A 50550-nucleotide genomic window follows, 5' to 3' on the forward strand; every position below is an offset into this window, starting at 1 on the left:
GCCGGAGCCGGCGGAGGAGGAGTCGGACTTGGCGGCGGAGCCGGACGTGGACGAGGAGCCGGACTCGGACGACGAGGACTGTCCCGAGGCCGAGGTCTCGTCCTCGGTGGAGTCGCTCGCGTTGCCGGAGCCGGCGTCCCGACCGCCGGTGGAGCTGCTCGCCGAGGCGGACGTGCTGCTGTCGGCGGAAGCGCTCGATCCGTCGCTGCCGCCGCACGCGGTCAGCGAGAGGCCGGCGGCGGCGACGACGAGGGCGAGAGCCGAGATCTTCCTGACGCGCATGGGGACTCCTGAGAAGCAGTGGGGGGAACGCCCGTTCCGGCTGAGCGGGCGTTGTTGCTTCATAGGACATCTATCGCCGGGCGGGCCGTTGCGGCCGGAGTTGGATCAAGACGCCGCTGTGACAGGCGGGTCGACGCCCCGTTACGTGAAAGCGGAGGTAGGGGGACAGACCATTTTGTCAGCCGCGCCGGGCCGCCGGGGGCTCGCCGCAGCCGCAGGAGCGGCGGACGACCAGCGCCGAGGGGAACTGCTTCAGCCGCTCCCGCCGTGAGCCCGACACCCGGAGCGAGTCGTCCAGGACCAGGTCCACGGCCGCCCGTGCCATCGCCGGGCGGTCCGAGAAGACCGTGGTGAGCGGCGGATCGGTGAGCCCGGCCTCCTTCACATCGTCGAAGCCCGCCACCGCCAGCTCGCCCGGCACGTCGATCCGCAGTTCGCGCGCGGCCCGCAGCACCCCGATGGCCTGGTCGTCCGTCGCACAGAAGATCGCCGGGGGACGGTCCGGGCCCGCGAGGAGCTCCAGCGCCACCCGGTAGGCGTCGTACCGGTTGTACGGGGCCTGGAAGAGCCGGCCCTCGGTCGAGCGGCCGGACTCGTGCATCGCCCGGCGCCAGCCCTCGACGTGGTCGGCCACCGGGTCACCGACGGCCGGGGTCGACTCCACGCCGCCGAGGCACGCCACGTACTCGTTGCCGTGCTCCAGCAGGTGACGGGTGGCGAGCTGGGCGCCCCCGACGTCGTCCGTGACGACCGCGACGTCGTCGATCGCCTCGGGCCGCTCGTGCAGCAGCACGACCCGGGCGTCCCAGGCCTCTATCTCGGCTGCCGCCCGCTCGCTGGGGCCCTGGCTGACCAGGATCAGCCCGGAGACCCGCATGCCGAGGAAGGCCCGCAGGTAGTGGACCTCGCGCTCGTCGCGGTAGTCGGAGTTGCCGACGAGCACCATTTTCCCGCGCTCGGCGGCAGCCTGTTCGACCGCGTGCGCCATCTCCGCGAAGAACGGCTGCCGCGCGTCCGGCACGATCATCCCTATGAGGTCGGTCCGCCGCGAGGCCATGGCCTGGGCGACCCGGTCGGGCCGGTAGCCCAGCTCCTTGATCGCGGCGAGTACCCGCTCGCGCGTGGCCGGGGCGACCGGCCTGGGTCCGTTGTTGATGACGTAGCTGACGACCGCGGTCGACGTCCCCGCCAGTCTCGCCACATCGTCCCGCGTCACCTTGGCCACGCGCGGCAGTCTACGCGGATCGACCTACCTCTTGGCAGGCCGGACCGGGGCTTCTTCCGGAACCTCGACGGCCTCCGACTGCTCCGAACGGGTGAGGGTTTCGGCGGCCGCCTTCGCGGCAGCGGCCTTGGCCTCCTCCGCGGCGGCCCGCTCCACCTTCTCGGGTGCGACGAAGCGGTAGCCGACGTTACGGACGGTGCCGATCAGCGACTCGTGCTCGGGGCCGAGCTTGGCGCGCAGCCGCCGGACGTGTACATCGACCGTCCGCGTGCCGCCGAAGTAGTCGTAGCCCCAGACCTCCTGGAGCAGCTGGGCCCGGGTGAAGACCCGGCCCGGGTGCTGCGCCAGGTACTTGATCAGTTCGAATTCCTTGAAGGTCAGGTCCAGGACCCGGCCCTTGAGCTTGGCGCTGTACGTCGCCTCGTCGATGGACAGGTCACCGTTGCGGATCTCCATCGGGGAGTCGTCGGAGGTGATCTGCTGCCGGCCGGTGGCCAGCCGCAGCCGCGCCTCGACCTCGGCGGGTCCCGCCGTGTCCAGCAGTACGTCGTCGATCCCCCAGTCCGCGGTGACGGCCGCGAGGCCGCCCTCCGTGACGACGAGGATCAGCGGACAGCCGGGTCCGGTGGACCGCAGCAGCTGACAGAGCGAGCGCACCTGGGGCAGGTCGCGCCGTCCGTCGATCAGGATGACGTCGGCACCTGGGGTGTCGACGAGAGCGGGGCCTTCGGCGGGCGCCACCCGCACGCTGTGGAGCAGGAGACCGAGGGCGGGGAGCACCTCCGTCGACGGTTGGAGGGCATTCGTCAGGAGCAGCAGTGAACTCATCGCCGCCCACCTGCCTGGGTCGTCGGTCGATGATCGTGCACGGTTGGCTCGCCCATTACGTCGGTCCTCCTCGTTCCCTGCGAGAGGGGCACTCCCGGGCCCGGCCCGGGGGAGTATGCGGCACTGCTTCGTACGCTTATTCGTGTTGTGCCGTACAACGTTTCGTCATACGGGTTTTACGGGTACGGCCCCGCGCCCAGGGCCGCTGAGCTTGTTGAAACGTCTCCGTAACAACGCGCGGAAAGCACAAAAGGACCCGGGGGCTGCATTGCCCGGATCCTCTTCCCAGCAGAATAGCCCACATGAGTTCTGTGTCCGAGGGGCGATTTCGGAGTTCCTCTGTTCCCTTGATCACGCGCCGGCCGTCGCGGGCGACATTGCGGGCGGATGACGGCGTGCCGATCGAGGCGGTGTACGACCCGTGTACGGCGGATGACGGCGCACTCGCGGGTGCGGACGACACCGGCACGGCGATCGTCGTCGCGCACGGTTTCACCGGTTCGGCCGACCGCCCGGCGGTGCGGCGCGCCGTGGAGGTGTTCTCCCAGCGTGCGGCCGTGATCACGTTCTCGTTCCGGGGGCACGGCGGCTCCGGCGGACGGTCCACGGTGGGCGACCGCGAGGTGCTGGACCTGGCGGCCGCGGTGGCCTGGGCGCGGTCGCTCGGGCACCGGCGTGTCGTTACGGTCGGGTTCTCGATGGGCGGTTCCGTGGTGCTCCGGCACGGGGCGCTGTATACGGATCCGGCGGCGGAGCGCGAGGGCGTCCGGCCCGTTCCGGTGCGCGGGGGGCGCACGGAAGCGCGTTTGGGGGCGTACGCCGATGCGGTGGTGTCCGTGAGCTCCCCGGCGCGCTGGTACTACCGGGGTACGGCTCCGATGCGTCGCCTGCACTGGGTGGTCACCCGGCCCGCCGGGCGGCTCGTCGGGCGGTACGGCCTCCGGACCCGGATCGACCGCAACGACTGGGACCCGGTCCCGCTCTCCCCGGTCGCGGCGGTCCCGGCGATCGCCCCGGCCCCGTTGCTGATCGTGCACGGCGACAAGGACCCGTACTTCCCGCTCGACCACCCCCGGATGCTGGCCGACGCGGCGGACGGGGCCGCCGAGCTGTGGCTGGAGCGCGGGATGGGGCACGCGGAGAACGCGTCGGACGCGGCCCTGCTCGGCCGCATCGCCGACTGGGCGGCGGACCGGTGACCCGGGTGCACGATGATGGACAGCCGAGCGTGAGCCGACGCGAGACGAGAGGAGCCGCCGCCATGCCTGCGGGAACGATCCGTTACTGGGCAGCCGCCAAGGCCGCTGCCGGAACGGCCGAGGAGCCGTACACCGCCGCGACGCTCAAGGAGGCGCTCGACGCGGCACGCGCCCGGCACCCCGGTGAGCTGACCCGAGTGCTGCAGAGGTGCTCGTTCCTCATCGACGGTGACCCCGTCGGGACCCGGAGCCATGAGACCGTACGCCTTGCCGAGGGCGGCACGGTCGAGGTGCTCCCGCCGTTCGCAGGAGGGTGAACCGCAGAACATGAGCAGCAGCGATCAGCAGCATCCGTACCCGGACCAGCCGCAGCAGCCGTACGGCCAGGAGCCGCGGCAGTACGCCCAGGAGCCGCAGCAGTACGGAGACCAGCCGTACGCGGACCAGGGCTACCCGGACCCCGCCGCGTACGCGCAGTACGGGCAGCAGGCCCCCTACGCGGGCGAAGGCGCCCCGTACGCGCCGCAGGCACCTCAGGCGCCGCAGGGCACGTACGAGCCGCCACAGGCGGCCCCGCAGCCGTACGCGTCCGCCCACCCGACGCACCAGGCCGTGCAGCTTCCGTACGAGCCCCAGCAGACCCCTCAGCCGTACGAGCCTCAGCAGACCCCTCAGCTTCACGAGCCCCAGCAGCCCCACCAGGCTCAGCAGCCCCACCAGGCTCAGCAGCCCCACCAGGCTCAGCAGCCCCACCAGGCTCAGCAGACCGGGGGCGGCTGGCAGGCCGGGGAGCAGGGTGTCGCGCAGACCTGGGAGGGCCAGACCTGGGACACCCAGTACCAGCCCACCCTCCGCCCGGCGCAGCAGCCCGCACAGCCGGTGCAGCCCGCAGAGCCGGTGCAGTCCGCCTCCGGCGCCTGTCCGCTGCCGCCGGAGGTCCGGACGGCTCCGGCCGTTCCGGCCGCTCCCGCGCCGGAGGGTGCCGCGCAGGACGACGACGGCTACAGCGCGCCCACCACCCTGGGCAACAGCCGGATCACCGACGCCCAGCGCGCCCGTGCCGAGGGCCGTTCGCCGATCATCGCGCCGGGGATGCAGCCGGCCGCGATCACCGCGGGGCTCGGGCTGCTGCTCGCGCTCGCCGCGGCCATCGGCTCGTACGCCCTGGTCGTCCCGCTGGTGCTGCTCCAGGCGGTGACCGCCGCAGGGTGGTTCCGGCTCAACGGCATGTGGCCGGCCAGGCAGGGCATCGCGCTCGCGTTCGCCGGCGGGCTCGTCGCCGATGTGGTGCTGCTGGCCGCCGGCCGGGAGAACGGGCCGGCCGCGATCCTCGGCACGCTCGGTGTCTGGGTGCTGCTCACCGTCGTCCTCCAGCTGCGCAGCCGGGCGGGCGCCGACGAGCGGATGCAGGGGCTGATGGCGACCGTCGCCTCGGCCGCGCTCGCGGTCCTGGCCGCCGGTCACCTCGCGGCGGTCCCGGACGCGGTGACGGTCGGCGGGGTCGCCGTCGCCGTCGCGGTGCTCGTACGGGCGCTTCCGCTGCCGGGGCCGGTCTCCGTGGTGGCGGCGCTGGTCGTCGCCGCGGCCGCCGGTGGTGCGGCGGGGGCAGTCACCGACCTGGGGGCGAAGGGCGCGCTGCTCGGCCTCGCCGCCGGTGGCTGTGCGCTGATCGGGCTGCGGGTGGCCAGCTATGACTACCCGTCACGCTTCGTGCACATGACCGCCGGAGTGGCGCTGCCGCTCACCGCGGCCGCGCCCGCCGTGTACCTGATCGGCCGCGCGATCTCGTAGCCGGGCGCCCGCGACCCGTCACTCGTGACCGTCGCACCTCACGCGTCACAGAGATACCGAAGCCCTCCACGGGGAACCGATGGGGGGCTTTCTCTCGTCGATCACCCGGAGCGTGATGTGCGGCCGCAGTAGGCTCACGGGCGCCTAGGGGTCCGAACGGACGCGGGCGGGGGAGGACAAGGCATGCGTGCACTGCGAATACTGCTGGTCATCGTGGTGGTTCTGGCCGGTGTGTTCATCGCCGTCGACCGCGCGGCGGTGTACTTCGCCGAGTCCCAGGTCGCCGAGCGGGTGCAGGTGCCCGGGGCTGAGATCGGCTCGACGGACGTCTCGATCAAGGGCTTCCCGTTCCTGACGCAGCTCGCCGGATCGGAGCTCGACGAGGTGGACGTGAAGATCACCGGCCTGGAGACCAGCGCGAACGGCCGCACGCTCCGGATCAGCGAGATGAACGCCGACCTGCACCAGGTCCGGCTGACCGACGGCTTCTCCGGCGCCGTCGCCGCACGGGCGGGCGGAACGGCCGTGGTGTCGTACGCGGACCTCACCAAGGCGGCCAGCGCGGACGTCGCCGTCGAGTACGGCGGCAACGGCAAGGTGAAGGTGACCGGCACGGTCGAGGTCCCCGGCCTGGGCCGCGAGATCTCGCGCTCCGTCCTGTCCACCGTCACCCTGGTCGACGGCCACACCGTGCGGGTGCACGCCGACAAGGTGCCGGGCGAGGGCATCCCCGGCCTCGAGGGCCTGGTGCGCAAGAAGACCGACTTCGAGCGCGAGGTCGGCGGACTGCCCAAGGGGCTGAAGCTGGAGAAGATCCAGCCGACCGCCGCAGGCCTGGAGATCTCGGTGACCGGCACCGACGTCTCGCTCGCCTGATGACACCCGCCGGATGACGTCCGCCGGACAACCCCCGCCACGACCGGGCGCGCCCTGCGCCGTCCGGAAGCCGTGCGCCACATACTGAGACGACCCTGTCCGTTCCGCAGATGTCCGACGTGCGCAGCGCTCCGGCGAGCGGTCGCGCGGACCGTGCGACCCCCCTCTCGTCTCACCTAATGGACGATCGCGTCTCAATGGGCGACACGACGGTGACATGTCCGCCCGTACGTCCCTACGATCGGTCCCATGCAGTGCTCTATTAGCGGTCTCCCGCAGCGGGGACGGGCGGATCTCACGAAGCGGCGGGCAGTGGACCTGTGCCGCGTCGCCGCCATGCTCTGTCGCACTGTCTGAGCGGGACCTCGATTCCCGCATTCCCGGCCCTCCGGCCACGCGTCGGGGCCATCTGATGCCTCTGTGCACGTGCCGAACCCGCGCCTCGTACATCCGCATCCCGCACCAATTCGCATCATCTCGCCGCAGACTGCCCCGGAGGAGAACACAATGAGCCGCAGTGACGTCCTGGTAGACGCCGACTGGGTCGAGGCCCACATCGACGACCCGAAGGTTGCCATCGTCGAGGTCGACGAGGACACCGCCGCGTACGAGAAGAACCACATCAAGAACGCGATCCGGATCGACTGGACCAAGGACCTCCAGGACCCGGTCCGCCGTGACTTCATCGACCAGGCGGGCTTCGAGGAGCTGCTGTCCGGCAAGGGCATCGGCAACGACACCACGGTCGTCCTGTACGGCGGCAACAACAACTGGTTCGCGTCCTACGCGTTCTGGTACTTCAAGCTCTACGGCCACAGCGACGTCCGCCTGCTCGACGGCGGCCGCAAGAAGTGGGAGCTCGACTCCCGCGACCTGGTCGACGGCGACCAGATCCCGTCCCGCCCGGCCACCCAGTACAAGGCCCAGCCGCAGGACGAGTCGATCCGCGCCTACCGCGACGACGTCGTGAAGGCGATCGGCACCCAGAACCTGGTCGACGTGCGCTCGCCCGACGAGTTCAGCGGCAAGCTGCTCGCCCCGGCCCACCTCCCGCAGGAGCAGTCGCAGCGCCCCGGCCACGTGCCGAGCGCCCGCAACATCCCGTGGTCGAAGAACGCCAACGACGACGGCACCTTCAAGTCGGACGACGAGCTGAAGGCCCTCTACGAGGCCGAGCAGGTCGACCTGGCGAAGGACACCATCGCGTACTGCCGCATCGGTGAGCGCTCCGCGCTCACCTGGTTCGTGCTGCACCAGCTCCTCGGCCAGGAGAACGTCAAGAACTACGACGGCTCGTGGACCGAGTACGGCTCCCTCGTGGGCGTGCCGATCGAGCTCGGCGCCAACAAGTAACTCCGCACCATCCGGACCAGCACGCCCCCCGACCAGAAGGACAGAACGCCATGTGTGGAGCAAAGGCCGGCGGCCCCGACGCTTCGACGATCAAGCCCGGTGAGACCACGATCCAGGGCAGCGTGACCCGCGACGGCGAGCCCGTCACCGGCTACGTCCGCCTGCTGGACTCGACCGGTGAGTTCACCGCGGAGGTCCCGACCTCCGCGACCGGGCAGTTCCGCTTCTACGCGGCCGAGGGCACCTGGACGCTGCGCGCGCTCGTCCCGGGCGGCAGCGCCGACCGCACGGTCGTGGCACAGACGGGCGGTCTGTCCGAGGTGGCCATCGCCGTCTAGCGCGAGGCACGAAGACCGGCCGGAGGGCCGTACCCCAGGGGGTTGGACGCCCTACTGAACCGGGGTGCGGCCCTTCGTGCCGTCCGGGCGCAGGAGCTCGCCGCCCAGGACCGGCTGGTCGGGCGAATCGGGCCTACGCTGGAGGTATGTACGCCCGACGCCGTCGCGCATATTTTCTGATGATGGGCGGATGCCTCGTCCTCTTCGTCTCGTCCTGGGCCTTCGTGCGGCTCTGGTCGATTCCCGCAGCCATCAGCATGTGCGTGATCGCCATGGTCATCCCGCCCGTCGCGGCGATCGTGGCCAACCGGAAGGGCCCGGAGGACCGTTGGTGGGACGATCCGCCCCCGGACCCCCGGCAGCAGACGCGCGAGGAGCACCCCGCGCAGCGGCCGGGCAAGGAGCGCCCCCGGCAGCAGCCCGGCAAGGAGCGCCCCACCGGCGATCCGGAGTCGGACGAGTGGTGGGACGAGCTCGACGGCAAGAAGCGCCGCCGGTGAGCGGCCGGTTCCGTCAGTAGACGAGGGCCTGGGCGCCGTCGGCCATGATCTCGCTGACGAAGACCTGGGCCCCGGCGATCCGTACCCCGTCCAGGACGTCCTGCTCGGTGATGTCGCGGCGGGCCGCGCACTGAGTGCAGAGCGTGATCAGGCCGCCCGCCTGGATCGACTCGATCAGGTCCGGCAGCGGCGCCGAGTGCGGCAGTTCGAACTCGGCGGCCCGCCCCGGCAGGGCGAACCACGCGGACTCCCCGGTCAGCCAGAGCGAGACCTCCACGCCGCTGGCGACGGCGACCGCGGCCACCGTGAACGCCTGCGAGCAGCGCTCGGCGGAGTCGGCACCTGCGGTCACCTTGATCACGAGCTTCTTCGGCATATGCGGAACTGTAATCCTCGGGCGTACAACCTCGGCGGTGGGCGGCGGGTCAGTTGGATGCGCGGATGACGGAATCCGCGCTTCAGGTCTCGTGGGGGGACCCATTTTGAATCAGAAAGACACCATTCCACGCCTTGGGGAAGGGCCCGTCGAGGAGACGTCCGCCCCGGATTCCGGTGCGGTGCGACGACGCCCGCGCGGACGTACGGCCTTGATCGTCGCCATCGCCGCGGTGCTCGGGATCGCCGGTGGGACCGCGGTCGGCTACGGCGTGCAGGCGGAGCGGGCGCCGACCCCGTTGAGCGCACTCGCGCAGCCGGACCTGGCGTACCCGGCGAAGGCGGCGGACCGGCTGCCCGACCCGCTGCCGGCCGCCCAGGACCGCCGGGTCCGGACGGACGGGGACCTGCGCAAGCTCGTCATCCCGAGGCCGGCCGGCTGGAGCGAGAACAAGGACGCCTCGTTCGTACAGGACGGCTGGACGGAGGTGGAGGACTACGCGCTCGACTTCGAGGGCGAGGACTTCATGTTCGGCCGGCTCCTGGAGTCCGACGTCCGCCGGATCGCGAGTGCCACCTGGAAGAAGGGCGAGTACCGCACGGTGTACCTCTCGCTCGTGCAGTTCGCGTCCGGCACCGGCACGCCGGCCGCCGAGCACGCCGAGGCCCAGCGCATGTACATGCCCGACGAGAAGCGTGGCGCCGGCAACAGCGGCGACGCGATCAAGGGAAGCCTCAACGGCCGTTACTACGTGTACGAGGTGGACCGGAAGCCCGGCTACCTGCCGCTCTACCGGGCCAGGGCGGTCTTCGACCGGGGCGACGTCATGGTCGACATCCATCTGTCCGACACCCGGTCGATCAGCAAGAAGGACATCCGGACGCTGGCCGAGCGACAGCTGGAGCGCCTGTGAACGACGACGACACCACCACACCCGCACCGCTGCCCGCACCGCTTCCCGGGCCCGCCATCGCTCCCGAGCCCGAGCCCAAGCCCGAGCCCTCCGTTCCCGCTGCCGCGCCTGCCCGGAAGGGCGGGAAGCGCCGCGCGATCCTGGCCGGGGGCCTCGTCGTTCTGGTGCTCGGGGCCGTGTCCGGCGCGGCCGTGTACACGAAGACCACCGTGGACCACGCCGACCGCACGGTCACGACCGAGCTGTGGGCCGGCTCCTCGCACGGCAAGAGCAAGGGCAAGGCCAAGGACCCGGCGGGCGATGTCTCCCGGGGCCGGGCGACCACCGAACTCAGCAAGCTGCTGCTGCCGGTCCCCGACGGATACCGGCTCGGCCCGGACGACGGGGTGCACGGCAACGACAGCGAGGTCGGCGGCCGAGAGGCAGCCGCCGAGATGAAGGCCGGCAACCGCGGCCTCGCCGGGAAGCAGCGGCGGGAGCTGGAGAAGCGGATCGACAAGCTTCATGTCCAGGGCGTCGCCGTCCGGACCTACACATCGGACCGGAACGACCTGCTCGTCAGGACCGAGCTGGTGCGGATGAAGGACAAGAAGGCGGTCCGGGACCTCTACGGCTTCCAGACGGGGCTCTTCGACGCCATCGGCGTCTTCCGCGACGGGCCCGCGGTCGGCGGCCACAAGAAGAACGCCACGTGCTTCCTGCAGCCCAAGGACAGCAAGCACAGAATCGAGAGCATGTACTGCATGGCGTACGACGGCGAGATGGTCCTCAGCTTCGTGGCCTCGGGTACCAAGCCCGTCCACAAGTCGTCCGTCGCCGACCTGGTGAAGGACCAGCTGGACCACATCAAGTCCCCGGGGGAGTACGTATGACCGAGCAGACCGCCGCCGAAGCAGAACCCGTGGCCGAGGCCGAGACCGGGGCCCCGGCGGCTCCGCCTGTGCCACCGCTGCCACCGCTGCCGCCCGTGCCGCCGCTGTCCCCGACGTCCCGGCCGCCGCGCCGGGTGCTGCGGGCCGTGGCCCGGTGGACCGTCGCGGTGCTGGTGCTCGGCGGGCTCGGCGCGGGTTCGGCCTACGCCATCACCTCCCAGGAGCGCACCGACGTGCCGGGGCTGGCCACCGAGAGCGACGGGCGCTGGGACTTCCCCCGGCTGAGCCTGCCCGCGCTCCCGCCCGGCGCGCCCCGCCCGTTCACCGAGGGCAACACCGCCGAGGTCCACCACGCGGACCTGCGCGGGCTGCTGCTCCCCGCCCCGGCCGGAGCAACGGCGGACAAGAAGCTGACGGGCGGCTGGATCAGCACGGAACGGTTCGTCTCCGGGTACGAGCAGAGCACCCGCGCCGATATCGGTGCGGAGCTGAAGGAGTCCGCTCTCCGGCACATCGCGGCGCGCGGCTGGACCATGCCGGACGGCACGTCGAACCGGGTCTACCTGCTCCAGTTCAACTCGGCGGGCTACGCCGAGGCGTTCCACGACGACCGCTACGGCGGCACCGTGTCGGCCGAGGACCCGCCGGCCGGCGCGGAACAGATGGAACTGGACGAGGGCTGGTCGGGCGGCGGCAAGGTGGAGCACACCTCGTCCTACGTGACCGTGGAGCCGAAGCCCTTCGGTGCCGCGCAGGTCCGGCAGGCGTATCTGGTCGCCGGCGACACCGTCGCGCTGATCGTCCAGACCCGCCGGGGCGCCGGAGGGACGCCGGGCGTTCCCTTCCACCAGACGGTGATCCTGCAGAACCAGCTGCTGGGCTGAGCCGCCCCGCGGCAAACCCCGAACCGACGGGCCGGGCCTCCACCCATTAGGCTGGGACCCGGCCCGTACTGCTGCCATACCGCTCGTTCAAGGAGCTCCCGTGCTTGAGGCATTCTTCACCACCCTGCTGGTCCTGGTCTGTGTCGGCACCCTCGCCTTCGCCGGTCTGACCGTGAAGAAGCTGTACCAGGGTCAGCGCTGACCCCTCAGCTCCACGCGCGCCCTCCCCGTTCCCCCGCCTCACAGATCGTCTGAGCCGCTCATGATCGAGATTCCGTCCGACCTCCACCCGGACCTCGTCCCGCTGGCATTCCTCCTGGGCAACTGGGCGGGCGCGGGTGTGTCCGACTTCCCCGGCGCCGAGAAGTGCAACTTCGGCCAGGAAGTGACCTTCAGCCACGACGGCCGGGACTTCCTGGAGTACGTCTCGCACAGCTGGGTGCTCGACGCCGAGGGCGAGAAGGTCCGGCCGCTGGAGTCCGAGTCCGGCTACTGGCGCATCGACAAGGACCGCAAGGTCGAGGTCGTGATGGTCCGCGACCAGGGCGTCATCGAGATCTGGTACGGCGAGCTGGGCCACCAGAAGCCGCAGATCGACCTGGTCACCGACGCGGTGGCCCGCACCGCGGCCTCCGGCCCGTACAACGGTGGCAAGCGGCTGTACGGCTATGTGAAGAGCGACCTGATGTGGGTCGGCGAGAAGTCCACGCCCGAGGTGGAGCTGCGGCCGTACATGTCGGCGCACCTCAAGAAGGTCGTCACGCCCGAGGAGGTCGCCGCGATGGCGAAGAGCCTGGGTGACCTGCCGGACGACGGGATCGCGTTCTTCAAGTAGCCGGCCGCCGGCCGTCCCGCATTCCGCTGGGGACGGCACCCGTACGGACCTAGACTGGGGCCTGTGGTGAGCACCGACTGGAAGACCGATCTTCGGCAACGTGGTTACCGGCTGACGCCGCAGCGGCAGCTTGTCCTGGAAGCCGTCGACGCGCTGGAGCACGCGACGCCCGACGACATCCTCTCCGAGGTGCGCCGGACCGCGTCCGGCGTGAACATCTCGACCGTCTACCGGACCCTGGAGCTCCTGGAGGAGCTCGGCCTGGTCAGCCACGCCCATCTGGGCCACGGCGCACCGACGTACCACCTGGCCGACCGCCACCACCACATCCACCTGGTCTGCCGGGACTGCGGAGACGTCATCGAGGCCGATGTCGACGTCGTCGCGGAGTTCACCGAGAAGCTGCGCTCCACCTTCGGGTTCGAGACGGACATGAAGCACTTCGCGATCTTCGGCCGCTGCGCGGACTGCGCGGCGAAGACGGCCGAGCAGTCCGCCGGTCCGGCCTGAGCAGTCCGCCGAATCCGGCCTGGGGCGCCTGGGGCCTCTCGTTTGGATCATGCCGGGCTGATCCAAACGAAAGACCCTGGTCGTACGCTGGTCGCATGAAGAGCCCCCTGCTGTCCCTGCCCGGTGCCGTCCCCGCCGAGGGCCGCGACGAAGGCGTCGCCGCGCACTACGGTGACCTGTTCCGCGAGCAGCGTGCCCTCGCCGACGGCTCCGGCCTCGTCGACCTCTCGCACCGAGGCGTCGTCACCGTCACCGGAAGCGACCGGCTGGCGTGGCTGCACCTGCTGATCACCCAGCACGTCACCGATCTCGCGCCGGGCCAGGCCACCGACTCCCTGATCCTCACGGCGAACGGGCACATCGAGCACGCCATGTACCTCGTCGACGACGGCGAGACCCTGTGGATGCACGTCGAGCCGGGCACCCAGGGCGAGCTCATCGCCTATCTGGACTCGATGAAGTTCTTCTACCGCGTCGAGGTCGCCGACCGCACCGAGGACTTCGCGGTCCTGTACCTGCCGGCCGGTTCCATCGCCCCGGCGCCGGAGGGTGCCGCCGTACGGGAGACGCCCTACGGCCGCGACCTGTTCCTGCCGCGTGGAGGCCTGGAGGCGTACGCGGCGCAGCACGGCCCGGCCGCCGGGGTGCTGGCCTACGAGGCGCTGCGCGTCGAAGGCCACCGCCCGCGCCTCGGTTTCGAGACCGACCACCGCACCATCCCGCACGAGCTGGGCCTGATCGGCAGCGCCGTCCACCTCCAGAAGGGCTGCTACCGGGGCCAGGAGACCGTGGCCCGGGTGCACAACCTGGGCAAGCCGCCCCGCCGCCTGGTCTTCCTGCACCTGGACGGCAGCGAGGTGACGCTCCCCGGGCACGGCACCCCGATCCGCCTCGCGGCGGACGGGGCCGAGGGCCGTCAGCTCGGCTTCATCACCAGCTCCGCCCGCCACCACGAGCTGGGGCCGATCGCCCTGGCCCTGGTGAAGCGGAACGTGCCGGTGGACGCGGAGCTGCTGGCCGGGGAGAACACGGCCGCCGCCCAGGAGACGGTCGTCGAGCCGTAGGGGTTCGCCCCCACCGCCCGGTCGGACGTCGACGGCGCCCCGCTCAGACGTCGACGAGGCCCCGCTCAGACGTCGACGACGAGGGTGAACGGGCCGTGGTTGGTGAGCGAGACCCGCATGTCCGCCCCGAACCGGCCCGTCTCCACCCGTGCCCCCAGCGCCCGCAGCCGCGCCACCACCTCATCGACCAGAGGCTCGGCGGTGTCGCCGGGCGCTGCGGCGTTCCAGGTGGGCCGGCGGCCCTTGCGGGCGTCCCCGTAGAGAGTGAACTGCGAAATCACCAGAAGCGGCGCATTCACGTCGGAGCAGGACTTCTCGCCCTCCAGGATGCGGACCGACCAGAGCTTCCGGGCGAGCTGCGCCGCCTTCTCCGGGGTGTCCCCATGGGTGACTCCGACCAGCACACACAGGCCCTCGCCGATGATTTCGCCGACCACCGCGGGTCCGCTGCCCTCGCCATCGGCGTCGGCCACCGTGACGCTCGCGCCGTCCACCCTCTGTATCACTGCACGCATACAGACCAACCTATCTTGGGCTGAACGGGTACAGAGCACCTCCACCGGCACCCTCCAGGTGGCACGATGCTCGGAGGCGGTGTGCCGACGCACCGGTCGAGGGGATGGACACAAGCATGAGCACCCATGGAACCGGGCACTCCCCGGGCACCGTGCCGGTCACGCGTGCCGGCGTCAACAGCAGTGCGGGTACGAGCACGAGCACGAGCACCATGCGCCCACCTGTACAGCGGACCGGGCAGGGCTCCGACGAGGGTCCGGCCGCACCCCCGCCCGAGCTGGGCGCCCTGCGGCTGCCGGAGCTGCGCACCCTGCGCCGCGACTCGCAGCGCGACGAGGCCGACCTCAGCTATGTGCGGCGGCTGGTCCAGGGGCGCGTCGACATCCTGCGGGCCGAGCTGGCCCGGCGGCGGGACCCCGAGTCGCCCGTGGTGGACCGGCTCTCGGAGATCCTCGCGGACGCCCCGTCGCTGCACCGCTCCTCCGCCCGGCACGTCACGCTGAGCACCCCGCGCAGCGACGAGTACCGGCAGCTGGCGGCCGAGACGCTCGCGGAGGTCGAGCTGTCCGACCTCGACGCCCGGACGGACGAAGAGCTGCACACCGCCATGGGGCGCCTGGTCCGCTACGAGCAGCAGGTCTCCCGGCGCCGCCACCGGCTCCAGCGCACCGCGGACGACTGCAGCGCGGAGATCGCCCGCAGGTACCGTGACGGGGAAGCACAAGTAGACGACCTGCTCGCCTGAGGCAACCCCTCCGGGGGCGGGTCCCGCCCGTCCCCGGAAGGCCACCATGACCTCCAGCGCAGCCCCGTCCACCCGGCCCGACGCCATATCCGACCCGGTGCCCGCCCCACCGGTACTGGCCGAGATCGTGCGGTCCGGTTTCATCGAGGGCCACCATCGCGGATCACTGGTCGTCCTGGCCGCCGACGGCAGCGTGGAGCTGGCCCTGGGCGATCCGGCGGCGCCGGTCTTCCCCCGGTCGTCGAACAAGCCGATGCAGGCCGCGGCCGTGCTGCGGGCCGGGCTCGACCTGTCCGGCGAGCGGCTGGCGCTGGCCGCCGCGAGCCACTCGGGCGAGGACTTCCACCTCGATCTCGTACGCAAGATGCTCGCCGAGCACGGCCTGTCACCCGACGACCTGCAGACCCCGCCCGACCTTCCGCTGGACCCGGTCGAGGCGGAGGCGTATCTCGCCGCGGGCCACGTCCGGGAGCGGATCACCATGAACTGCTCGGGCAAGCACGCGGCGATGCTCGCGGTGTGCCTGCGCAACGGCTGGGACCCGGCCGGCTACCTCGACCCGGCGCACCCGCTCCAGCTCCTCGTCCACCAGGTCGTCGAGGAGGCGGCGGGCGAACCGGTCGCCTCGGTCGGCACGGACGGCTGCGGGGCTCCGCTGATGGCGATCTCGCTGGTGGGCCTCGCACGGGCGTTCCGTACGTTCGTCACGGCGGCACCGGGTACGGCCGAGCGCCGGGTGGCCGACGCGATGCGGGCGCACCCCGAGTACGTGGCGGGCACCCGCCGGCCCGACACCTGGCTGATGCGCGAGCTGCCCGGCACGCTGTCCAAGATGGGCGCGGAGGCGGTCCAGGCGGTGGCCCTCGCGGACGGCAGGGCGCTGGCCTTCAAGATCGACGACGGCTCGACCCGGGCGCTGGGCCCGGTCCTGGCCCGGGCACTCGGCCTGCTCGGGGTGGACGCCCCGGTGGTGTCGCGGATCGGCCGGGCGCCGCTGCTGGGCGGCGCGGCCGAGGTGGGGGAGATCCGGGCGGCGTTCTGACCCGTACCGCCCTCCGCCCCGTCCCGTGCACCCGGAAATGCGGGCGACAACCCGAACAGCCGTGTCTAGCGTGGAGCGTATGAACAGCCTTGAGGCCCGTCCTGTCACCGACTCCGAGTTCGCCGACTGGCTGCGCGCCCTGAACACCGGCTTCCTGCGCGCGCCGACCCCGTCGGACGAGGAGGTGGCGGGGAGGCTGCCCCATATGGATCTGCCGCGCGTCCAGGGGGTGTTCGACGCCGGGAGGTGCGTGGCGACGTTCCGTTCGTTCGCCCAGGAGCTGACGGTCGTCGGCGGCGCGACGGTGCCGGCCGACGCGATCACCAACGTGACCGTGACGCCCACCCACCGCCGCCGGGGGCTGCTCACCCGGATGATGGCGAACGACCTGGCGGCGGCCAGGGAGCGCGGCGACGTGGCCGCCACCCTGATCGCCGCCGAGTACCCGATCTACGGGCGGTACGGCTTCGGCCCCGCCGCCTGGACCACCGAGTGGGAGATCGACGTCCCCCGGGCGGGCCTGGACCCCCGGCTGTCCGGCACGTCCGCGGGGGACGGCGGCCGGATCGACCTGGTCGACGGAGCCGAGGTGCGCAAACTCGGTCCGGCCCTCCACGACCGGCTGCGGGCCCTGCAGCACGGGGCGGTGAGCCGGGGCGAGCGCTGGTGGGACCTGACGACCGGAAACGCGCTCTTCCCCAACGACCCCTGGACCGAGCCGTTCCACGCCGTCCACCGCGACGCCGAGGGCACCGTGGACGGCCTCCTCGTCTACCGCGTCGATGACAACTGGGGCGACGCCAAGCAGCCGGTGAACCGGGCGACGGTGCGCAGCATGATCGCGACGAACCCTGCGGCGGAGCGGGCGCTGTGGCACTTCCTCTGCTCGGTCGACTGGGTCACCACGATCCGCAGCGGCCACCGGGCCCCCGACGACCTGCTCCCGCTGCTCCTCCCGGACCCGCGCGCGGCCCGCGTGGTGACGCACGCGGACTTCCTGTGGGTGCGCGTCCTGGACGTCGTACGCGCGCTGGAGGCCCGCACCTACGCGGTGCCCGGCTCCTCGTCCTGGACGTCCACGACGCCACCGGCCTCACCGCCGGCCGCTTCCACCTGGACGCCTCCCCGTCCGGCGCCACCTGCGTCCCGACCACGCGCAGCGCCGACCTCGCGCTGGACGTCAGGGAGTTGGGGACGCTCTACCTGGGCGACGAGTCGGCCCGGCGGCTGGCGGCACTGGACCGGGTCGAGGAACTGACCCCGGGGGCGGCCGCGTTGGCCGACGTGGTGTTCCGGGCGGGGCGGCGGGCCTGGTGCCCGGATGTGTTCTGACCCTCTGGGGCTGGATGGTGCGCCGCGGTCACCGGGTCCGCACCCCGAACAGCACGCCCGACAGCGCCGTCGCGGTCAGCAGGATCCCGCCGGCCCAGGTCAGCGCGATCCAGGGGGAGTTGCCCACCGTCTGGTCGAGCAGGAGGCCGCGCATGGCCTCGATGGCCGGGGTGACCGGCTGGTGCTCGGCGAAGCCGTGGAGCCAGGCCGGCATCGATTCGACCGGGACGAAGGCGCTGCTCGGGTAGGGCAGGAACAGCATCAGGAAGGTGAACCCGCCGGCCGCCTCCGGGGTTCTGGCGAGCAGGCCGATCGCGGCCGACAGCCAGGACAGCGCGACGATGTACGCGATCAGGACGGCGAGGGCGAGGAGTGCGCCGGTGACGGCGGGGGTGGGGCGGAAGCCGATCAGCAGGGCGATGCCCAGGACCAGGGCGGTGGAGACCAGGTTGCGGGCCGTGCTCGCGGCGACGTGGCCGGCGAGGATCGGGGTGCCGCCGATGTCGAGGGTGCGGAAGCGGTCGATGATGCCGCCCTTCATGTCCTCGCTGACGGCGACCGCGGTGGTGGCGGAGCCGAAGCCGGCGCACAGGAGCAGCACGCCGGGGACGACGTAGGTGACGTAGGCGGTGTGCGGGATCCCGGTGTCGATCGCGCCGCCGAAGAAGTAGACGAAGATCAGCATCAGCATGACCGGCAGCATCAGCGAGGTGACCAGGGCGTCGGTGTTGCGTCTGCTGATGCGCAGTGAACGGCCGGTCATGGTGAGGGCACGGGCGACGGGCGTGAGGACCTCGGCCGGGGGTCGGGCGGTGCGGGTGATGGCGGGCGCTTCAGACATGGGCGGCCGGTACCTCCTTCGGCTTCGTCGCGGTCAGGGCCAGGAACACGTCGTCGAGCGTGGTGCTGTGCAGGGTGAACCGCTCGACCGCGTCGCGGCCCGGGTCCACCTCGTCGAGCAGCGCCCGCACCTGGGCCGCCGAGCCGTCCGTGGGGAGCCCGAGGGTGAGAGTGGCGGGTGAGTGGTGCACGGCGCGGTGGGTGAGCCGCAGGTAGCTCGCGCGGTCGGTCATGACCAGGTCCAGGCGGTGTCCGCCGACGCGTGACTTCAGCGAGTCCGCCGTGCCCTCGGCGACCTTCCGGCCCCGGTCGAGTACGGCGATGCGGTCGGCCAGCCGGTCGGCCTCCTCCAGGTACTGGGTGGTGAGCAGGACCGTGGCGCCCTCGGCGGCGAGGTCGCGGACCACCTGCCAGAGCTCCTGACGGCTGCGCGGGTCGAGGCCGGTCGTCGGCTCGTCCAGGAAGAAGACCTCCGGCTGCGGGCTGCCGACCAGACCGGCCGCCAGGTCGAGCCTGCGCCGCATGCCGCCGGAGTACGTGCGGACGGTGCGGCGGGCGGCCGAGGTGAGGCCGAAGCGTTCGAGGAGTTCGGCGGCCCGGTGGCGTGCGTCCGCCCGGGAGCGGCCGGTGAGCCGGGCCATCATGCGCAGGTTCTCCTCGCCGGTCTGCGTCTCGTCGACGGCGGCGTTCTGCCCGGTGAGGCTGATCGCGCGGCGTACCCGGCCGCGGTCGGCCACGACGTCGTACCCGGCGACGCGGGCCGTGCCGCTGTCAGCCGTGGTGAGCGTGGCCAGGACGCGCACGGCGGTGGTCTTGCCGGCGCCGTTCGGGCCGAGCAGGGCGAAGACGGTGGCGCGGTCGACGCGCAGGTCGATGCCGTCCAGGACGGGCGGTGTGCACGTTCCGTACGACTTCGTCAGGCCGTGGGCCTCGATCATGGCCGCCGGGGCTGGTGGTGTGCGTGTGGTTGGTGGCATGGGTGCGCCTCTCCGTGCACTCTCTGCGTATGACGTACGCGTTACTGTGTAAGGGTTACGCATAACTAGGATGGCCGTCAAGGGAAGGCGGTTTCAGGTGACGGAAGAGAACGGTTCGCCGGGCGGTACGGGCCTGCCGGCCAGCATCGAGGCCGCCTGGGGGCTGCGGTCCCGCCCGGTGAAGGGGCCCAAACCCGGGCTGAGCCTGGAGCGCATCGTGGACGCGGCGGTGGCGGTGGCGGCGTCCGAGGGGCTCGGCGGGGTGTCGATGGGCCGGGTCGCCAAGGACCTGGGCGCCTCGACGATGTCGCTCTACCGGTACGTGGCCGCCAAGGACGAGCTCTACGTGCTGATGCAGGAGGCGGCCATGGGCCCGCCGCCCCCGCTGCCCGCACTCGACGAGGGGGCCGGCTGGCGGGAGGCGCTCTCGCAGTGGGCCTGGGCGCAGCGTCGGGTCTACCACCGCAACCTCTGGATGCTCCGCATCCCCATCGCGGGACCGCCCGCGAGCCCGCACTCCGTGGCCTGGTGGGAACAGGGCCTCCAAGCGCTCGGGAGCAGCGGCCTGGGGCCGGGCGACGCGGTCTCCGTCATCCTTCTGGTCAGCGGTTTCGTGCGGAACGAGGCGCTGCTGATGGGCGACCTGGACGCCGCCGTCGAGGCGCGCGGCGTACCCGCGCAGGAGGTCATGGAGGGCTACGCCCGCACGCTGACCCGGCTCGTCGACCCCGAACGCCACCCCGCGCTCTCCCGGCTGATGGCCACCGACGTGATGTGGGTCCCGGACGAGCCCGACTACGAGTTCCGCTTCGGCCTCGGACGGGTGCTGGACGGGATCGAGGCGCTGATCCGCGAACGGGAGCGGGACGCGGCGACGGAGGGCGCGGGGAGGGGCGGCGGCGAAGGCGGCGAAGGCCGGAACCGGTAGTGGCGGACATCAGGTCCGGCTGAGGTCGAGGGCGTACTCTGCATGGTCATGAGCGGAGAGACGCCCAGGTCGGGCGCGGCGGACGAGGACGCGCCCTGTGGGCCGAGCGCGCCGATGAGCCTGCGCGAGCGGAAGAAGCAGCTGACGTACCAGGCTGTCTCCGACGCCGCGATCGCCATGTTCCTGGAGCGCGGCTTCGACAGGGTCTCGGTGGCCGAGGTCGCGGCCGCCGCGGACATCTCCAAGCCGACGCTGTTCCGGTACTTCCCCTCCAAGGAGGACCTGGCGCTGCACAGGTTCGCCGATCACGAGGACGAGTCGGCCAGGGTGGTCGCCGCCCGCGCGGACGGTGAATCCCCGCTGGACGCGCTGCGGCGCCACTTCCTGGAAGGCCTGGAGCGCCGGGACCCGGTCACCGGTCTGTGCGACGTGCCCGCGGTGCTGGCGTTCCACCGGATGCTGTACGGCACGCCGTCCCTGGTGGCCAGGCTCTACGCGTACCAGGGCCGCTCCGAGGCGGCCCTCGCCCGTGCGCTGGGGGACGGGGTGCCCGGCCGGCTGGCGGCGGGCCAGATCATCGCGGTGCTGCGCATCCTGGCCCTGGACAACTGGCGCCGGATCAGCGAGGGGCAGAGCGCGGACGAGGTGTACGGGGACGCGGTCGAGGCGGCCGAGCTGGGGTTCGCGCAGCTGCGCTCGGGGCTCGGGCCGGGGCCGGACAGCCCTTAGCCGCTGTCCTCTAGCGGCTGTCCTCGGCGGCGTGCTGTACCGCCTCGGCTATCTCCCGTACCCGGTCGAACGTGATGCCGTTTCGCTGTTCCAGGGCCAGCGGATGGTCGGTGGGCTCCAGCTCGATGAGCGGGCGCCGGCCGATCGCGCGGGTGTGCGCGTTGGTCCTGAGGCTGGTCGTACGGGGGGAGTAGAGCCCCAGCTCGGTGGTCAGCCAGCCGAAGTATGGCTTCTCGGACTCCCGGCCCGGGGTCTCCCACACATCGAGGGCGCGGCCGAAGTTCTCCCGGCTCAGTGACACCCAGACGCCCCAGGAGAACGGTTCCTGGCTGCCCGCCACGGGTATCTCGATCAGGCCCTTGATGAAGTAGTGCTCGTGCCTGACGATGCACTGGTCCGTCGAGAGCATGCTGTCGGGATCGCTCTCCAGGCTCGCGTCCCAGACATCGGGTGCCATGGTCGAGTACCCCATCGGGAGTTCCGTGTGGTGTCCGCCGCAGCGGGAGCAGGTGTAGCCGGGGTCGGGTGCCATGGGCGGGATCCTAGAGCCTTTCGTTCATGCCGCCTCCTGCCCCGGCTGCGGAGCCCGGCCGTCAGCCGCGGGGCGGGCGGCGGGCCGCGTCCGGCCGAGGACCGTGAGCGCGACGACGAAGGCGGCGGTGAGCAGCCCGCCGCCGACCGCGAACGCGAGGTGGTAGCCGCCGGTCAGTGCCTCGGCCCGGCCGCTGCCACCGGCGAGCAGGGTGTCGGTGCGGGAGGCGGCCAGGGTGGAGAGGACGGCGACACCCGCCGCCATGCCGATCTGCTGGGTGGTGTTGAACAGCCCGGACACGAGCCCGGCGTCCTCCTCGCCCGCCCCCGACATGCCCAGCGAGGTCAGCGCCGGGAGTGCGAGGCCGAAGCCCGCGGCGAGGAACATCAGCGGAAGCAGATCGGTGGCGTAGTGCCCGTGGGCGGGCAGCCGGGTGAGCAGGCCGAGCAGCGCGATCAGCAGGGCGAGTCCCAGGAGCAGTACGTTGCGGTCGCCGAACCGCGCGCTCAGCCGCGCCGAGACGCCGAGTGACACGGCTCCGATGGCGGCGGCGGCGGGCAGCATCGCGAGACCGGTGGCGGCGGCCCCGTGGCCGAGTACCCGCTGGAGGTAGAGCGCGACCAGGATCTGGAACGAGAACAGCGCGGCGACCATGAGCATCTGCACCAGGTTGGCGCCCGAGACGCTCCGCGAGCGGAGTACGCGCAGCGGCAGCAACGGTGTCCGGGCGGTGGTCTGCCGGACGACGAACGCGGCGAGCAGGACCAGCGCGAGCGCCCCGAGGCCGAGCGTGTGCGCCGACAGCCAGCCGTACGCCCCGGCCTCCACGACGGAGTAGATGCCCAGCATCACCCCCGAGGTGACCAGGACGGCGCCGATGACATCGGCCCCGGCGCCGAGCCCGGGGCCTCGGTCGGCGGGCAGGACGCGCACCGCGACGAGGAGCGTCGCGATCCCGATCGGCAGGTTGATGAGGAAGATCCAGTGCCAGCCGACGGCGTCGGTGAGGACCCCGCCGAGCACCTGGCCGATCGACGCGCCCGCCGCTCCGGTGAAGCTGAACACCGCGATGGCTCTGGTGCGTTCGCGGCTCTCGGTGAACATCGTGACGAGGATGCCCAGGCCGACCGCGGAGGCCATGGCGCTGCCGGCGCCCTGGAGGAAGCGGGCGGTGATCAGCAGGGCGGGGGAGCCGGCCGCGCCCGCCAGCACCGAGGAGGCGGTGAAGACGGCGGTGCCGGCCAGGAACATCCGCCGGCGGCCGATGAGATCGCCGAGCCGGCCGGCGAGCAGCAACAGGCCGCCGAAGGCGATCAGGTAGGCGTTCACGACCCAGCTGAGGCCGGCGGGCGACAGCCCGAGGTCGTTCTGGACGGCGGGCATGGCCACGGTCACGATCGAGCCGTCCAGCACGGTCATCAGCAGGCCCGTGGCGATCACGCCGAGGGCGAGTCCGCGCGTTCGGGCGGTGGCGGGTGGGGCGGCCGGTAGGGAGGCGGTCGCGGAGGACGGTGCGGGGGCAGACATGAGGCTCTCCTGTCGGTCGGTCGACAAGAGAGACGTTAGCAGATGGTTTTGTTGCGGACTATTTCTTTCGGTTCTGTTTTCGGTTCTGTTCTCGGCTGCGAGGAGACGGGTCCGGCCCGGCTACTTCTTGCTCTGGCGGGCTCGGCGGGCCGCCCCGGGGGTCTCGGCCGGAGTGGAGAGCCGGTCGCCCGTCAGCTGCTCCAGGGCGCGCAGCAGCGCCTCCCGGTCACCGCGCGCCAGGCCGGTCAGGGCGTCCCGATGCACCCGGTCCACGATCTCCTGGCTCTGTCCGGCGAGCGTCGCGCCCTTCTCGGTGACGGCGATGATCCGTGCCCGGCGATCCCTGCCGGAGGGCCGGCGCTCGGCCAGCCCCGCGTTCTCCAGGGCGTCCACCGTCACCACCATCGTGGTCTTGTCCATGTCGCCGATCTCGGCGAGCTGGATCTGGGTGCGCTCCTCCTCCAGGGCGTGGACCAGGACGCAGTGCATCCGCGCCGTGAGCCCGATCTCGGCGAGGGCCGCCGACATCTGGGTCCGCAGGACGTGGCTGGTGTGGTCCAGGAGGTAGGAGAGGTCCGGAGCGGTGCTGGTGGGTGCCATGGCGGTCATGTCCGCCAGCGTAACAATTCGGTCTGTGGTGGATTGTCCGCAACCGGACTTTCTGGGGAGGTGCTCCCTGAGCGGCCGGCGGCTCCTGGCGGGTGCTCCCCGGGGCGGCCCGGAATTATTGGCTGGCTGATCGGTTTCCGCCCCGGCAGAGTTGCCGTATGACCCACGCCGAAGCCGCCTTCCTGCCCGGTCTGGAGCTCTCCCGGATCCTCTACGAGGAGGCGGTGCGGCCGGTCCTGGACACCGCCTTCCCCGGACTGTCCTACGCCGCCGCGCGGATCGGGCCGGGCTCCGAGGTGCTCGGCTTCGACACGGCCCGGTCGGCCGACCACGACTGGGGCCCCCGGCTGGACCTCTTCCTCACGGCGCCGGACCTCGCGGCCCACGGCGACGCGATCCGGCGGCTCCTGGCGGACCGGCTCCCGAAGGAGATCCGCGGCTGGCCCACCCACTTCCGCCCGGCCGGTGACCCGCTCGACCCGGTCGGGCACATGGAGGCGACCGACGGGCCGGTCAACCACCGTGTGGCCACGCACGACATCGCCGGCCGGCTGACCAGGGAGACCGGCTTCGACGCGTCGGCCGCCGAACCGGGCGTACGGGACTGGCTCGCGATGCCCCAGCAGTGGCTCGCCGGGATCACCGGCGGTGCGGTGTTCCACGACGGCCCCGGCCTCCTCACCACCGCGCGGCGGCTGGCCTGGTACCCCGAACAGGTGTGGCGGTATCTGCTGGCCTGCCAGTGGCAGCGGATCTCCCAGGAGGAGGCCTTCGTCGGGCGCTGCGCCGAGGTCGGCGACGAGCTCGGCTCGGCCGTCGTCGCGGGCCGGCTGGTGCGCGACCTGATGCGCCTCGCTCTGCTCCTGGAGCGGCGGTACGCGCCGTACGGCAAATGGCTCGGCAGCGCGTTCGCCCAACTGGATTCGGCGGAAGGCCTGTTGCCGTCCCTGCGCGGCGCGCTGGCGGCGACCGGCCACCCGGAACGTGAAGAGCACCTCTGCGCCGCGTACCGGGCGGTCGCGATCCGCCAGAACGAGAGCGGCCTCGTCGATCCGGTGGACCCGTCCCCGCGCCCGTACCACGGCAGGCCGTTCCTGGTCCTGCACGCCGAACGCTTCGCCCGCCCGCTCGCCGCCTCGGTCACCGACCCGGAACTGTGCGGCCGGCCGCTGACCGGGTCCGTGGACCAATGGGCGGACAGCACCGACCTGTTGATGAGTGAAGGCGGCGACGCGCTCCGGGCGGCGGAGGCGGCCGTGGCCGGTTGGTGACGACCGCCTCGTCAGCCCCGAACCGGTCGCGTGAACCGGTCGCGCTGGATGCGGTGGGCGAGGGCGCGGCGCGCGGAGGCCGGACCGGCGGGGGCGGCGGCCTTGCCGGACGGCAGGTCGAGGCCGCGGCTGATCTCGTCGTACGCGCGCCGGTGCGCCTGGAGTGGTTCCCCCGCGTCCCCGCCGGCGGCGGACGGCTCCCCGGCGTTCCGCCGCAGATCCTCCTCCACGAGCCGCCGCAGCTCGTCGGTGTTCTCCGGGGTGAACCGTTTCCTGCCCCGGGTGAGGGCGATGACGTATGGGGTGCAGCGGGCGGTGTCTTCGTACGTCTCGGAGATGTCCTCGGCCAGCGCCCACAGGCGTCCTTCGAGCCAGGCCGTGTCGCCCTGTTCGAGGGTGAGGTCCAGCGGCGGTCCGGGGTCGGTGGAGCGGTACTTGGCCACCTGCTTGGACACGGCGGGCTGGCTCATGCCGGTGAGCCGGGCGATACGTTCCTGGGTCCAGCCGAAGCCGACGAAGACCTTGATCATCTCGGTACGGAGCCGGCGCATCTCCTCGCCCGCGCGGATGACGTCGTTCATCCCCGCGAGCATCCGCGCGGCCTGGGCCTCGGTCAGCGCCTCGGTCGGCGTCGCCGAGCTCCCGGGGCTCCCGGCCGTCGGTCGCGTGTCTTTCTCTCCACCTGCCACAACCAAGTTATATACCCCGATCCATCACCCATAACCAGGTTGTATAACCAGGTTATGGGTGACATGATCGCTCCTATGCCCACCTTTCCCGCATCCGACGGCACCCTTCTCGCCTACCGCGTGCACGGGCACGGCGACCCGCTCCTCTGTGTTCCGGGAGGCCCTGCGGACTCCCGTTACCTGGGCGAACTCGGCGGCCTGGCCGCACACCGCCGCCTGATCGTCCCGGACCTGCGCGGCACCGGACGGTCGGCGGTCCCCGCGGACGTCTCCTCCTACCGGTGCGACCGACTCGTCGACGACGTCGAGGCGCTGCGCGAACACCTCGGCCTCCCCCGGGCCGACCTCCTCGCCCACTCGGCCGGTACGAACATCGCGACGCTCTACGCGGCCCGGTTCCCGCGGCGCGTCGGCCGGCTCGCCCTGATCACCCCCAGCACCCGGGCCGTCGGCATCGAGATCACCGGGCGGGAGCGCCGGGAGCTCGCGGCGCTCCGGAAGGGCGAGCCGTGGTACCCGGAAGCGATCACCGCGCTGGAGGCGATCACCCGGGGCGCGGACGGTGACCGGGAGGCGGTGGCCCCGTTCTTCTACGGCCGCTGGGACGCGGCGGCGCGGGAACACTCCGCGGCGAGCCGGCCGCAGAACCCGGAGGCCGTCGCCGGCTTCGGGGCCGAGGGCGCCTTCGACCCCGAAGCCACCCGTGCGGCGATCGCCGGCTTCGGGCCCCCGGTCCTGCTGCTCGCCGGGGAGTTCGACCTGAACAGCCCCCCTTCGGCGGTGGCCGGGTTCGCCGCGCTGTTCCCCGACGCGGAGCTCGTCGTGCAGCCGGGGGCCGGGCACTATCCGTGGCTGGACGACGCCGACCGGTTCACCTCGGCGGTCGGGGCGTTCCTGGGGTGAGCGGGGTGGACGGGGTGAGCGGGGTGGGCGGGGCTCCCCGGCCGAGGAGTTCGGCGACCCGGATGAAGCCGTCGGCGCCGTGTCCGTCGGCGATGGCCCGCCGCGCGAGTCCCCCGGCCGCGCGCATCACGCCCGCGTCGATGCCGTGGGCCTCGGAGGTGTGGGCGATGTGAGCCATCGAGGATGCCGCCGAGGTGAGCGGGTTGTCGTCGCCGGAGAAGTCCCCGTCGTCCAGCGCCCGCGCGTACTGCTCGAAGATCGGTGGCAGGATCGCGGCGATCCCCTGGGTGAACGGGGCGAGTTCGCCTGCCGTGACCCCTTCCGCCCGCGCCACCGCCAGGGCGTGCGCGAAGCCGCTCATGGCGGTCCAGAAGACGTCCAGCAGCGCGATGTCGTACGCGGCCGCCCGGCCGATCTCCTCGCTCAGATGCGTGTGGCTGCCGCCCAGCACGTCCAGCACCGGCCGGTGCTCCCGGTAGAGCTCCGCCGGACCGCTGTGGAGGAACACCGCGGCCGGCGTCCCGATGGTGGTGGTCGGCGTCATGATCGCGCCGTCCAGGTAGCGGATGCCGTGCCGGGAGGCCCACTGCGCGGTGGACCGGGCCCGGTCGGGGGTGTCGGCGCTCAGGTTCACGACCGTGCGGCCCTTGGCCGCGGCGGTGACCGCATCGCCGCGCAGGACGGCGTCGGCCGCGTCGTAGTTCACGACGCACACCACGGTCAGCGGGCTCGCGGCGACCGCGTCGCCGGCCGATGGGGCGCCGGTCGCACCGCGTTCGAGCAGCTCGCGGTCCCGCCCCGGCGTCCGGTTCCAGACCGTGGTCCGCAGACCCGCGTCCAGGAAGGCACGGGCCAGACAACGGCCCATCGGCCCCAGGCCGAGCACGGTGACGGCAGACTGTCCGGAGGATGTGGACGAGGACGAGGACGTGGACGACGACGTGGACATGGTTCAACTCCATTGCTCATTGGATACGTTGACGAAGGCGGTGGACGGACCGAGATGACGCGCAGCCGTGCGAAGGACCTGAATGTCTGCGGAGTGACGGCCGCGATCGCGGTGATCGACGGCAAGTGGAAGACCGCCCTGCTCTGGCTGCTGGAGTCGGGGCCGTGCCGCCCGGGGGAGCTGCGGCGGCAGCTGCCGGGGCTCAGCGAGAAGGTGCTGACGCAGGCGCTGCGCGAGATGGCGGACGACGCGCTGGTGCACCGGGAGGTGTACGACGAGCTGCCGCTCCGGACCGAGTACTCGCTGACCCCGTTCGGGCGGGAACTGTCCGAGACGCTGGCGCCGCTGTCCGACTGGGGACACCGCCGCCTGGACCGGCTGACCGGTTCCGCCCCGGCGTCCTGACCGGGCGCGCGCCCCCTCCTCCCGAATCCCCCTTCCTGCCAGGTGTGTTGCGCCGCCGCCTTCCGTATCCAGGTTCGCCCCGGCGGGTTCGGCTGCCAAGTACCCACAAAAAGGTGGGTACGAGCGATGCTTGTGGCATGGAGCTGTCTACTGCGTTCACGGAATTGCTCGGTGTACGGCACCCGATCGCGCTGGCGCCGATGGGCGGGTCGGCCGGTGGTGCGCTGGCGGCGGCCGTCTCGCGCGGCGGCGGGCTCGGCATGCTGGGCGCCGGGATGGGCGACCGGGACTGGCTGGCGCGCGAACTGCCGCTCATGGCGGACGTCGAGGAGCCGTGGGGCGTCGGCTTCCTCAGCTGGGCGGTGGACGCCGGCGGGGTCGGGCGGGCGCTGGAGTACGGGCCCCGGGCGGTGATGCTGTCGTTCGGGGATCCGGGTCCGTTCACCGAACGGGTCCGTGAGGCGGGTGCCGTGCTGATCATCCAGGTCACGGACCTGGAGGAGGCCCGGCAGGCGGTGGACCTGGGCGCCGACGTCATCGTGGCGCAGGGCACCGAGAGCGGTGGGCACGGGGCCCGGCACGGGCGGTCCACGCTGCCGTTCGTGCCGGTCGTGGTGGACCTGGCGGGGCCCGTACCGGTGCTCGCGGCCGGGGGGATCGCCGACGGCCGAGGGGTGGCCGCGGCCCTGGCCCTGGGCGCTGCGGGGGCGCTCGTCGGGACCCGGTTCCAGGCCACGGCGGAGGCCCTCACCGATGCCTCGGCCACCGAGGCGATCGTGCGGGGGCGCGGCCAGGACACCGAGCGCAGCCGCGTCCTGGACATCGCCCGGGGGTCCCGGTGGCCGGCGAAGTACACGGCTCGTACCCTCGGGCACCCCTACCTCGACCGGTGGCGGGGCCGGGAGGCGGAACTCGCGGCGGACCCCGGGGCCCGGCAGCAGTATCAGGCCGACGTGGCGGACGGCGAGGTGCCGCCCGCGCCGGTCTGGGCGGGTGAGGACGTCGACCTGATCACCGACGTGCCGCCCGCGGCCGAAGTCGTCGCCGCGCTGGCGGCCGGGGCCGTCCGGGCGCTGCGGCGGGCGGGAAGCGGAATCGGTTCCGGGCGCGAGGGCTCGCGGGGGTTGTGATGCCCGACGTGATCGTGGTCGGCGGGGGCCCGACCGGTTCGATGCCGGCCGCGGAACTGCGGCTGCACGGCGTGCGCGTGGGTACCGGGTCGGCCGGGTGCTGCTGGCCGGCGACGCCGCGCACATCCACCCGCCCAACGGTGGTCAGGGGCTCAACCTCGGGGTGCAGGACGCCTTCAACCTCGGCTGGAAGCTGGCCGCCTCGGTCAACGGCTGGGCGCCGGAGGGGCTGCTGGACAGTTACCACGCCGAACGGCACCCGGTGGGCGCCCAGGTGCTCGCCAACACGCTTGCGCAGAGCACGCTGCTGGGCACCGACCCGGGGGCGGCCGCACTGCGGGAGCTGTTCGGGAAGCTGATGGACTTCGACCAGGTCAACGCGTACGTCACCGGGATGATCACCGCGGTCGGGGTCCGTTACGACTTCGGCGAGGGCCACGAACTGCTCGGCCGCCGGATGCGGGACGTGGAACTGCGGCGCGGACGCCTCTACTCACTGCTGCACGAGGGCTGCGGGCTGCTGCTCGACCGGACCGGTGCTCTCTCGGTGGCGGGCTGGGCGGACCGCGTCGACCATGTCGTCGACGACGGCGGGGAGGTGGACGTCCCCGCGGTGCTGCTGCGGCCGGACGGCCATGTGGCGTGGGCCGGCGAGGACCAGCGGGAGCTGCTCGGGGTGCTGCCCAGGTGGTTCGGCGCGGCGGCCGGCTGAGGGTGCGGGCCGGGCGTTCCGGCCGCGTCACTCACCGACCTTGCGCACGTGTGATGTCGCCGCCGTGACCGGCCGGCCGCTCCGGTCCAGAACGCGGAGGCGGGGCACGTCCCGCCCGTCGCCGTCGAGCAGGACGGAGTGGTCCTCGCCGGGCGCGAAGGCGTGGCGCTCGCCCCACTGCCTGAGCGCGACGACGGCGGTGAACAGCTCCTGGCCGGCGTCGGTGAGCCGGTAGGTGTGGCGCTTGGCCCCTGGCGGAGTGCTCGTGGCCAGGACGCCGTGCGCGGTGAGCTTGCGGAGCCGGTCGCTGAGGATGTTGCGGGCGACGCCGAGGCGGTCGCGGAAGTCGGTGAACGACGCCGCGCCGTCCATCGCGTCCCGGACGATGAGCAGGCTCCAGCGGTCGCCCACGAGATCGACCGCGCGCGCGACCGGACACGCCGGATCGGTCCAGTCCTGGCCGGTCCGGTCCTGGTCGGCTCGGTGCTTCTCGTCCCGGTCCTGCTCGGTCGGTACCGCGTCCGTCATCGGACCCTCCCTCGCATGAGTTGCAGATTGAAACCATTGTGCCTCACGCCGTGACGTCTTACTCTCGATTGGTTTCATATCAAAACCAATCGAGAGGTGGACGGGATGCCGTCAACGATGACGAACGGTCAGCGATTCGTCCTGGCTGCGGTGTGCGCGGTGGCGGTGTCCACGATCTACGCCATCCAGCCGGTGCTGGCGTCCGCGGGCAGCGACCTCGGACTTGCCGGGCCGGCGCTGGGGCGGCTGGTCGCCGCCGGCCAGCTCGGCTACTTCGCCGGGCTCGTCCTGCTGGTGCCCCTCGGGGACGTATTCGACCGGCGCAGGCTGATCGTCGGGCACCTGCTCCTCACCGGTACGGGAGCGGCGATCACGTCCCTCGCGCCGGGCGCGGCGACCGCCGGGGCCGGTCTGGCGCTCGCGGGCCTGTTCGCGGTGGTCGTGCAGATCACGGTCGCCTACGTCGCGGCCACCTCGCCCGCGGGGGAGCGCGGCCGCAACATCGGCACGGTCACCTCGGGCGTGGTGCTCGGGATCCTCGGCGTCCGCCTGCTCGCGGGCGTACTCGGCGACAGCCTGGGGTGGCGGGCCGTCTACGCCGTACTCGCCGCGCTCTGCCTCGCGCTCGCCCTGCTCGCACACGTGACCCTGCACCCCGACACCCGTCCGGCGCGGGCCCGTTACCGGGACGTCCTGGCCGGTGCGGGGCGTCTCGTCGCCACCGACCGGCTCCTCCTCGGCCGAGGGCTGATCGCGTTCTTCCTCTTCGCGTCCTTCGGCACGCTGTGGAGCGGACTGGCCCTGCCGCTGGGGGCCGCTCCGTGGCACTTCGGTACGGCGGTCATCGGACTGTTCGGCCTGGCCGGCCTGATCGGCGCGGTGGCCGCCGCACGCGCGGGCGTCTGGGCCGACGCGGGGCGCGCCCAGGCGGTCACCGGCTGGTCGCTGGCGCTGCTGGCCGTGTCCTGGGCCCTCACCGCCAGGACGGCCCCGAGCCTGTGGCCCCTCATCACGGGCGTCGTGCTGCTCGACTTCGCCGTCCAGGCCGTGCACGTGAGCAACCAGCACCTCCTCACCGCCGCGCACCCCGAACGCTCCAGCACCGTCATCGGCGCCTACATGGCCTTCTACTCGCTCGGCTCCGCCCTCGGTGCCACCACCACGACCTGGGCCTACGCCGCCGCGGGCTGGCAGGCCTCCTGCCTGCTCGGCGCCGCCTACGCCCTCGCCGCCCTGGCCGTGTGGGCAGCGGCCCGGCGGCTCCCGGACCGGCCGGGCCCCGGCCCCCTGCACGACGTGGGCAAAGGGCTGGCCCGGTGACGTGCGGAGAGTCAGGATCAGGCGATGAGACATGCCCACGAGGACGCCGAGCTGCGGGCCCTGGTACGCCGCTACGTCACGCCGGAGCGGCGCTACCTGAAACTCGGCGGCAGCGTGCTGCGTCTGGACGGCCCCGAGTACGACCGTTTCGTGCGGGCTCTCGGGGAGGACGCGGGACTCGTCACCCCGCACGAGATCGACACGCTCCTGGAGGGGGGATGGCGCGAGCGGAGGACCGCCGCATGGCTCATCGCGGTCTCCGGCCGGACCGAATTCCGTGAGCGCCTGGGGGAACTCCTGCTGGCCAGTGAGGTCTGCTGCGTGGGACCGGCGTACTGCGTGGCCTTGGCCCGCCTCGGCACACCGCGTGACGCCGAGCTGCTCGCGGTCTACCTCGACCGCTACCTCCGCCGTCCCGACCTCGGCTACGACCAGCCCGTGGTCATGGGCGCCCTCGTGTTCACCGGCCTGAACCTGGGGGCCGACCATGCCGCACCGTTCCGGGCCCCGGGCGGCCTGTGGCACGAGTGGCTCGAAGCGGCACCCCACGTGCGGCCCGGCACGGACCCCGCCGGATACGTGAGCCTGATCCGCCGGCTCTGCGCCTTCGCCGACGAATGCGCCGGACCGCGATGACCGCAGCCCTCATGACCGTCCTGTCCGACGGTGGCCACACGCATCGCTCGGGAAACGGCCAGGACGCGCCGGAGGGCGGTGCCACCGGTCGAGCCGGTGGCACCGCCTTCCACCTACGCTCCGCGCGGCGACTGTCGCGCCGGTCGGGGCCGACAGGCAGGCCGGCTTCGCCGGGACCGGTGTCCCGTCCCGCGCGATCCGGGCCCTGGCGTATGAATACTGACTGACGTCCCGGATGACCCGGTCCGCATCCGGTGTTCTCAACCAGACGAAGGCGGCGCGGGATTGACCATGCACGATGACCAGGCGGACGTGAACACCGAGATCGTCGCGGCCTTGATCCGGGAACAGTTCCCTCGGTGGAGCGGGAAGCCGATCCGGCGGGTGGCGTCGACCGGGACGGTCAACGCCATCTTCCGTATCGGGAACGACCTCTCCGCGCGTTTCCCACTGCGTCCGGCCGATGCTGCCGAGGCGCTGGCGGTTCTGGAACAGGAAGCCCGGGCGAGCGCGGAGCTGGCCCAAGTGTCCAGGTTCCCCACCCCGGAGCCGGTCGCCCTGGGAGAGCCCGGGGCGGGTTACCCCATGCCGTGGGCGGTCCAGACATGGCTGCCGGGAACGGTCGCCTTCGATGCCGACCCGAGCGGATCGGACGCTTTCGCCAGGGATCTCGCGTCCTTCGTCGCAGCCCTGCGGGGCGCCGGGACGCGGGGGCGTCGTTTCGGAGGCGAGGGCCGTGGCGGAGTGCTCGACCACCACGATGACTGGATGGCGAGGTGCTTCGAGGAGAGTGAGGGGCTTCTCGACGTGCCCCGGCTGCGCCGGGCGTGGAGTCACTTCCGGGAGTTGCCCCGCACCGGCGCCGACGTGATGAGTCACGGTGACCTGATTCCCGGCAACGTACTGGTATCGGGGGACCGGCTCGGCGGCGTACTCGACACCGGCGGCTTCGGCCCGGCCGACCCGGCGCTGGATCTGGTCAGCGCCTGGCACCTGTTGCGGCCGGGACCGAGGGCGGTGCTCCGGCGGGCACTGGCCTGTGACGACCTGGAGTGGGAGCGCGGCAAGGCCTGGGCGTTCCAGCAGGCGATGGGTGTCGTCTGGTACTACGTCGAGAGCAATCCGACGATGAGCCGCATGGGGCGCCGGACACTCGACCGCATTCTGGATTCGATGGAGTGAGACCGCCCTCCGGCCGAGTGCCCGTACCCGTACCCGTGCCGGTGCCCGTGCCCCGCGAGCGTCGGCCCAGCACCGGGTCGTCCGTGGTGCTGCGATGTGGAAAGCCCCGAACCCGCCCTCACCGCTTCGGATCTGCACCTGGTGATGTGCTGTGTGCTGTGCACCTTTACCTGTACGCCGTGCTGAGCTGCACTGTTGATGGGGAGTCGAACCCCCGCGTTGCTCTTCACGCGCCAGGAGTGGGCCGGAAACCGCCGGCCCTCGGTCAGTGCACGCCTCCGAAGCCGCTACCTGCTCCACATCGCCCCCTGCCGGACTGCTCAGTCCAGCAGATCCACCTCCCAGTTCGTACGCTGGATCCGCACATCGACCTCGCGGATCTCCCGCGCGAGAACATCCGCCTGACCGCGCAGTTCCGCTACCGGAAGCGCGGAGAGCATCATCAGCTCGGACCGGAGCTGCCGGCCGTATCCCCGCTCGCCGCTGCCTGCCGCCGCGTCCGCCGCAGCAGTGACCAGGGAGTGACGCAACCGGAGGATATCCCGGCGTGCGAGTGCGTCGGTGAGCGTGCCGTCGGGACTCACCTCCACGGTGGCATTGGTCCGGTTGATCCGTCGGATCAACGTTTCCAGAGCGCTCAGCACATCACCGGCCTCGGCCAGCAACCGGGCGGCGTCCTCGGCGGGCGACTCCCCCTCCTGGTACCGCGCACTGCTGACGACCCGCGCTCGCAACTGTTCTACCCGGCGCGTCGCTTCCGCACGTTCCGCCAGTGCCTCGGCAAGCTTCACCGTCTCCACCTCCCCCTCCGTGAGCTCGCACGAGTATAGGAGGGCGAACCGGCTCATACGCACTGGATTTCGATCCACAGGAGCCCTGGCCGGCCACTGGAACGAGAGCGGACAGCGGGGCTCCGCCGGGCCACAGGCCCGTACGAGTGGTTCGGAACACTTTTGCAAGCGGCTGCTTGCAAAAGTTAGCGCCGAGGGTCCACCATCGGGGCATGGCATCACTCAACGTCGGCAGTCTCGGCGAGTACCTGCGTGAGCAGCGGCGCACCGCGCAGCTGTCGCTGCGGCAGCTCGCCGATGCCGCCGGGGTGTCCAATCCCTATCTCAGCCAGATCGAGCGCGGGCTGCGCAAGCCCAGTGCCGAGGTGCTGCAGCAGGTCGCCAAGGCGCTGCGGATCTCCGCCGAGACGCTCTACGTACGGGCCGGGATCCTGGACGAGCGGGAGCGGGACGAGCTGGAGACGCGGGCGGTGATCCTGGCCGATCCGTCGATCAACGAGCGGCAGAAGAGCGTGCTGCTGCAGATCTACGCCTCCTTCCGCAAGGAGAACGGGTTCGAGGACGGGCCCGGGGACGAGGAGGGGAGTGCGTCCGGTTCGGATGCGCCCTTCAATGCCGACGGCAGTGCTGCCGATACAGCTTCAAAGCCTTCAAAACCCTCACACTGAGTCTGATGATCCGGGAGGACCACAGTCATGGCCATCACCGATGACCTGCGCAAGACCCTCACCGACCCGACCCCCCTCTACTTCGCCGCCGGTACGGCCGATCTCGCCGTGCAGCAGGCGCGCAAGGTTCCGGCGCTGATCGAGCAGCTGCGGGCCGAGGCGCCGGAGCGCATCGAGGCCGTGCGCAACACCGACCCCAAGGTCGTGCAGGAGAAGGTGACCGGGCAGGCCAAGGAGGCGCAGGCCAGCTTCCAGGCCAGGGTCACCGAGGTGATCGGGGCGTTCGACACCGATCTGAAGAAGCTGGGCGAGAGCGCCCAGGACCTGGCGCTGCGCAGCGTGGGTGTGGCCGCCGAGTACGCGGTCCGGGCCCGTGAGACGTACGAGAAGGTCGCCGAGCGCGGCGAGCAGACCGTGCGCACCTGGCGCGGTGAGACCGCCGAGGAGATCGTCGAGATCGCCGTCGTCGTCGAGCCGCGCAAGGAGTCCAAGCCGCAGGCCAAGCCGGGCGTTGGGGCGGAGGCCGGGACCAAGGCCGCGCCGAAGCCGGTCGCCAAGACCGCACCGGTGGCCAAGCCCGCACCCGCCGCCAAGCCCGCGCCCGCCGCCAGGGCCGTCAAGGCGGAGGCCAAGCCCGCGCCCGCGGCCGGCAAGAAGGCGCCGGCGCGCAAGCCGGCCGCCAAGAAGACCACGCCGCCCACCGCCAAGTAGCTCGACCGGCACGACGGCCGGCAGCAGTGCCGACGGGAGTGCCGGGAGGACGACCGGGCACCTTTCGGGGTGTCCCGGCCGTTGTCCCGGTACCTTGGCCGCGAGGCGCTCACCCACGTACTAGGCGGTGCACATCATGTTGCTCGAAGGCTTCAACTCAATCCTCGGGCTGATCTACACGGCGATGCTCGTCCTCGCCGTCGTCGCCCTGATCATGGCGGCGGTCGTCCGCGAGGACGCCTACCGGGCTGCCGACAAGAAGACCAAGCCCTTCTGGCTGATCATTCTCGGCATCACGGTGGTGGTGAACCTCTGGGTTCCGATGCTCTTCATCCAGCTCGCCGGACTGGTCGCGACCATCGTGTTCTTCGTGGACGTGCGGCCGGCGCTCAAGGCCGTCACGGGCGGCGGCAACCGCCGCGGCGGTTCCAGCAGCGACGGCCCGTACGGGCCCTACAACGGTGGTCGTTGAGCGCCTGCGGCTGACACCTGACCGGGGCGGGGGCGCGGAAAGCTCCGGCCCCGGTCGACGTGGTGCGCCCGGCGGCGCTCGGCGTCCTCGTCGCGGTCGAGCAGCAGCACCGCGACGTCGTCGGTCAGTTCGCCGCCGTTCAGCTCACGGACCTGGGTGACGGCGGCCTCGAGCAGTGCCTCGCCGGTCAGGCCCTCCGCCAGCTGGCGGTTGATCATCGCGACCATCCCGTCCTGCCCGAGGCGCTGGGTGCCGGTGCCGATCCGGCCCTCGATGAGCCCGTCCGTGTACATCATCAGGCTCCAGGAGCCGCCCAGTTCCACCTGTCGGCGCGGCCACCGGGCGCGCGGCAGCAGGCCGAGCGCCGGGCCGCCGTCCTGGTACGGGAGCAGATGCGCCGCCCGGCCCTGGCGGGCGATCAGCGGTGCCGGGTGGCCCGCCAGGCAGAGGCCGGCCCGGCGGCCGTCGGGGGCGATGTCGACCGTGCAGAGGGTCGCGAAGATCTCCTCGCTCTCCCGTTCGTGCTCCAGGACCTGCTGGAGCGTGGAGAGCAACTCGTCGCCGCAGAGACCGGCCAGGGTCAGCGCCCGCCACGCGATGCGCAGCTCCACGCCGAGCGCGGCCTCGTCCGGACCGTGCCCGCAGACGTCGCCGATCATCACGTGGACCGTGCCGTCGGGCGTACGGACCGTGTCGTAGAAGTCCCCGCCGAGCAGCGCACGGCTGCGGCCGGGGCGGTAGCGGGCGGCGAAGTGCAGATCGGAGCCGTCGAGCAGCGGGGTGGGGAGCAGACCGCGTTCCAGGCGGGCGTTCTCCTGGGCCCGCAGCCGGGACTCGGTGAGCTGGTGCTGCGCGACGTCGGCGCGCTTGCGTTCGACGGCGTAGCGGATGGCGCGGCTGAGCAGCCTGCCGTCGAGCTCGTCGCGGAAGAGGTAGTCCTGCGCCCCCACCCGTACCGCCTCGGCGGCCAGCTCGGCGTCCTCCTGGGCCGTGAGGGCCATGACGGCGTGCCGGGGCGCGATCCGCAGCACGTGCTTGAGGGTGGCCAGCCCGTCCGCCTCCTCGCCGGGGGCGGTACGCGCCTCGCTGCCGGCCGGCAGGGCCAGGTCCAGCAGGATGCAGTCCACGTCGTCGGTGAGGAGCCGGCCCGCCTCGGTGAGGTTGCGGGCGGTGCGGATACGGACCCGGGTGCCTGCCGCTGCGGGCAGTTCCGGGACGGTGAGCGTGCCCGCCGGGTCGTCCTCGATCACCAGGAGGGTGAGGTCGGCGCCATAGCTGCTCTCCGCAGCGGGAGCGGAACGCTGCTGCGGTACGGGTACGGGCATCGAAATCGGGTTTCCTTCCCTCCCCCCGAGGGCGCGGCGGAGCGACGATCGACGACCCGCCAGACGGGGACGATAGCGGTACGGGATGTGGGAACGGAATGGCGCCCGACGCGTGTCCGCCGTTCCGGGAACGGCCTTAAGCCGCGGAAGGACGCAGATCCGGCGGGATGCGGCGGGGGTGCGGCCCATTCCGGTGCATGACAAAGGTCACGTGCTGCGGCGGGCGCCGGGTGGCGCGGGTCACGGCTGCGGCGCGGCGGGCGGAGCGGGCCCGCCGACGACGACGAAATCCGTACGTTCTGCGCCATCCGGCCACTCCCGGCGGGCCTTAAGTGTCCCTTGAGGCTCTCTTAAGGTTGCCGGGCCGGGCGGCTGCCCGGCGCCCGCTGGCCTTACGCGTCCGCCGCCGTTGCGCGCCCGGTGGCCTTACGCGTCCGCCGCCGTTCGGCCGGCTTATTCGTCCGGGCGTACGACTCCGAGGATCTCCATCGATCCCGCCCCCGTGATCGTGACGTCGCGGCCCGGACGCGGGGCGTGCACGATCGCGCCGTCGCCGATGTACATCCCGACGTGCGTGGCGTCGCCGAAGTAGATGACCAGGTCGCCGGGGCGCATGTCCTTGACGGCGATGTGCGGCAGCTGCCGCCACTGCTCCTGCGAGGTGCGCGGGACCGGGTGGCCGGCCGCCGCCCACGCCTGAGACGTCAGCCCCGAGCAGTCGAACGACGCGGGACCCTCGGCGCCCCATTCGTACGGCTTGCCGATCTGCGAGGTCGCGAAGGCCACCGCCTTCTTGCCGCTCGCGCTCGCCTCCCGGTTGATCTCCTTCAGCGCGCCGGAACTCAGCCAGGCCGTCTGCGACTTGTACTCCGCCTGCTGTTCGAGCTCAAGGAGCCTGGCCCGCTCCTTCTTCTCCAGCTGGGACTCCAGCTTCTTCGCCGCCGCGATCTGCTCGTTGATCTTCTTCTTGGCCTTGGCCTGCTTGACGCGATTGGCTTCGAGCTTGGTCCAGTTGGTGCTCGCGTCCTGGGTGTACGTCTCCAGGTCCTCCTGGGTCCTGTTCAGTTCGCCCAGAACACCCTTGGCGGCCTGCTGGCCCTGGCGGGCCCGGCTGACTCCGTCCAGGAAGAGCCGCGGGTCGCCGCTGAGCATCAGCTGCGCGCCGGGCGGCAGTCCGGCGTTGCGGTACTGCTCACGGGCCTGGGCGCCCGCCCTGCTCTTGAGGTCGGCGATCTTCGCCTGGCCCTCGACTATGGCCTGCGCCAGCTTGACGATCTCGCCCGACTGCTTCTTGGACTGCTCCTCGGCGAGGTTGTACGCGTCCGTCGCCGCCCCCGCCTTGCGGTAGAGGGCGTCGATCTCCGCGCGCACTTCTTCGAGGCTCTTCTTCGTGGACGGACCGGATGCGCCGGACGGACCGGATGCGCCGGACTCCCCGGGCTTCGTCGGCTGTTCCGGCGCGGGGGGCGCGGGCGTGGCGAAGGCCTGGACCGGTGCGGCCAGTACGGCCAGCGCGCAGACCAGTGTGATCGCCGCGGCGGCACTGTGGCGTCGGTTCACGAGCTCCCCCTCCGGACAGACCCGAACGGATCTGATTTACCGTCAGTAACTTATGGCACCGACGAGATCGTGCCATGCCGTACCGAAAAGCAACAGAGGCTCACACATCTCCGGCAGGTCCCGGCCGGTCACCGATGCCGCAGCCGTGTTCTCCCCCACCGCTCCCCGTATCTGGGACGAACGGTGAGGGGCCGACGTTCCCGTCGGGCGGGGAGTTCCGCCCGCTCCCGGCGTGTCGGACCACAGCTCGGAGTGCGGCTCGGATTACCGCTCGGGCTTCAGCGCCGCCCAGTTCACCGTGACTTCACCCTGCCGCCACCGCCGGACCCCGTCCGTCAGTGGCCAGTTGCCCGACAGTGCCCGTACCGCCGTGATCCACCGCTGCCGGGCCCCGAGTGAGGCGTACGGGGCCGCGGCGGCCCAGGCCCGGTCGAAGTCGCGCAGGAACGCGTGGACGGGCTCGCCCGGCACATTGCGGTGGATGAGCGCCTTGGGCAGCCGCTCCGCGAGGTCGGACGGCCGGTCCAGCGAACCGAGGCGCGTCGCGAACGTCACCGTGCGCGGGCCCTCCGGCCCGAGCGCCACCCACACGTGCCGGCGCCCGATCTCGTCGCAGGTGCCCTCCACCAGCAGCCCGCCCGGCGCGAGCCGCGCGCACAGCCGCTGCCACACCGCGGCGACCTCGTCCTCGTCGTACTGGCGCAGCACGTTCGCCGCCCGGATCAGCACGGGCCGCTCGGGCAGCGGGATCTCGAAGCCGCCGTGCCGGAAGGTGAGGCCCTCGCGCTCGTACGGCTTGGCCGCGGCGACCCGCTCCGGGGAGATCTCGATGCCGACCACCGAGGTGCGCGGCTCCGCGCCGCGCAGCCGCTCCAGCAGCTCGACGGCGGTCCAGGGCGCGGCGCCGTACCCCAGATCGACCGCGACGGGGGTCTCGGCGCGGCGCAGGGCGGGGCCGTGGGTGGCGGCGATCCAGCGGTCCATGCGGCGCAGCCGGTTCGGGTTGGTGGTCCCGCGGGTCGCGGTGCCGATGGGGCGCATGACACAGAGCGTAACGAGCGGCGCGGCGCGGAGGCCGTGCCGGTGCCGAGCGGAAGCGGAAGCGGAAGAAGCGCGGGAGCGGAAGCGGAGGGAACGAGGGGGCGGGAGCGGAGGGAACTTGGGAGTGGAAGCGGAAGGGGCGTGGGAGCGGATGTGGCAGCGGTGTGGGGGGTGGATGCGGCAGTGGCGTCGCGGCGACGCGCCGGGCACACTCTGTAATGATTTGGCAAAGCGGAAATGAAAGGGGAGGCCGCGCTGTTCCAGCCCATCGAAGGGACGGCGTGCCGGTGTCCCTGCGGTGCCATGCCTGAACGGGTGGCGCCGCGCCCGAACGAGTGGTGCCTTGGTTGAACGAGTCGGTTACCAGTGCCCTGAACGAGGAGGACCGGACGACGTGAGCCAGTACGTCTCCCGGCTCGGCAGCAGCCGTGTCGCACCGCGTCTCAGGTTCCCCGCCGGCCTCTCCGGCTCCTTCCCGGGCGCCCACCGCAAGCCCCGCCGGATCGCGATGCTCTCCGTGCACACCTCCCCGTTGCACCAGCCGGGTACGGGCGATGCCGGCGGCATGAACGTCTACATCGTGGAGCTGGCCGAGCGCCTCGCCGCGATCAACATCGAGGTCGAGATCTTCACCCGCTCCACCACCGGCGCGCTGCCGCCGGCGGTCGAGCTGTCGCCCGGTGTGCTGGTCCGCCATGTCGACGCCGGCCCGTACGAGGGGCTGGCCAAGGAGGAGCTGCCCGCCCAGCTCTGCGCCTTCACGCACGGCGTGATGCAGGCATGGGCCGGCCAGCGCCCCGGCTACTACGACCTGGTGCACTCCCACTACTGGCTCTCCGGCCATGTCGGCTGGCTCGCCGCCCAGCGCTGGGGTGTCCCGCTCGTCCACGCCATGCACACCATGGCGAAGGTCAAGAACGCCTCGCTCGCCGAGGGCGACACCCCCGAGCCCGCCGCCCGGGTCATCGGTGAGACCCAGATCGTCAGCGCGGCCGACCGGCTGATCGCGAACACCGCGGAGGAGGCGGACGAGCTCGTCCGCTTCTACGAGGCCGATCCGGGCGCCGTCGCCGTCGTGCACCCCGGCGTCAACCTGGACCGCTTCCGCCCGGCCGACGGGCGGGCCGCGGCACGGGCCCGGCTGGGGCTGCCGCAGGACGCCCTGGTCCCGCTCTTCGCGGGCCGCATCCAGCCGCTGAAGGCCCCGGACGTCCTGCTGCGCGCGATCGCCGTCCTGCTGGACCGCGACCCCTCGCTGCGCTCGCGCATCGTCGTGCCGGTCGTCGGCGGCCCCAGCGGCAGCGGTCTCGCCAAGCCGGAGGGGCTCCAGAAGCTCGCGGCCCGGCTCGGCATCGCCGACGTCGTACGGTTCCAGCCGCCGGTCGGGCAGGACCAGCTCGCCGACTGGTTCCGGGCCGCGTCCGTGCTGGTCATGCCCTCGTACAGTGAGTCCTTCGGTCTGGTCGCCATCGAGGCCCAGGCGGCCGGCACCCCGGTCGTCGCGGCGGCCGTGGGCGGGCTGCCGGTGGCGGTACGGGACGGGGTCAGCGGTTTCCTGATCCCCGGCCACGACCCGGCGGCGTACGCGGAGGCGCTGGCACGCTTCGTGGCGGCGCCCGAGCTGGTCGGCCGGATGGGCGGCGCGGCCGCCGAGCACGCCCAGCGCTTCGGCTGGGACACGGCGGCGGCGGCGACGGCGGACGTGTACACGGAGGCGATGCAGGACCACCGCCGACGGGTGCGCACGCGCCAGGCCTGAGGCGCGGGCCGGCCGGAGGCCGTGGCGGCACGGTCGAGCCGGCGGATGTGGTGTCGACCCCCGGGCGACGTACGCTCGGACCATGGCTGATGCACCCGAGGAAGCACCGAAGACCCAGGCCGAGCAGGCCGATCGGACGGCGGCGCGGGCCGAGCACGCGACACAGGCCGATCAGTCGACGCACGCGACACAGGCCGATCAGTCGACGCACGCGACACGAGCCGATCACGTGACGCACGCGGAGCGGGCCGATCAGGTGGCGCAGGTCATCGGGACGACGCTCGACGACGCCGGGCTCGACTGGGAGAGCCCCGCTCCGGGGAGTTACGTCGTCCAGCTGCCCGGCACCCGCAAGCTCTCCACCACCTGCTCGCTGCTCGTCGGCAAGCACTCGCTCTCCGTCAACGCCTTCGTCATCCGGCACCCCGACGAGAACGAGCCGGCGGTGCACCGCTGGCTGCTGGAGCGCAACCTCCGCCTGTTCGGCGTGAGTTACGCGGTCGACTCGCTCGGGGACGTCTACCTCGTCGGCAAACTGCCGCTGTCCGTGGTCACGCCCGAGGAGCTGGACCGGCTGCTGGGTGTGGTCCTGGAGGCCGCCGACGGCGCCTTCAACCCCCTCCTGGAGCTCGGGTTCGCGAGCGCGATCCGCAAGGAGTACGAGTGGCGGGTGTCGCGCGGCGAGTCCACCCGCAACCTGGACGCGTTCACACATCTGACTCAGCGCCCCACTGGCTGACACTCGCCGACTGAGCCCGGTCGCCTGCCGATTCCCCGGCGCACGACCCTATTTGCCCCGCGCACGACTCTTCCGCCACGACGGGGTGCCGTGGCATGCTCACCGCCGACGCGGACATGAACGTCGTTCACATCCCTGAAAGGCGGATCGGGCTCATGGCACCCATGGGGAACATCAGCAGGCGTGGACTGCTCGGCAGTGCGGTGGCCGTCGCGGCGGTGGCGGTCACCGGAGCGGCCGGCAGCGGGACGGCGTTCGCGGCGGCCGGAGACGGCACCGCGGCAGGCCGCGGCGCGGCAACGCGCGGCGCGGCCCCGGCCGGTGCGGGCGGCAGGGCGCAGACCTCCGCGCTCTGGCGGGAGTTCGCCTCGGCGCCCCTCACGCACCCGCAGATCCCGTTCGTCGGCCGGGCCGGATACCGGGCCGGCTCCGCCCTCCCCCGCCACCGCGCCGGCCACGGCCGCACCGTCCTGCACTACGGCGCCAAGCCCGACAACTCCGCCGACGCCGCCCCCGCGATCAACCGTGCCATCGCCGCTGCCGGAGAGCGCGGCGGTGGCACGGTGCTCATCCCGGCGGGCACGTACCGCATCGACGACATCATCCGCATCGGCCACAGCGACGTCGTCGTACGCGGCGCGGGCAGCGGCCGCACCAAGCTGTACGCGACCCGCAGCCTCACCGAACTGATCGGCGCCTACGGCAGCCGGTACGGCGGCGACAAGTCCAGCTGGTCCTGGGCCGGCGGCCTCATCTGGCTCTGCCCCGAAGCCCGTTGGACCTCACTCACCGACGCCATCAAGGCGAAGGACTGGCCCTTCGAGGGCTGGACCGGCAACAAGCGCGACGCGTGGCGCACCCTGACCACCGTCGCGCCCGCCCGCCTCGGCGACCGTACGATCACCGTCGACGACACCCGGAAGCTGAAGCGCGGCGCACTCGTCCTGCTCCGCCTCGCCGACGACTCCGCGCACACCCTGCTGGAGCACATGGCGGGCGGCGGCCCGGGCCCCGAGGCGTACTACTGGGACGACAAGACGAAGCTGACCTCGTACGTCCCCTACGAATGGCCCATCCGCATCACCGCCGTGCACGGCCGCAGGGTCACCCTGGAGCGCCCCCTCCCGCTCGACGTCCGCCCCGAGTGGGACCCCCGCCTGACCACCCTCGCCGCCCCGCTCACCGGCTCCGGCGTCGAGGGGCTCACGCTCGAAGCGGTCGAGACCCCGCAGTCGCAGCACCTGCTGGACAAGGGGTACAACGGCGTCGCGTTCCAGTGCGCGTACGACTGCTGGGCCGACGACATCACCGTCCGGCACGTCGACAACGGCTTCGGCCTGATCGGCGCCTCGGCCTGCACCCTGCGGCGCACGCGGGTCGCGGGACGGGGCTCGCACCACCCCTACTACTGCCGCGAGGGCAGCCACGACAACCTGATCGAGGACTTCACCATCGAGCAGCGCACGGTCCCCGCGCCCGCCGGGACCCAGCTGCACGGCATCAACGTCGAGGGCCTGTCCAGCTACAACGCCTGGTCGCGCGGGGTGATGGAGATGGGCACGTTCGACTCGCACCGGGGGATGCCGTTCGCCAACGTCCGCACCGACATCACCGTGAACAACAACGGCCGGCACGGCGGCGACGCGAGCGCCGGACCCCTGTTCGGCGCCCGCTTCACCCACTGGAACATCCGGGTGACCAACGGCCGGGCCGGCCTGATGCGCATCGACGGCCTCGCTCCCCACAGCGCGAGCGTCGGAATCAGCGAGGTGACGGAGTTCGACCAGATCGACGTCCCCGACTTCACGGGCGACCTGCACACCCGCCTGGAGGCGTACGGCACACCGGAGGCCGTCCGCCCGCAGAACCTGCACGACGCCCAACGGGCCCTGCTCGACTGACGAGGCGCCGCCCCCGGGCCGTCGGCGCCGCGCTCACCCCCGTGACCCAGGCGCCGACTCCACCTCACCGAGCGCCGCCTCGAGCCGGGGCGCCACCGCGTTCCACGTCCACTCCAGGTCGTCCCCGGACGTCTTGCGGGGCACCGTCTCCACCAGCATGATCAGGTAGAGGTACGAGCGGTAGAGCGCGAGCCGCAGCCGCAGGGAGTCGTCGAACGCCACGGGCCCGCCCGGCGCCGAACTCCCGTAACCGGCGAGGAAGTCCTTGTCCTCCTCGATGTCCCCGAAGAGGGCGAGCGATACGAAGTCGGCGGCCGGGTCGCCCCAGAACATCCGCTCCCCGTCGATGATCCCGCCGATCCGCCGCGACCCCGGCTCCCCGGCGACCAGGATGTTGCCCTGCCACAGGTCGAAGTGGACCAGGGCGGGGCGTGTGACGCCGTCCAGTACGTACGAGGCGGCGCCGAGCAGCGCACGGATGTCCTGGACGCCACGAGGCAGCCTCGCCGCATAGCTCAGCGCGTCGTCCAGCACGGCGTCGGTCATCGTGGTGAACGCGGCCCGCCAGGTGGGCGCCAACGGGGCGAGCGCCGCCGACGGGTAGCCGAATCCGCCGGGCGCCGCAACGGTGTGCAGCAGGCCGACGGCCCGGCCGAGCTCCCCGCGCAGCCGCTGCTCCTCGCCGTCGGCCATCGTGGGGCCGGCCTCGTGCCACGGCCGCCCGGGGCACGCCGTCATGACCACGTACGCGCCTGAGGGGGCGGCCGGGTCGAGCCCGCTGTGCACGACGCGGGGGACGGGGGCCTGGTCGGGGAGGGCGGCCGCCGCGCTGTAGAAGCCGACCTCGTTGACCAGCAGGTCGCGCTCGTAACCGAGGTGCGCACCGGCCTTCACGAGCGGTGGCGTCTTCACCACCCACGCGCGGCCGTCGGTGAGTTCGACCCGGGTGACGGCGTTGTACGTGCCACCGGTGAGCGGTTCGCACGAGGCGATCAGCTCCGGCGGCACACCTATGGAACCGAACACGGCGGACAGAACGGAATCGACCGGCATCTGCGGACCCCCTTCGGGCGGTCACCCCGGTGCGTGCGGTGGTGGCCGCCCGGGGAAGGCCCAGCTCAGAGCACGCTCGGAGTGATCACGACGTAGTCACGATCAGGGGCGATGCCCGGTCTGACCCGTTGCCAAACCACGTCGGGCTCATAGAGTTGGCGCACCCCCACGATCTCCCGGCCGCGCCGAGCCCGGCGACGGCTGCCTTCGTGCGGGCGGAACGACTTTGACACAGAAGGATGGGCCATGCGACCCACTGCCATACGCCGTACCGCCGTTGCCGCGACCGTGATGTCCCTGGCCCTGCTCACCGCGGCCTGCGGTTCGGACGCGACGGACAAGGACGGCGGCGACAAGGGCAAGGCGGCCGGCACCTCTTCGGCCAAGCCCGCCGCGAAGGTGCTGAGCGCCGCCGAGCTGGAGGACGTCGCGCTCGTCCAGGGCGAGGTCAAGGGCCACAAGGTCGCCAAGGCCGGTCCCCAGGACTCCGTCTCCGCCGATGACGTCACCGCGGACAAGGCCGCCTGCGACGTCTTCGGCGACGCGCTGATGGGGGCCGTGACCGGTTCCCCCGCCGCGTCCACCCAGCGCAAGGTGACCAGCGAGCCGAAGAAGGGCGTCGACGACAACAGCGCGGACGCCGACGAGGCGTTCGAGGCCGCCTTCGACATCACGACGACGCTCACCACGCTCTCCTCCTACGAGGGCAAGGGCGCCGAGGAGTCGGTGGCCGGCCTGCGGACGGCGGCGACCGGGTGCGCGTCCGGCTTCACGCTGACGGCGGCCGGTTCCAAGCAGAAGGTCGTCAAGATCACCGAGGAGAAGGTCAAGGGCGGCGAGGACGCCGCCGGCTGGACGGTGAACATCGAATCGGACGGCGACCGGACGACGATGAAGCTCGTGCAGGTCCGACAAGGCTCTACCGTCGCCTCGTTCACCGCCCTCAACCTGGCCGCGGCCGCGTCCGGCAAGGACTTCGAGCTGCCGACCGCCGTGATCGACGCACAGGCCGCCAAGCTGGCCTGACGCCGGATCAGGGCAGCGGGACGAGCCGCACCACGGTGACGGTCAGGACCGACCCGGAGACGTAATAGAGCACGATCGCCCCGGCGACGGTGGCCTCACGGCGATCGTGCTCCTCCTTGACGGCCGACGACCCGTGCCCGTACGGCTCGCGCGCCAGCGAACGCGCCATCTGTTGCCGGAAGATGTCGCCGTCCCGCATCTTGGCCAGGGTGTCATCGGCGGGTGGCGCATAGGAGATACGGAAGCTCAAGCGACGCTCCGCCTCTCGGCCTCGTCCCGCGCCAGCCGGTCCAGGATCCGCTCGGCCTCCGGATCGGGCACGGCCTCCAGCATCCAGTGCCGCATCACGGCCTGGATCTCATGCACCCCGGCCCCGTTGATGGCACCGTCGAACTCCTCGCGTCTCGCCTCGGGCAGGGCGGCGCGGATGGCCGGGATGCTGTTGGGCACCTCGACCTCGGCGCCGCCGACAAAGGTCTTCAGGGGCTCACCCATGGTTGCTCTCCCCGCTCTCCTTGCTCTCGTGCCACGTTAGTGGCTGCGCGCGGCGCGTGGTCTGCGGGACGGGCGGAATCTCGCGGGACTCGCGCGGCGAGCAGGGCGCGTGCGGCTCGAACGGCGCGCCTGGCTCAACGGGTTCGCCGGGTTCGCCGGGTTCGTGCGGTTCGCAGGGGCCGCAGGGTGAAGAGGTTGTCGGACGGATCCACGACAGCCAGGAAGCGTGCCCCGGCCTTGAATCGGGCGTCGTGGTCGCACCGGTACGTCGCCCCGAAGGACGGAACGTCCGCGCCACTGATCCGCAAGGTGAGCACCGCGACGTCCGGCGAGCCGTCCCCGGGGTCGGTCCGTTCCGCACCGACGACCTCCGCCACCGCGGGCCGTCCCGACTGCCGCAGCCGTGAGGTGTCCTGCCTGGTCCTGACGGCCTCGGCCCACACGAGGAGGCCTGTCAGCACCAGCAGCGGCGAGAAGAGCGACCAGGCCCAGTGGAGAGTGCCGAAGACGGACAGCGCCGGCAGGACCAGCGCGCCCACCCAGCTCGCCAGACCGCTTGCGCGACCCGTCAGTTGAGTGGCGAAGCCGCCGATACTCGCCTGCCGGGCTTCCCCCGCGTCTTCCGCGACTGTCATCCCGCGAGGGTATGCGCGCGGGCCAACCGGCGTTCCCCGCATGCGAAAAGCCCCCCACCACGCGGAGAAACCGCAAGGTGGGGGGCTGCTTCGGCGCCGCTTACTTCTTCTTGCCCTGGTTCTTGTCGGGGATCTTGGTGAGCTGGGTTTTCGCTGCTCAGGGGCGATGGGCTCGTACGCTTGGCCGTCGTCGTTGGTCGTCATTGGCCGCTGTTGAGCAACGTCGGACGGCCCAGAGACGGCCCAGCTTCGACCCGCTCGACCGACGGCCAGCACCTCCGACACGCCCCGTCTGAACCTCAGCCGCCGAAAGTCAGCCACGAGGGCGGGCGCGCCGACTGACTAGTACTCCAGTCGTAGATCGTGATCTTCATGTCTGAGTGGCTTGTCGCCGGTAGTGGCTGGCTTGGGATCGGGCCTGGTGGCGGCGTCGCCAGTCGGACCATCCAAGCCGGTGGGCGGCATCGTGGACGGGTCGGACAACGAGGTTGATGAACAGGCGCTGGATCTCGTTGCAGGTGAGCGGAATGAGGCCCCCGAGTGCGGGTCGGGTGTGCTCGTCTGCGCGTACGACGGCGAGGAAGGCGTGCGCAAGCATGGCGAGGGTGACCCAGCGGGACCAGGAGGCATAGCGGCGGACCTGGTGCTCGTCGAGTGCGGCCAGGCCCTTGCCCGACTGGAAGAACTCCTCCACCCTCCATCTTGATCCAGCGACTCTGACCAGCTCGGTCAGCGGCACGGGTGCGGGCGAGTAGCAGCGATAGTAGGCGAGTTCGCCGGTGCTGCGGTTACGGCGGATCAGCATTTGACGACTTCCGGGGCGGGGGTCGGCGAGGTCGATGACTGCCCAGTCGTAGAAGCGGTGGCCCTTGGCCCCGGCCCCTGCGGAGAGCTTCTGCCAGGCCCGCTTGGGCACCTTCTTGGCCAGGGTGTCCGCACGGAACTTCCCTGCACCGGTGGTGACTTCGTGCGAGCAGGCCACCGCGAGGACGTAGCCGGTGCCGCGTTCCTCCAGTGCGGTTCGCAGCTTGAGGTTTCCGCCGTAGACCTCGTCGCCGGCAACCCATGCGGCCTGGTGGCCGGCGTCCAGGAACCGGGCGACCATACGAGTGGCCAGTTCCGGCTTGGTGGCGATGGTGGTTTTCTCGGCAAGGCCCGCGGCGCGGCAGCGGTCGGGGTCTGAGGTCCAGGAGCGCGGCACGTAGAGTTCCCGGTCCACTGCGGCGTGGCCGCGCTGACCTGCGTAGACCAGGTAGACGGCGACTTGGGAGTTTTCGATCCGGCCGGCGGTGCCGGTGTACTGGCGCTGGACGCCGACTGTGTCCACGCCCTTCTTCACGTCGCCGGTCTCGTCGACGACCAGCACCGCTTGGTCGTCGTGCAGGTGCTCCACCGCGTAGCTGCACACGTCGTCGCGGACCTGATCGGCATCCCACTTGGCCCTGCCCAGCAGGTGCTGCATGCCGTCCGGGGTTGTGTCGCCGGCCCACTCGGCGATGGTCCAGCAGTTCTTGCGCGGCAGGTCGGACAGCAGTCCGAGCACCAGCTTCCTCATCCGGTGCCGGGGTTCGACCCGGGCGAACCGACCCGCGACCCGGCCCATGAGGTTGTCGAACGCCTCCTGCCAGCGGGCGAGGTTCCCGTTGGGCCGGGCGGTCACCAGTTGGACGCCAGAGGCAGGAGGTTCTTTCACAGGCCCAGCTGGTCGCGCATCGCGTCGGCATCGCGCAGGGCCCAGTGCTCGACGATTCGGCCGTTGCGGACGCGGACCATGTCCATGCTGAGGACCTCGTAGCGTCGGCCGGATTCCGTGCGGGTGCCCCGGCTGGTGTACCGGTTGACGGAGGTGTCGCCGGAGACGACGTTCTGCTCGATCGTCACCGAGACGTCGTGGAAGGCGCTGCCCGCACCCATCCGCTCCCACTTCTGTCGCCAGGCTCCGCGTCCCCGGTGATCGCCTTGGGTGCCTCCCCGGTGGTCCACGACCTCAGGGTCGATCAGTTCGAGGGCGTCCTCGAGCCGGCCTTCCAGGATCTGCGCGTAGCTCTCGACGATGCGCCGGTGGATCTCTCCCGGTCCTGGGTGCCCGGTGTCTTCTGCCCCCTGCGGCATGCGGCATCTCCTCTGGTGGGGATCATGAGGCAGCAAATGGGGAGCTCCCCGGTTGCTGTGTTCAGCTACCGTAACCGGGGAAGTCCCCGATTAACAAGGAGGGCCATGCCATCGCAGAGCTCCGGACCCGCGCCGCGTTCGGAACCCAAGCGTCGTCTTCGCGCGGACGCTCAGCGCAACTACGAGCTGCTCGTGGCCGCGGCCAGGGACGTCTTCCATGACCACGGCGTCGACGCCCCGCTTGACGACATCGCCCGCCGGGCCGGTGTCGGCAACGCCACGATGTATCGGCACTTCCCGACGCGTCGCGAACTGATCATCGCCGTCTACTCCGAGGAAGTGGCCGAGCTCTGCGCTCAGAGCCAGTCCCTACTGGCCGAGGATCCTCCCGGCGACGCCCTCTTCGACTGGCTTCAGGATTTCATCGCCCACGTGGCAGCCAAGCGGGAACTGGCGCTGTCGATCACTGATGACCGCACCGGTCATCGATCTGCGCTGTTCGACCGCTGGCACCACTCGATGCACACAGCCGCGTCCGCACTGCTGACCCGGGCGCAAAGCGCCGGTACCGTCCGTGCCGACCTCAACGCATCGGAACTACTCGCCCTGGCCAACGGGATCGCCCTGACCACCACCGACGCCACTCAAGCAGAGCGACTCGTCGTTCTGGTCAGACAGGGCACGGACACTGCCTCGACACCGGACGACAGCATCCGTTGAAGGCGGCAAGCGCCAGCTTCCGCTGCGTACTCGAAACACACGCTCCGGGCCGCCCCTGCGAGCCACTCAGGCATGAAGATCACGATCTACGACTGGAGTACTAACGTCGCGCTTTCGTGAAGCGGGCTGTCCGACGGGTGGTCAGGTAAGCGAAAAGTGCCTCTGACCAGCAAGAATGAGGATTGTCGAGGTCC

56 protein-coding genes and 2 pseudogenes (1 of these 58 cut by a window edge) are annotated in these 50550 nt (G+C 71.8%); 35 read left to right on the forward strand and 23 right to left on the reverse strand.

What is annotated here, in order from left to right:
* The 3 genes from ACGFU6_RS31130 to ACGFU6_RS31140 form a co-directional block, all read right to left on the reverse strand.
* Positions 1-282, reverse strand: partial view of a DUF4232 domain-containing protein gene (locus tag ACGFU6_RS31130; protein WP_393615789.1) — the start only. It extends 444 nt beyond the left edge of the window; 282 of the gene's 726 nt are visible here — the first part of the coding sequence; it begins with the start codon at positions 280-282; its stop codon lies beyond the left edge, outside the window.
* 178 nt (positions 283-460) lie between these two features.
* Positions 461-1507, reverse strand: coding sequence for a LacI family DNA-binding transcriptional regulator (locus ACGFU6_RS31135; RefSeq protein ID WP_123524618.1), 1047 nt, complete (start codon positions 1505-1507; stop codon positions 461-463).
* A 24-nt stretch (positions 1508-1531) separates the two neighbouring features.
* Positions 1532-2335, reverse strand: a complete 804-nt coding sequence (locus ACGFU6_RS31140) for a response regulator transcription factor (RefSeq protein WP_123524617.1) — start codon at positions 2333-2335, stop codon at positions 1532-1534.
* Between the two features lie 302 nt (positions 2336-2637).
* Between ACGFU6_RS31140 and ACGFU6_RS31145 the strand changes: the two genes are divergently transcribed.
* From ACGFU6_RS31145 to ACGFU6_RS31180, 8 genes are all read left to right on the forward strand, one after another.
* Positions 2638-3534: an alpha/beta hydrolase family protein gene (locus ACGFU6_RS31145; RefSeq protein WP_393615792.1), complete on the forward strand. Its 897-nt coding sequence runs from the start codon at positions 2638-2640 to the stop codon at positions 3532-3534.
* A 62-nt stretch (positions 3535-3596) separates the two neighbouring features.
* The gene (locus ACGFU6_RS31150) at positions 3597-3851 is read left to right on the forward strand and encodes a MoaD/ThiS family protein (protein ID WP_393615794.1); all 255 of its coding nucleotides are present in this window, start codon (positions 3597-3599) and stop codon (positions 3849-3851) included.
* 10 nt (positions 3852-3861) lie between these two features.
* Positions 3862-5325 carry a hypothetical protein gene (locus ACGFU6_RS31155; protein ID WP_393615795.1) on the forward strand — a complete coding sequence of 488 codons (1464 nt, stop codon included), beginning with the start codon at positions 3862-3864 and terminating at the stop codon, positions 5323-5325.
* 183 nt (positions 5326-5508) lie between these two features.
* Entirely contained in the window at positions 5509-6201 is a 693-nt protein-coding gene (locus tag ACGFU6_RS31160) for a DUF2993 domain-containing protein (protein ID WP_393615797.1), read from the forward strand.
* Positions 6202-6450: 249 nt separating this feature from the next.
* The gene (locus ACGFU6_RS31165; RefSeq protein WP_353962123.1) at positions 6451-6558 is read left to right on the forward strand and encodes a putative leader peptide; all 108 of its coding nucleotides are present in this window, start codon (positions 6451-6453) and stop codon (positions 6556-6558) included.
* Between the two features lie 150 nt (positions 6559-6708).
* Entirely contained in the window at positions 6709-7554 is an 846-nt protein-coding gene (locus ACGFU6_RS31170; RefSeq protein WP_123524612.1) for a sulfurtransferase, read from the forward strand.
* A gap of 50 nt (positions 7555-7604) precedes the next feature.
* On the forward strand, positions 7605-7892 hold the full coding sequence (locus tag ACGFU6_RS31175; protein WP_018490348.1) for a DUF1416 domain-containing protein: 288 nt from the start codon (positions 7605-7607) through the stop codon (positions 7890-7892).
* A gap of 146 nt (positions 7893-8038) precedes the next feature.
* The gene (locus tag ACGFU6_RS31180) at positions 8039-8392 is read left to right on the forward strand and encodes a DUF3099 domain-containing protein (protein ID WP_393615799.1); all 354 of its coding nucleotides are present in this window, start codon (positions 8039-8041) and stop codon (positions 8390-8392) included.
* Positions 8393-8405: 13 nt separating this feature from the next.
* Here the strand turns inward: ACGFU6_RS31180 and ACGFU6_RS31185 are convergent, their stop codons facing one another.
* Positions 8406-8768 carry a DsrE family protein gene (locus ACGFU6_RS31185; protein WP_393615801.1) on the reverse strand — a complete coding sequence of 121 codons (363 nt, stop codon included), beginning with the start codon at positions 8766-8768 and terminating at the stop codon, positions 8406-8408.
* A 211-nt stretch (positions 8769-8979) separates the two neighbouring features.
* Here ACGFU6_RS31185 and ACGFU6_RS31190 point away from each other — a divergent pair, with 211 nt between their 5' ends.
* From ACGFU6_RS31190 to ACGFU6_RS31215, 6 genes are all read left to right on the forward strand, one after another.
* Positions 8980-9681 carry a hypothetical protein gene (locus ACGFU6_RS31190; RefSeq protein ID WP_393615803.1) on the forward strand — a complete coding sequence of 234 codons (702 nt, stop codon included), beginning with the start codon at positions 8980-8982 and terminating at the stop codon, positions 9679-9681.
* Positions 9678-10553 (forward strand): hypothetical protein, encoded by an 876-nt coding sequence (locus ACGFU6_RS31195; RefSeq protein ID WP_393615805.1) that lies wholly within the window; start codon positions 9678-9680, stop codon positions 10551-10553. The genes ACGFU6_RS31190 and ACGFU6_RS31195 overlap by 4 nt, the downstream gene beginning before the upstream one ends.
* Positions 10550-11437, forward strand: a complete 888-nt coding sequence (locus ACGFU6_RS31200; protein WP_393615807.1) for a hypothetical protein — start codon at positions 10550-10552, stop codon at positions 11435-11437. The genes ACGFU6_RS31195 and ACGFU6_RS31200 overlap by 4 nt, the downstream gene beginning before the upstream one ends.
* Before the next feature lie 262 nt (positions 11438-11699).
* Positions 11700-12272, forward strand: coding sequence for an FABP family protein (locus ACGFU6_RS31205; RefSeq protein ID WP_393615808.1), 573 nt, complete (start codon positions 11700-11702; stop codon positions 12270-12272).
* Between the two features lie 63 nt (positions 12273-12335).
* Positions 12336-12782 (forward strand): Fur family transcriptional regulator, encoded by a 447-nt coding sequence (locus ACGFU6_RS31210; RefSeq protein ID WP_393615809.1) that lies wholly within the window; start codon positions 12336-12338, stop codon positions 12780-12782.
* Positions 12779-13846: a YgfZ/GcvT domain-containing protein gene (locus ACGFU6_RS31215; RefSeq protein WP_393615868.1), complete on the forward strand. Its 1068-nt coding sequence runs from the start codon at positions 12779-12781 to the stop codon at positions 13844-13846. The genes ACGFU6_RS31210 and ACGFU6_RS31215 overlap by 4 nt, the downstream gene beginning before the upstream one ends.
* 65 nt (positions 13847-13911) lie before the next feature.
* On the opposite strand, the gene dtd is transcribed toward ACGFU6_RS31215, so the two are convergent.
* Positions 13912-14361, reverse strand: a complete 450-nt coding sequence (dtd, locus tag ACGFU6_RS31220) for a D-aminoacyl-tRNA deacylase (protein ID WP_393615811.1) — start codon at positions 14359-14361, stop codon at positions 13912-13914.
* Between the two features lie 116 nt (positions 14362-14477).
* On the opposite strand from dtd, the gene ACGFU6_RS31225 reads away from it, so the two are divergent.
* The 3 genes and pseudogenes from ACGFU6_RS31225 to ACGFU6_RS31235 all read left to right on the forward strand — a co-directional run bounded on the left by ACGFU6_RS31225 (position 14478) and on the right by ACGFU6_RS31235 (position 17481).
* Positions 14478-15107, forward strand: coding sequence for an ABC transporter substrate-binding protein (locus tag ACGFU6_RS31225; protein WP_393615812.1), 630 nt, complete (start codon positions 14478-14480; stop codon positions 15105-15107).
* A gap of 46 nt (positions 15108-15153) precedes the next feature.
* On the forward strand, positions 15154-16149 hold the full coding sequence (locus ACGFU6_RS31230) for an asparaginase (RefSeq protein ID WP_393615813.1): 996 nt from the start codon (positions 15154-15156) through the stop codon (positions 16147-16149).
* A 79-nt stretch (positions 16150-16228) separates the two neighbouring features.
* A pseudogene (locus ACGFU6_RS31235) lies at positions 16229-17481 on the forward strand (GNAT family N-acetyltransferase).
* A 28-nt stretch (positions 17482-17509) separates the two neighbouring features.
* On the opposite strand, the gene ACGFU6_RS31240 reads toward ACGFU6_RS31235, so the two are convergent.
* Positions 17510-18322 (reverse strand): ABC transporter permease, encoded by an 813-nt coding sequence (locus ACGFU6_RS31240; protein ID WP_393615815.1) that lies wholly within the window; start codon positions 18320-18322, stop codon positions 17510-17512.
* Positions 18315-19298, reverse strand: coding sequence for an ATP-binding cassette domain-containing protein (locus ACGFU6_RS31245; RefSeq protein WP_393615816.1), 984 nt, complete (start codon positions 19296-19298; stop codon positions 18315-18317). The genes ACGFU6_RS31240 and ACGFU6_RS31245 overlap by 8 nt, the downstream gene beginning before the upstream one ends.
* Before the next feature lie 70 nt (positions 19299-19368).
* Between ACGFU6_RS31245 and ACGFU6_RS31250 the strand changes: the two genes are divergently transcribed.
* Positions 19369-20226, forward strand: coding sequence for a TetR/AcrR family transcriptional regulator (locus ACGFU6_RS31250; RefSeq protein WP_393615817.1), 858 nt, complete (start codon positions 19369-19371; stop codon positions 20224-20226).
* A 42-nt stretch (positions 20227-20268) separates the two neighbouring features.
* The gene (locus tag ACGFU6_RS31255) at positions 20269-20955 is read left to right on the forward strand and encodes a TetR/AcrR family transcriptional regulator (RefSeq protein WP_393615818.1); all 687 of its coding nucleotides are present in this window, start codon (positions 20269-20271) and stop codon (positions 20953-20955) included.
* Positions 20956-20965: 10 nt separating this feature from the next.
* Here the strand turns inward: ACGFU6_RS31255 and ACGFU6_RS31260 are convergent, their stop codons facing one another.
* The 3 genes from ACGFU6_RS31260 to ACGFU6_RS31270 all read right to left on the reverse strand — a co-directional run bounded on the left by ACGFU6_RS31260 (position 20966) and on the right by ACGFU6_RS31270 (position 23623).
* The gene (locus ACGFU6_RS31260) at positions 20966-21487 is read right to left on the reverse strand and encodes a DUF2199 domain-containing protein (protein ID WP_393615819.1); all 522 of its coding nucleotides are present in this window, start codon (positions 21485-21487) and stop codon (positions 20966-20968) included.
* 24 nt (positions 21488-21511) lie between these two features.
* Positions 21512-23014, reverse strand: a complete 1503-nt coding sequence (locus ACGFU6_RS31265; protein ID WP_393615821.1) for an MFS transporter — start codon at positions 23012-23014, stop codon at positions 21512-21514.
* Positions 23015-23134: 120 nt separating this feature from the next.
* Complete coding sequence (locus ACGFU6_RS31270) at positions 23135-23623, reverse strand: MarR family winged helix-turn-helix transcriptional regulator (protein ID WP_393615823.1); 489 nt, start codon at positions 23621-23623, stop codon at positions 23135-23137.
* Positions 23624-23781: 158 nt separating this feature from the next.
* Between ACGFU6_RS31270 and ACGFU6_RS31275 the strand changes: the two genes are divergently transcribed.
* Positions 23782-24894, forward strand: a complete 1113-nt coding sequence (locus ACGFU6_RS31275; protein WP_393615824.1) for a DUF4037 domain-containing protein — start codon at positions 23782-23784, stop codon at positions 24892-24894.
* Positions 24895-24905: 11 nt separating this feature from the next.
* Here the strand turns inward: ACGFU6_RS31275 and ACGFU6_RS31280 are convergent, their stop codons facing one another.
* Positions 24906-25475, reverse strand: coding sequence for a sigma-70 family RNA polymerase sigma factor (locus ACGFU6_RS31280; protein WP_393615826.1), 570 nt, complete (start codon positions 25473-25475; stop codon positions 24906-24908).
* A gap of 183 nt (positions 25476-25658) precedes the next feature.
* Here ACGFU6_RS31280 and ACGFU6_RS31285 point away from each other — a divergent pair, with 183 nt between their 5' ends.
* On the forward strand, positions 25659-26486 hold the full coding sequence (locus ACGFU6_RS31285; protein WP_393615828.1) for an alpha/beta fold hydrolase: 828 nt from the start codon (positions 25659-25661) through the stop codon (positions 26484-26486).
* On the opposite strand, the gene ACGFU6_RS31290 is transcribed toward ACGFU6_RS31285, so the two are convergent.
* Complete coding sequence (locus tag ACGFU6_RS31290; RefSeq protein WP_393615830.1) at positions 26455-27435, reverse strand: NAD(P)-dependent oxidoreductase; 981 nt, start codon at positions 27433-27435, stop codon at positions 26455-26457. The two genes, ACGFU6_RS31285 and ACGFU6_RS31290, sit on opposite strands and share 32 nt — an antisense overlap.
* A 54-nt stretch (positions 27436-27489) precedes the next feature.
* Here ACGFU6_RS31290 and ACGFU6_RS31295 point away from each other — a divergent pair, with 54 nt between their 5' ends.
* The 3 genes and pseudogenes from ACGFU6_RS31295 to ACGFU6_RS31305 form a co-directional block, all read left to right on the forward strand.
* On the forward strand, positions 27490-27840 hold the full coding sequence (locus ACGFU6_RS31295; protein WP_393615832.1) for a winged helix-turn-helix transcriptional regulator: 351 nt from the start codon (positions 27490-27492) through the stop codon (positions 27838-27840).
* A 137-nt stretch (positions 27841-27977) separates the two neighbouring features.
* The gene (locus tag ACGFU6_RS31300) at positions 27978-28970 is read left to right on the forward strand and encodes a nitronate monooxygenase (RefSeq protein WP_393615834.1); all 993 of its coding nucleotides are present in this window, start codon (positions 27978-27980) and stop codon (positions 28968-28970) included.
* A 61-nt stretch (positions 28971-29031) separates the two neighbouring features.
* Positions 29032-29682 (forward strand): annotated as a pseudogene (locus tag ACGFU6_RS31305) (FAD-dependent monooxygenase); the annotation flags it as partial.
* Positions 29683-29709: 27 nt separating this feature from the next.
* Here the strand turns inward: ACGFU6_RS31305 and ACGFU6_RS31310 are convergent.
* Complete coding sequence (locus tag ACGFU6_RS31310; protein WP_393615836.1) at positions 29710-30210, reverse strand: winged helix-turn-helix transcriptional regulator; 501 nt, start codon at positions 30208-30210, stop codon at positions 29710-29712.
* A 105-nt stretch (positions 30211-30315) separates the two neighbouring features.
* Between ACGFU6_RS31310 and ACGFU6_RS31315 the strand changes: the two genes are divergently transcribed.
* From ACGFU6_RS31315 to ACGFU6_RS31325, 3 genes are all read left to right on the forward strand, one after another.
* Positions 30316-31530 (forward strand): MFS transporter, encoded by a 1215-nt coding sequence (locus ACGFU6_RS31315; RefSeq protein WP_393615838.1) that lies wholly within the window; start codon positions 30316-30318, stop codon positions 31528-31530.
* 24 nt (positions 31531-31554) lie between these two features.
* A complete protein-coding gene (locus ACGFU6_RS31320) occupies positions 31555-32166 on the forward strand; it encodes a DUF6000 family protein (RefSeq protein ID WP_393615840.1) in 612 nt (203 codons plus the stop codon).
* A 291-nt stretch (positions 32167-32457) separates the two neighbouring features.
* Positions 32458-33348, forward strand: a complete 891-nt coding sequence (locus ACGFU6_RS31325) for an aminoglycoside phosphotransferase family protein (protein WP_393615842.1) — start codon at positions 32458-32460, stop codon at positions 33346-33348.
* Positions 33349-33668: 320 nt separating this feature from the next.
* Here the strand turns inward: ACGFU6_RS31325 and ACGFU6_RS31330 are convergent, their stop codons facing one another.
* Positions 33669-34139 (reverse strand): DIP1984 family protein, encoded by a 471-nt coding sequence (locus ACGFU6_RS31330; protein ID WP_393615870.1) that lies wholly within the window; start codon positions 34137-34139, stop codon positions 33669-33671.
* Positions 34140-34351: 212 nt separating this feature from the next.
* Here ACGFU6_RS31330 and ACGFU6_RS31335 point away from each other — a divergent pair, with 212 nt between their 5' ends.
* The 3 genes from ACGFU6_RS31335 to ACGFU6_RS31345 all read left to right on the forward strand — a co-directional run bounded on the left by ACGFU6_RS31335 (position 34352) and on the right by ACGFU6_RS31345 (position 35990).
* Positions 34352-34807: a helix-turn-helix domain-containing protein gene (locus ACGFU6_RS31335; RefSeq protein WP_393615844.1), complete on the forward strand. Its 456-nt coding sequence runs from the start codon at positions 34352-34354 to the stop codon at positions 34805-34807.
* A 27-nt stretch (positions 34808-34834) separates the two neighbouring features.
* Positions 34835-35518, forward strand: coding sequence for a hypothetical protein (locus ACGFU6_RS31340; RefSeq protein WP_393615846.1), 684 nt, complete (start codon positions 34835-34837; stop codon positions 35516-35518).
* Positions 35519-35654: 136 nt separating this feature from the next.
* Positions 35655-35990: a DUF2516 family protein gene (locus ACGFU6_RS31345; protein WP_123527654.1), complete on the forward strand. Its 336-nt coding sequence runs from the start codon at positions 35655-35657 to the stop codon at positions 35988-35990.
* Here ACGFU6_RS31345 and ACGFU6_RS31350 read toward each other — a convergent pair.
* From ACGFU6_RS31350 to ACGFU6_RS31360, 3 genes are all read right to left on the reverse strand, one after another.
* Positions 35972-37315, reverse strand: a complete 1344-nt coding sequence (locus tag ACGFU6_RS31350) for a PP2C family protein-serine/threonine phosphatase (protein WP_393615848.1) — start codon at positions 37313-37315, stop codon at positions 35972-35974. The genes ACGFU6_RS31345 and ACGFU6_RS31350 overlap by 19 nt on opposite strands.
* A gap of 453 nt (positions 37316-37768) precedes the next feature.
* Entirely contained in the window at positions 37769-38875 is a 1107-nt protein-coding gene (locus tag ACGFU6_RS31355) for an NlpC/P60 family protein (RefSeq protein WP_393615850.1), read from the reverse strand.
* A 264-nt stretch (positions 38876-39139) separates the two neighbouring features.
* The gene (locus ACGFU6_RS31360; RefSeq protein ID WP_393615852.1) at positions 39140-39916 is read right to left on the reverse strand and encodes a class I SAM-dependent methyltransferase; all 777 of its coding nucleotides are present in this window, start codon (positions 39914-39916) and stop codon (positions 39140-39142) included.
* Positions 39917-40310: 394 nt separating this feature from the next.
* Here ACGFU6_RS31360 and mshA point away from each other — a divergent pair, with 394 nt between their 5' ends.
* From mshA to ACGFU6_RS31375, 3 genes are all read left to right on the forward strand, one after another.
* Positions 40311-41675, forward strand: a complete 1365-nt coding sequence (gene mshA, locus ACGFU6_RS31365; protein ID WP_393615854.1) for a D-inositol-3-phosphate glycosyltransferase — start codon at positions 40311-40313, stop codon at positions 41673-41675.
* A gap of 229 nt (positions 41676-41904) precedes the next feature.
* Positions 41905-42414, forward strand: a complete 510-nt coding sequence (locus tag ACGFU6_RS31370; RefSeq protein ID WP_393615872.1) for a YbjN domain-containing protein — start codon at positions 41905-41907, stop codon at positions 42412-42414.
* Positions 42415-42509: 95 nt separating this feature from the next.
* Positions 42510-44315: a glycosyl hydrolase family 28-related protein gene (locus tag ACGFU6_RS31375; protein WP_393615856.1), complete on the forward strand. Its 1806-nt coding sequence runs from the start codon at positions 42510-42512 to the stop codon at positions 44313-44315.
* Positions 44316-44348: 33 nt separating this feature from the next.
* Here the strand turns inward: ACGFU6_RS31375 and ACGFU6_RS31380 are convergent, their stop codons facing one another.
* Complete coding sequence (locus ACGFU6_RS31380; RefSeq protein ID WP_393615857.1) at positions 44349-45368, reverse strand: phosphotransferase family protein; 1020 nt, start codon at positions 45366-45368, stop codon at positions 44349-44351.
* 246 nt (positions 45369-45614) lie between these two features.
* Between ACGFU6_RS31380 and ACGFU6_RS31385 the strand changes: the two genes are divergently transcribed.
* Positions 45615-46394, forward strand: a complete 780-nt coding sequence (locus ACGFU6_RS31385; RefSeq protein ID WP_393615858.1) for a hypothetical protein — start codon at positions 45615-45617, stop codon at positions 46392-46394.
* A 7-nt stretch (positions 46395-46401) separates the two neighbouring features.
* Here ACGFU6_RS31385 and ACGFU6_RS31390 read toward each other — a convergent pair whose 3' ends face one another.
* The 5 genes from ACGFU6_RS31390 to ACGFU6_RS31410 all read right to left on the reverse strand — a co-directional run bounded on the left by ACGFU6_RS31390 (position 46402) and on the right by ACGFU6_RS31410 (position 49636).
* On the reverse strand, positions 46402-46644 hold the full coding sequence (locus ACGFU6_RS31390; RefSeq protein WP_393615859.1) for a hypothetical protein: 243 nt from the start codon (positions 46642-46644) through the stop codon (positions 46402-46404).
* Entirely contained in the window at positions 46641-46889 is a 249-nt protein-coding gene (locus tag ACGFU6_RS31395; protein ID WP_393615860.1) for a hypothetical protein, read from the reverse strand. Before ACGFU6_RS31395 ends, ACGFU6_RS31390 begins: the two co-directional genes overlap by 4 nt.
* A gap of 134 nt (positions 46890-47023) precedes the next feature.
* Positions 47024-47524 (reverse strand): hypothetical protein, encoded by a 501-nt coding sequence (locus ACGFU6_RS31400; protein WP_393615861.1) that lies wholly within the window; start codon positions 47522-47524, stop codon positions 47024-47026.
* Positions 47525-47894: 370 nt separating this feature from the next.
* Positions 47895-49127 carry an IS701 family transposase gene (locus ACGFU6_RS31405; protein ID WP_393615873.1) on the reverse strand — a complete coding sequence of 411 codons (1233 nt, stop codon included), beginning with the start codon at positions 49125-49127 and terminating at the stop codon, positions 47895-47897.
* Positions 49128-49213: 86 nt separating this feature from the next.
* Positions 49214-49636, reverse strand: a complete 423-nt coding sequence (locus ACGFU6_RS31410) for an ester cyclase (RefSeq protein ID WP_393615862.1) — start codon at positions 49634-49636, stop codon at positions 49214-49216.
* Positions 49637-49741: 105 nt separating this feature from the next.
* Between ACGFU6_RS31410 and ACGFU6_RS31415 the strand changes: the two genes are divergently transcribed.
* Positions 49742-50356, forward strand: coding sequence for a TetR/AcrR family transcriptional regulator (locus ACGFU6_RS31415; RefSeq protein WP_393615864.1), 615 nt, complete (start codon positions 49742-49744; stop codon positions 50354-50356).
* The last annotated feature ends 194 nt before the right edge of the window (positions 50357-50550 follow it).

Source organism: Streptomyces sp. NPDC048462 (genome assembly GCF_043200175.1).
Lineage (GTDB): Bacteria > Actinomycetota > Actinomycetes > Streptomycetales > Streptomycetaceae > Streptomyces.

What these genes read in the sequence shown, in the direction of transcription:
- ACGFU6_RS31140 (WP_123524617.1), bottom strand. Translation starts at nt 2,335, where the DNA reads ATGAGTTCACTGCTGCTCCTGACGAATGCCCTCCAACCGTCGACGGAG.
- ACGFU6_RS31145 (WP_393615792.1), top strand. Translation starts at nt 2,638, where the DNA reads ATGAGTTCTGTGTCCGAGGGGCGATTTCGGAGTTCCTCTGTTCCCTTG.
- ACGFU6_RS31150 (WP_393615794.1), top strand. Translation starts at nt 3,597, where the DNA reads ATGCCTGCGGGAACGATCCGTTACTGGGCAGCCGCCAAGGCCGCTGCC.
- ACGFU6_RS31155 (WP_393615795.1), top strand. Translation starts at nt 3,862, where the DNA reads ATGAGCAGCAGCGATCAGCAGCATCCGTACCCGGACCAGCCGCAGCAG.
- ACGFU6_RS31160 (WP_393615797.1), top strand. Translation starts at nt 5,509, where the DNA reads ATGCGTGCACTGCGAATACTGCTGGTCATCGTGGTGGTTCTGGCCGGT.
- ACGFU6_RS31165 (WP_353962123.1), top strand. Translation starts at nt 6,451, where the DNA reads ATGCAGTGCTCTATTAGCGGTCTCCCGCAGCGGGGACGGGCGGATCTC.
- ACGFU6_RS31170 (WP_123524612.1), top strand. Translation starts at nt 6,709, where the DNA reads ATGAGCCGCAGTGACGTCCTGGTAGACGCCGACTGGGTCGAGGCCCAC.
- ACGFU6_RS31175 (WP_018490348.1), top strand. Translation starts at nt 7,605, where the DNA reads ATGTGTGGAGCAAAGGCCGGCGGCCCCGACGCTTCGACGATCAAGCCC.
- ACGFU6_RS31180 (WP_393615799.1), top strand. Translation starts at nt 8,039, where the DNA reads ATGTACGCCCGACGCCGTCGCGCATATTTTCTGATGATGGGCGGATGC.
- ACGFU6_RS31185 (WP_393615801.1), bottom strand. Translation starts at nt 8,768, where the DNA reads ATGCCGAAGAAGCTCGTGATCAAGGTGACCGCAGGTGCCGACTCCGCC.
- ACGFU6_RS31200 (WP_393615807.1), top strand. Translation starts at nt 10,550, where the DNA reads ATGACCGAGCAGACCGCCGCCGAAGCAGAACCCGTGGCCGAGGCCGAG.
- ACGFU6_RS31205 (WP_393615808.1), top strand. Translation starts at nt 11,700, where the DNA reads ATGATCGAGATTCCGTCCGACCTCCACCCGGACCTCGTCCCGCTGGCA.
- dtd (WP_393615811.1), bottom strand. Translation starts at nt 14,361, where the DNA reads ATGCGTGCAGTGATACAGAGGGTGGACGGCGCGAGCGTCACGGTGGCC.
- ACGFU6_RS31225 (WP_393615812.1), top strand. Translation starts at nt 14,478, where the DNA reads ATGAGCACCCATGGAACCGGGCACTCCCCGGGCACCGTGCCGGTCACG.
- ACGFU6_RS31230 (WP_393615813.1), top strand. Translation starts at nt 15,154, where the DNA reads ATGACCTCCAGCGCAGCCCCGTCCACCCGGCCCGACGCCATATCCGAC.
- ACGFU6_RS31240 (WP_393615815.1), bottom strand. Translation starts at nt 18,322, where the DNA reads ATGTCTGAAGCGCCCGCCATCACCCGCACCGCCCGACCCCCGGCCGAG.
- ACGFU6_RS31245 (WP_393615816.1), bottom strand. Translation starts at nt 19,298, where the DNA reads ATGCCACCAACCACACGCACACCACCAGCCCCGGCGGCCATGATCGAG.
- ACGFU6_RS31250 (WP_393615817.1), top strand. Translation starts at nt 19,369, where the DNA reads ATGGCCGTCAAGGGAAGGCGGTTTCAGGTGACGGAAGAGAACGGTTCG.
- ACGFU6_RS31255 (WP_393615818.1), top strand. Translation starts at nt 20,269, where the DNA reads ATGGTCATGAGCGGAGAGACGCCCAGGTCGGGCGCGGCGGACGAGGAC.
- ACGFU6_RS31260 (WP_393615819.1), bottom strand. Translation starts at nt 21,487, where the DNA reads ATGGCACCCGACCCCGGCTACACCTGCTCCCGCTGCGGCGGACACCAC.
- ACGFU6_RS31265 (WP_393615821.1), bottom strand. Translation starts at nt 23,014, where the DNA reads ATGTCTGCCCCCGCACCGTCCTCCGCGACCGCCTCCCTACCGGCCGCC.
- ACGFU6_RS31270 (WP_393615823.1), bottom strand. Translation starts at nt 23,623, where the DNA reads ATGACCGCCATGGCACCCACCAGCACCGCTCCGGACCTCTCCTACCTC.
- ACGFU6_RS31275 (WP_393615824.1), top strand. Translation starts at nt 23,782, where the DNA reads ATGACCCACGCCGAAGCCGCCTTCCTGCCCGGTCTGGAGCTCTCCCGG.
- ACGFU6_RS31280 (WP_393615826.1), bottom strand. Translation starts at nt 25,475, where the DNA reads ATGAACGACGTCATCCGCGCGGGCGAGGAGATGCGCCGGCTCCGTACC.
- ACGFU6_RS31285 (WP_393615828.1), top strand. Translation starts at nt 25,659, where the DNA reads ATGCCCACCTTTCCCGCATCCGACGGCACCCTTCTCGCCTACCGCGTG.
- ACGFU6_RS31290 (WP_393615830.1), bottom strand. Translation starts at nt 27,435, where the DNA reads ATGTCCACGTCGTCGTCCACGTCCTCGTCCTCGTCCACATCCTCCGGA.
- ACGFU6_RS31295 (WP_393615832.1), top strand. Translation starts at nt 27,490, where the DNA reads ATGACGCGCAGCCGTGCGAAGGACCTGAATGTCTGCGGAGTGACGGCC.
- ACGFU6_RS31300 (WP_393615834.1), top strand. Translation starts at nt 27,978, where the DNA reads ATGGAGCTGTCTACTGCGTTCACGGAATTGCTCGGTGTACGGCACCCG.
- ACGFU6_RS31310 (WP_393615836.1), bottom strand. Translation starts at nt 30,210, where the DNA reads ATGACGGACGCGGTACCGACCGAGCAGGACCGGGACGAGAAGCACCGA.
- ACGFU6_RS31315 (WP_393615838.1), top strand. Translation starts at nt 30,316, where the DNA reads ATGCCGTCAACGATGACGAACGGTCAGCGATTCGTCCTGGCTGCGGTG.
- ACGFU6_RS31320 (WP_393615840.1), top strand. Translation starts at nt 31,555, where the DNA reads ATGAGACATGCCCACGAGGACGCCGAGCTGCGGGCCCTGGTACGCCGC.
- ACGFU6_RS31325 (WP_393615842.1), top strand. Translation starts at nt 32,458, where the DNA reads ATGCACGATGACCAGGCGGACGTGAACACCGAGATCGTCGCGGCCTTG.
- ACGFU6_RS31335 (WP_393615844.1), top strand. Translation starts at nt 34,352, where the DNA reads ATGGCATCACTCAACGTCGGCAGTCTCGGCGAGTACCTGCGTGAGCAG.
- ACGFU6_RS31340 (WP_393615846.1), top strand. Translation starts at nt 34,835, where the DNA reads ATGGCCATCACCGATGACCTGCGCAAGACCCTCACCGACCCGACCCCC.
- ACGFU6_RS31345 (WP_123527654.1), top strand. Translation starts at nt 35,655, where the DNA reads ATGTTGCTCGAAGGCTTCAACTCAATCCTCGGGCTGATCTACACGGCG.
- ACGFU6_RS31350 (WP_393615848.1), bottom strand. Translation starts at nt 37,315, where the DNA reads ATGCCCGTACCCGTACCGCAGCAGCGTTCCGCTCCCGCTGCGGAGAGC.
- ACGFU6_RS31360 (WP_393615852.1), bottom strand. Translation starts at nt 39,916, where the DNA reads ATGCGCCCCATCGGCACCGCGACCCGCGGGACCACCAACCCGAACCGG.
- ACGFU6_RS31375 (WP_393615856.1), top strand. Translation starts at nt 42,510, where the DNA reads ATGCTCACCGCCGACGCGGACATGAACGTCGTTCACATCCCTGAAAGG.
- ACGFU6_RS31380 (WP_393615857.1), bottom strand. Translation starts at nt 45,368, where the DNA reads ATGCCGGTCGATTCCGTTCTGTCCGCCGTGTTCGGTTCCATAGGTGTG.
- ACGFU6_RS31385 (WP_393615858.1), top strand. Translation starts at nt 45,615, where the DNA reads ATGCGACCCACTGCCATACGCCGTACCGCCGTTGCCGCGACCGTGATG.
- ACGFU6_RS31395 (WP_393615860.1), bottom strand. Translation starts at nt 46,889, where the DNA reads ATGGGTGAGCCCCTGAAGACCTTTGTCGGCGGCGCCGAGGTCGAGGTG.
- ACGFU6_RS31400 (WP_393615861.1), bottom strand. Translation starts at nt 47,524, where the DNA reads ATGACAGTCGCGGAAGACGCGGGGGAAGCCCGGCAGGCGAGTATCGGC.
- ACGFU6_RS31405 (WP_393615873.1), bottom strand. Translation starts at nt 49,127, where the DNA reads ATGGGCCGGGTCGCGGGTCGGTTCGCCCGGGTCGAACCCCGGCACCGG.
- ACGFU6_RS31410 (WP_393615862.1), bottom strand. Translation starts at nt 49,636, where the DNA reads ATGCCGCAGGGGGCAGAAGACACCGGGCACCCAGGACCGGGAGAGATC.
- ACGFU6_RS31415 (WP_393615864.1), top strand. Translation starts at nt 49,742, where the DNA reads ATGCCATCGCAGAGCTCCGGACCCGCGCCGCGTTCGGAACCCAAGCGT.